Source organism: Amycolatopsis sp. M39, assembly GCF_001651785.1.
Classification (GTDB): Bacteria; Actinomycetota; Actinomycetes; order Mycobacteriales; family Pseudonocardiaceae; genus Amycolatopsis; species Amycolatopsis rubida.
In genome coordinates, this window is sequence record NZ_LWSF01000018.1 from 57,672 (window position 1) to 103,094 (window position 45,423).

At 73.9% G+C, this 45,423-nt stretch carries 41 protein-coding genes (1 of these 41 cut by a window edge); 8 read left to right on the forward strand and 33 right to left on the reverse strand.

What is annotated here, in order from left to right:
• On the forward strand, positions 1 to 366 hold the 3' end of the coding sequence (locus A4R44_RS30195) for an acyl-CoA thioesterase II (protein WP_067588278.1). Its footprint begins 489 nt before the window's first position; 366 of the gene's 855 nt are visible here — the last part of the coding sequence; its start codon lies off the left edge, out of view; the stop codon is at positions 364 to 366.
• A 20-nt stretch (positions 367 to 386) separates the two neighbouring features.
• On the opposite strand, the gene A4R44_RS30200 is transcribed toward A4R44_RS30195, so the two are convergent.
• From A4R44_RS30200 to A4R44_RS30215, 4 genes are read right to left on the reverse strand one after another with little or no spacing between them, the layout of a single operon-like run.
• The gene (locus A4R44_RS30200; RefSeq protein ID WP_067588281.1) at positions 387 to 797 is read right to left on the reverse strand and encodes a VOC family protein; all 411 of its coding nucleotides are present in this window, start codon (positions 795 to 797) and stop codon (positions 387 to 389) included.
• Positions 794 to 2,104 (reverse strand): cytochrome P450, encoded by a 1,311-nt coding sequence (locus A4R44_RS30205; protein ID WP_067588283.1) that lies wholly within the window; start codon positions 2,102 to 2,104, stop codon positions 794 to 796. Before A4R44_RS30205 ends, A4R44_RS30200 begins: the two co-directional genes overlap by 4 nt.
• 26 nt (positions 2,105 to 2,130) lie before the next feature.
• Positions 2,131 to 3,516, reverse strand: a complete 1,386-nt coding sequence (locus A4R44_RS30210) for an NAD(P)/FAD-dependent oxidoreductase (RefSeq protein ID WP_067588606.1) — start codon at positions 3,514 to 3,516, stop codon at positions 2,131 to 2,133.
• Positions 3,517 to 3,537: 21 nt separating this feature from the next.
• Positions 3,538 to 5,196 (reverse strand): FAD-dependent oxidoreductase, encoded by a 1,659-nt coding sequence (locus tag A4R44_RS30215; protein ID WP_067588287.1) that lies wholly within the window; start codon positions 5,194 to 5,196, stop codon positions 3,538 to 3,540.
• Between the two features lie 99 nt (positions 5,197 to 5,295).
• On the opposite strand from A4R44_RS30215, the gene A4R44_RS30220 reads away from it, so the two are divergent.
• Positions 5,296 to 6,597 (forward strand): condensation domain-containing protein, encoded by a 1,302-nt coding sequence (locus A4R44_RS30220; protein ID WP_067588289.1) that lies wholly within the window; start codon positions 5,296 to 5,298, stop codon positions 6,595 to 6,597.
• Between the two features lie 54 nt (positions 6,598 to 6,651).
• Here the strand turns inward: A4R44_RS30220 and A4R44_RS30225 are convergent, their stop codons facing one another.
• A complete protein-coding gene (locus A4R44_RS30225) occupies positions 6,652 to 8,010 on the reverse strand; it encodes a cytochrome P450 (RefSeq protein ID WP_067588290.1) in 1,359 nt (452 codons plus the stop codon).
• A 214-nt stretch (positions 8,011 to 8,224) separates the two neighbouring features.
• On the opposite strand from A4R44_RS30225, the gene A4R44_RS30230 reads away from it, so the two are divergent.
• Entirely contained in the window at positions 8,225 to 9,268 is a 1,044-nt protein-coding gene (locus tag A4R44_RS30230) for a methyltransferase (RefSeq protein WP_067588292.1), read from the forward strand.
• A gap of 4 nt (positions 9,269 to 9,272) precedes the next feature.
• On the forward strand, positions 9,273 to 10,709 hold the full coding sequence (locus A4R44_RS30235) for an amidase (RefSeq protein ID WP_067588297.1): 1,437 nt from the start codon (positions 9,273 to 9,275) through the stop codon (positions 10,707 to 10,709).
• A gap of 84 nt (positions 10,710 to 10,793) precedes the next feature.
• Here A4R44_RS30235 and A4R44_RS30240 read toward each other — a convergent pair whose 3' ends face one another.
• Entirely contained in the window at positions 10,794 to 11,132 is a 339-nt protein-coding gene (locus A4R44_RS30240; protein WP_157905037.1) for an MmcQ/YjbR family DNA-binding protein, read from the reverse strand.
• A 55-nt stretch (positions 11,133 to 11,187) separates the two neighbouring features.
• Complete coding sequence (locus A4R44_RS30245; RefSeq protein ID WP_067588303.1) at positions 11,188 to 11,490, reverse strand: hypothetical protein; 303 nt, start codon at positions 11,488 to 11,490, stop codon at positions 11,188 to 11,190.
• A gap of 88 nt (positions 11,491 to 11,578) precedes the next feature.
• Between A4R44_RS30245 and A4R44_RS30250 the strand changes: the two genes are divergently transcribed.
• Entirely contained in the window at positions 11,579 to 13,879 is a 2,301-nt protein-coding gene (locus tag A4R44_RS30250) for a CoA transferase (RefSeq protein WP_067588305.1), read from the forward strand.
• Between the two features lie 284 nt (positions 13,880 to 14,163).
• Here A4R44_RS30250 and A4R44_RS30255 read toward each other — a convergent pair whose 3' ends face one another.
• From A4R44_RS30255 to A4R44_RS30370, 24 genes are all read right to left on the reverse strand, one after another.
• Positions 14,164 to 16,593, reverse strand: coding sequence for an alpha-L-rhamnosidase N-terminal domain-containing protein (locus A4R44_RS30255; RefSeq protein WP_067588307.1), 2,430 nt, complete (start codon positions 16,591 to 16,593; stop codon positions 14,164 to 14,166).
• Positions 16,590 to 18,035 (reverse strand): class I adenylate-forming enzyme family protein, encoded by a 1,446-nt coding sequence (locus A4R44_RS30260; protein WP_157905038.1) that lies wholly within the window; start codon positions 18,033 to 18,035, stop codon positions 16,590 to 16,592. The genes A4R44_RS30255 and A4R44_RS30260 overlap by 4 nt, the downstream gene beginning before the upstream one ends.
• Entirely contained in the window at positions 18,032 to 19,765 is a 1,734-nt protein-coding gene (locus A4R44_RS30265; RefSeq protein WP_067588312.1) for a carbamoyltransferase N-terminal domain-containing protein, read from the reverse strand. Before A4R44_RS30265 ends, A4R44_RS30260 begins: the two co-directional genes overlap by 4 nt.
• A 31-nt stretch (positions 19,766 to 19,796) precedes the next feature.
• On the reverse strand, positions 19,797 to 20,060 hold the full coding sequence (locus A4R44_RS30270) for an acyl carrier protein (protein ID WP_067588314.1): 264 nt from the start codon (positions 20,058 to 20,060) through the stop codon (positions 19,797 to 19,799).
• Positions 20,061 to 20,088: 28 nt separating this feature from the next.
• The gene (locus A4R44_RS30275) at positions 20,089 to 21,267 is read right to left on the reverse strand and encodes an acyl-CoA dehydrogenase family protein (RefSeq protein ID WP_067588317.1); all 1,179 of its coding nucleotides are present in this window, start codon (positions 21,265 to 21,267) and stop codon (positions 20,089 to 20,091) included.
• 104 nt (positions 21,268 to 21,371) lie between these two features.
• Entirely contained in the window at positions 21,372 to 22,250 is an 879-nt protein-coding gene (locus tag A4R44_RS30280) for an LLM class flavin-dependent oxidoreductase (protein ID WP_067588319.1), read from the reverse strand.
• A 7-nt stretch (positions 22,251 to 22,257) separates the two neighbouring features.
• A complete protein-coding gene (locus A4R44_RS30285; protein ID WP_067588322.1) occupies positions 22,258 to 23,427 on the reverse strand; it encodes a steroid 3-ketoacyl-CoA thiolase in 1,170 nt (389 codons plus the stop codon).
• Positions 23,424 to 24,647 carry a cytochrome P450 gene (locus A4R44_RS30290; protein WP_067588324.1) on the reverse strand — a complete coding sequence of 408 codons (1,224 nt, stop codon included), beginning with the start codon at positions 24,645 to 24,647 and terminating at the stop codon, positions 23,424 to 23,426. Before A4R44_RS30290 ends, A4R44_RS30285 begins: the two co-directional genes overlap by 4 nt.
• Positions 24,644 to 25,249 carry a DsbA family protein gene (locus A4R44_RS30295; RefSeq protein WP_232791846.1) on the reverse strand — a complete coding sequence of 202 codons (606 nt, stop codon included), beginning with the start codon at positions 25,247 to 25,249 and terminating at the stop codon, positions 24,644 to 24,646. Before A4R44_RS30295 ends, A4R44_RS30290 begins: the two co-directional genes overlap by 4 nt.
• A gap of 82 nt (positions 25,250 to 25,331) precedes the next feature.
• Positions 25,332 to 26,201, reverse strand: coding sequence for a thioesterase family protein (locus A4R44_RS30300; RefSeq protein WP_067588326.1), 870 nt, complete (start codon positions 26,199 to 26,201; stop codon positions 25,332 to 25,334).
• On the reverse strand, positions 26,198 to 26,995 hold the full coding sequence (locus A4R44_RS30305) for an alpha/beta fold hydrolase (RefSeq protein WP_067588329.1): 798 nt from the start codon (positions 26,993 to 26,995) through the stop codon (positions 26,198 to 26,200). The genes A4R44_RS30300 and A4R44_RS30305 overlap by 4 nt, the downstream gene beginning before the upstream one ends.
• Entirely contained in the window at positions 26,992 to 27,801 is an 810-nt protein-coding gene (locus tag A4R44_RS30310) for a beta-ketoacyl synthase N-terminal-like domain-containing protein (RefSeq protein ID WP_067588332.1), read from the reverse strand. Before A4R44_RS30310 ends, A4R44_RS30305 begins: the two co-directional genes overlap by 4 nt.
• Entirely contained in the window at positions 27,801 to 28,907 is a 1,107-nt protein-coding gene (locus A4R44_RS30315) for a beta-ketoacyl synthase N-terminal-like domain-containing protein (protein WP_067588336.1), read from the reverse strand. The genes A4R44_RS30310 and A4R44_RS30315 overlap by 1 nt, the downstream gene beginning before the upstream one ends.
• Positions 28,888 to 29,976 carry a beta-ketoacyl synthase N-terminal-like domain-containing protein gene (locus A4R44_RS30320; protein ID WP_067588338.1) on the reverse strand — a complete coding sequence of 363 codons (1,089 nt, stop codon included), beginning with the start codon at positions 29,974 to 29,976 and terminating at the stop codon, positions 28,888 to 28,890. The genes A4R44_RS30315 and A4R44_RS30320 overlap by 20 nt, the downstream gene beginning before the upstream one ends.
• A complete protein-coding gene (locus A4R44_RS30325) occupies positions 29,976 to 31,178 on the reverse strand; it encodes a beta-ketoacyl synthase (protein ID WP_067588340.1) in 1,203 nt (400 codons plus the stop codon). Before A4R44_RS30325 ends, A4R44_RS30320 begins: the two co-directional genes overlap by 1 nt.
• Positions 31,179 to 31,230: 52 nt before the next feature.
• The gene (locus tag A4R44_RS30330) at positions 31,231 to 31,494 is read right to left on the reverse strand and encodes an acyl carrier protein (protein ID WP_067588342.1); all 264 of its coding nucleotides are present in this window, start codon (positions 31,492 to 31,494) and stop codon (positions 31,231 to 31,233) included.
• An 8-nt stretch (positions 31,495 to 31,502) separates the two neighbouring features.
• The gene (locus A4R44_RS30335; protein WP_067588343.1) at positions 31,503 to 31,991 is read right to left on the reverse strand and encodes a 3-hydroxyacyl-ACP dehydratase FabZ family protein; all 489 of its coding nucleotides are present in this window, start codon (positions 31,989 to 31,991) and stop codon (positions 31,503 to 31,505) included.
• A complete protein-coding gene (locus A4R44_RS30340; RefSeq protein ID WP_067588345.1) occupies positions 31,988 to 32,392 on the reverse strand; it encodes a polyketide synthase dehydratase domain-containing protein in 405 nt (134 codons plus the stop codon). The genes A4R44_RS30335 and A4R44_RS30340 overlap by 4 nt, the downstream gene beginning before the upstream one ends.
• A complete protein-coding gene (gene fabG, locus A4R44_RS30345; protein ID WP_232791847.1) occupies positions 32,389 to 33,111 on the reverse strand; it encodes a 3-oxoacyl-ACP reductase FabG in 723 nt (240 codons plus the stop codon). Before fabG ends, A4R44_RS30340 begins: the two co-directional genes overlap by 4 nt.
• A gap of 60 nt (positions 33,112 to 33,171) precedes the next feature.
• Entirely contained in the window at positions 33,172 to 34,194 is a 1,023-nt protein-coding gene (locus A4R44_RS30350) for a methyltransferase (protein ID WP_093574664.1), read from the reverse strand.
• Positions 34,191 to 35,909 (reverse strand): carbamoyltransferase N-terminal domain-containing protein, encoded by a 1,719-nt coding sequence (locus tag A4R44_RS30355; protein ID WP_067588348.1) that lies wholly within the window; start codon positions 35,907 to 35,909, stop codon positions 34,191 to 34,193. The genes A4R44_RS30350 and A4R44_RS30355 overlap by 4 nt, the downstream gene beginning before the upstream one ends.
• 7 nt (positions 35,910 to 35,916) lie before the next feature.
• Positions 35,917 to 36,213 (reverse strand): phosphopantetheine-binding protein, encoded by a 297-nt coding sequence (locus A4R44_RS30360; protein ID WP_067588350.1) that lies wholly within the window; start codon positions 36,211 to 36,213, stop codon positions 35,917 to 35,919.
• A 45-nt stretch (positions 36,214 to 36,258) separates the two neighbouring features.
• Positions 36,259 to 37,455: an acyl-CoA dehydrogenase family protein gene (locus A4R44_RS30365; protein WP_067588352.1), complete on the reverse strand. Its 1,197-nt coding sequence runs from the start codon at positions 37,453 to 37,455 to the stop codon at positions 36,259 to 36,261.
• Positions 37,452 to 39,146 (reverse strand): carbamoyltransferase N-terminal domain-containing protein, encoded by a 1,695-nt coding sequence (locus tag A4R44_RS30370; protein ID WP_067588354.1) that lies wholly within the window; start codon positions 39,144 to 39,146, stop codon positions 37,452 to 37,454. The genes A4R44_RS30365 and A4R44_RS30370 overlap by 4 nt, the downstream gene beginning before the upstream one ends.
• Positions 39,147 to 39,339: 193 nt before the next feature.
• On the opposite strand from A4R44_RS30370, the gene A4R44_RS30375 reads away from it, so the two are divergent.
• The 3 genes from A4R44_RS30375 to A4R44_RS30385 are packed head-to-tail and all read left to right on the forward strand — an operon-like array spanning position 39,340 to position 42,987.
• The gene (locus tag A4R44_RS30375; protein ID WP_067588356.1) at positions 39,340 to 40,971 is read left to right on the forward strand and encodes an AMP-binding protein; all 1,632 of its coding nucleotides are present in this window, start codon (positions 39,340 to 39,342) and stop codon (positions 40,969 to 40,971) included.
• 1 nt (position 40,972) lies between these two features.
• On the forward strand, positions 40,973 to 41,908 hold the full coding sequence (locus A4R44_RS30380) for an FAD-dependent oxidoreductase (protein ID WP_067588358.1): 936 nt from the start codon (positions 40,973 to 40,975) through the stop codon (positions 41,906 to 41,908).
• Positions 41,909 to 41,955: 47 nt separating this feature from the next.
• Positions 41,956 to 42,987: a hypothetical protein gene (locus tag A4R44_RS30385; protein WP_067588361.1), complete on the forward strand. Its 1,032-nt coding sequence runs from the start codon at positions 41,956 to 41,958 to the stop codon at positions 42,985 to 42,987.
• Here the strand turns inward: A4R44_RS30385 and A4R44_RS30390 are convergent.
• Both A4R44_RS30390 and A4R44_RS30395 read right to left on the reverse strand, forming a co-directional pair.
• Entirely contained in the window at positions 42,969 to 44,339 is a 1,371-nt protein-coding gene (locus tag A4R44_RS30390; protein WP_232791848.1) for an aldehyde dehydrogenase family protein, read from the reverse strand. The two genes, A4R44_RS30385 and A4R44_RS30390, sit on opposite strands and share 19 nt — an antisense overlap.
• On the reverse strand, positions 44,336 to 45,229 hold the full coding sequence (locus A4R44_RS30395; RefSeq protein ID WP_067588363.1) for an NAD(P)-dependent oxidoreductase: 894 nt from the start codon (positions 45,227 to 45,229) through the stop codon (positions 44,336 to 44,338). The genes A4R44_RS30390 and A4R44_RS30395 overlap by 4 nt, the downstream gene beginning before the upstream one ends.
• Between the last annotated feature and the right edge of the window lie 194 nt (positions 45,230 to 45,423).

The window sequence follows — 45,423 nt, forward strand, 5'->3', positions numbered from 1 at the left end:
GGGGCGGACGGCGAGCCCCGGGTGCGCTGCTGGGCTCGGTTCGAGCCGCGCCGGCGCTTCGACGACTGCTGGGTCGACGCCGGGCGCTCGGTGATCCTGCTCGACAGCCTGCAATGGCCCGCCGTGATGAACGCGTTCCCCAAGCGGGAAACGGTGCTGTTCGCCCCGAGCATCGACCTCTACGTCGCGTTCCACGGATCCGGCTCGGACAGCGAATGGCTGCTGGTGGAAACGACCGGGACCGCCGCGCACCGCGGGACGTTCCACGGCCGCGGCTCGGTGTGGACACGGGAGGGCAGGCTGCTGGCGTCGGCCGGGCAGCAGATGCTCGGCACCGCGGTGCGGGAGCGGGCGGACCGGCTCTAGCCGGTCCGCCCGGCGACCGGTCACGCAGGCGGCGGAACCGGCACCGTGCCCGGCTGGTAGGTGCCGATCACCCACACGTTGCCCTCGGGGTCCCGCGCGGCGTAGCCGCGGGACGCGCCGAAGTCCTCGTCTTTCAGCTCGCGCACGATCTCCGCTCCCGCGGCCGCCGCGCGGGCGTGGTGCGCGTCCGGGTCGTCGACCACCAGGTACGTGCCCGCCTGGCCGATCTCGGTCGCCAGCCGCGGCCCGTCGCCCGCCGAGTTGACCATCACGGTGTCGCCGCGCCAGCCCAGCTCGGCGTGCACGACGCTGCCGTCCGGGCCGGGCACGCGGAAGTTCTCGGTGAACCCGAAGGTCTCCTTGAGCCAGTCGATCGCGGCCGCGGCGTCCCGGTAGAGCAGACACGGGAAGAAGGAAGATTTCTCAGTCATGGCAACGATTTTAGAGTCCCGGACGGGTCCGGGACAGGGCGTGCGACCGGCCACCGCGCGGGCAGCCGCGCCGGGGTGCGGAACGACGTGTTGGGCACGTCGCCTGCCGCATCAGCCGGTTCGAGGCGCAAGTCCGGGAAGCGGCGGGCGAGTTCCTCGACGAGCACGCGCACCTGGAGCCGGGCGAGGTGCGCGCCGAGGCACACGTGGTCGCCGTCGCCGAAGGTCAGGTGCCGCCGGGCGCCGGAGCGGTGCGGGTCGAATGCGCCGGGACGGTCGAAGGCCCGTTCGTCGCGGTTCGCCGAGGCCGTGACGAGCAGCAGGTTCGCCCCGGCGGGCAGGTCCGCCCCGCCGAGTGTCGTGGCGTGCCGGGCCCGGTGCCGCCAGGACACCACCGCCGGCCGGTAGCGCAGCGTTTCTTCCACCGCGCGGGCGGCCAGCCGCGGGTCCGTGGCCACGGCGGCCCAGAGGCCGGGACGGGACGCCAGTTCGCGCACCGCGTGCGCGGCGGCGCCGGCGGTCGTTTCGTGCGCCGCGGTCGATCCGTTGAGCACCAGGGACCGCAGGTAGTTGTCGGAGAACAGCTCGGGGTCGCGCCGCTGGGCGCGCACCGCGTGGCCGATCCAGCCCGGAGGAAAGCGCTGTTCGCGCAGCCGGGCCACGAATCCCCCGGTGTACTCCCAGTACCGGCCCAGCGCGTCCGCCGACCGCTCCTGTTCCTCCTCGGTGGGCTCGCCCCAGGTGAACCGGGCCTGCGACACGGAGAACTCGTGCACCGCCGGGATGTCCTCGGCGGGAATCCCCATGAACGCCAGGATCACGTGCGAGGGCACCGGCCACAGCAGCTCCGCCATCAGGTCGGCGTGCCCGCGCTCGGCGAACCGGTCGATGTGCCCGGCGGCGAGCGCCCGGATCCGCGGTTCCCACGCGTTCACCCGGGCCCGGGTGAACGGCCGCGCCAGCGCGCGGCGGCGCCGTCGGTGCCCTGGCTCGTCCTCCACCGCCAGCACCGGGGCTCCGGCGAACCGGTGCCGCACCAGCGCCCGCAGCGCGCGCCGGCCCGGCGGCCGGATCGAGTCCATCGCGTTGGCCGCGGAAAACGTCGCCGCGTCGGCGAAAACGCGCTGCACGTCGGCGTAGCGGGTCACGATCCAGTGGTCGATGCGCGGGCTGTAGAACACCGGCCGGTCCGCGCGCGCCGCGGCGAGCGCCTCCGCCGGGTCCTCGTGGTAGGCGCCGCTGAACGGGTCGAAGTCCTCGTCGGCGGCGGAGGTGAACGGGCACCCCGCCGGTTCGTCAGTGCGCACGCTGCCGTCCTTCCCGGCGGCCGCCCTCAGCAGGCGACCAGCGATTCGAATTCCGCCCTGCTGGGCCCTTGCGCGCGCGGTTCCGGCACGGCCGTCTCGCCCAGCCTGCGGGTGACCCGGCGGACGACTTCCCGGTCCGAGAGCAGCTGGGCCGGGGTGATCAGCAGATGCGCCATCCGGCCCAGCCCCCGCCCCACGACCTCGTCCTCGCTCGCCATCGCCTCCATGCCCGCCATCAGCCGGGCGAACGGAGCGCGCGTGTCCTCGTGCCGGGCGCCGCGCAGCCCGGCCTCGATCCTGGCGACGCCGGTCCGGTCCGCGGCCAGCTGCGCCCGGAACCACACGCCGAGATGCCGTTCGGTCCACGCGCCGAACCCGGCGACGTAGCCCGCCGGATCGCCCTCGGCCTCCCCCGCGCTCCGCGCCAGGTGCTGCGCGTGCATCATCGCCATCGCGGCCCCGCGGCCGTAGGTGGGATTCGTCTGGATCGCGGCGTCGCCGATCGAAACCAGCCCGCCGATCGCCGGGCCGTCCGCGGCGGGCATCCGCTGCCAGCGGTTGTCGATGCCGGACATGCCGTCCACGCCGCCGCGCGGCACGCCCCGTTCGGCCCAGCGCGCGGTGTGCGGCACCGCGGCGACGAACCGGTCCCACACCCGCGGATCGCGCAACGCGTGCCGCAGCCGGTCTTCGGTGGCGAAGGTCAGCGACAGGGAGAACGTGTCGTTGTCCCCGGGGAAGACCAGTGCCGCGGCGTAACCGAGGTGCAACGCCAGCGGCCGGTCCATCGGCGGCAGCTCGCGTCCGGGGCTGAGCCGGTAGTGCCGGCTCAGGTACACGAATCCGCAGTGCTGCGTTTCCGGCGGCGGCAGCCGCGCGCGGAGCATCCGGCGCAGCACCGGCGAGCGCCGCCCGGAGGCGTCCACCACCAGATCGCTCCCCAGCCGCCGGCCGTCGTCCAGTTCGACGCCGCGCACCAGCACCGACTCGCCGCTCCGGTCGGCCCGCAGGCCGGTCACCCGGCGCCCCAGCACGAGTTCCACGCCCGACCGGCGCTCGACGGCCCGCCGCAGCACCGCCTCGAACACCGGGCGGCGCGCGGCGAGCGCGTACTCCGCCGGTTCGCCGCGGCCCGCGTCGAACCGGTTCACCGGCGTCTTGCGGACCCCCGCGGCCAGCAGTTCGGCGACGAGCGCCGGTTCCTCTTCCAGCAGCACGCCCACCGCGCGGCCGAGGAACTTGTGCGAATGCCGGAACTGCGGCACCCCGGGCCGCCGCCACGACGCGAACACCTCGTCCGCGCCGCCCTCGGGCCGCGCCGCGTCGCGCTCCACGAGCACCACCTCGTGCCCGCGCCGGGCCGCGAACAACGCCGCGGACAGACCGGCGATCCCGGCGCCGACGATGACCATCCGCACCACGTCGCGCCCTCCTCAGCCCGCGGCGGTCCTGGCCAGCACTGTCGCCAATGCCCGGCCGAACTCCGCCGCGGCGTCCGCGGACTCCTCGTCCGCCCGCCACGCGACATACCCGTCCGGGCGCACCAGCACCGCGGCCCCGGGCTCGAGCCGGTAGCGCCGCAGCATGCTCCCGGTGTCGTCGGTCAGGTCCCCGCCGAGGCTGTAAGCGGGCAGCGGCACGTCCAGCGTCCGGGCGGCCTCCTTGGCCGCGGCGAGCCAGCCGGAACCGGGCGAGCCGACGAACAGCACGTGCCCGCGCCCCGTCAGGTCCAGCACGGACATCCGCGTGCCGTCCTTGTCCACGAGCACGTGCGGGGCCCGGCTGCCCGGCTCCGCGGTCGCTGTCGCCGGGTCCTCCAGCAGCGTCTGGCGCCCGCGTTCCGCGCCGGGCACCGCGGCCGAGGCGACCCGGTAGCCCAGGTGCTCCCACTGCGCCGGGACCTCCGGCGGGAACGGGTACTTGCCCTGCAGGTGCGGGGCCATCCGGTCGGCCAGCCGGGCGAGCTGGCGGTCCGCGGTGGACTCGCCGATCTCCTGCCGTTCCGCGGCGTACCCGTCGAGGAGCGCCGGACCGGCGTGCCCGTGCAGCACCGCGGCGAGCCGCCAGGCGAGGTCGTGGCCGTCCTGCAGCGCGGTCGCGCCGCCGAGCCCGCCGGTCTGCGGCATCACGTGCGCGGCGTCGCCGGCCAGGAACACCCGGCCGCGGCGCATCTCGTCGGCCACCCGGTGCGCGATCACGAACGTCGACTGGTCGGTGATCTCCACCTCCAGCTCCGGCGTCGCGGTCGCGACGCGGATCAGCTCGACGCAGCGCTCGTCGGTGAAGTCCTCGTCGCGGTCGCCTCGCTCCGGGTAGTAGTTCACGCCCAGCAGGTGCGCGCCGGAGACGCCGAAGACCTCGATCGCGTTCTCCAGATACGAGTACAGGCCGGAGAAGTGCTCGTTCTGCAGGTAGGTCAGCAGCGCCTTGCGCCCGGCCAGCAGGTCGTCGAGATCGGCGTTGAACAGGATGGTGCGGCACCGCCACAGCTCGCCGAGCCCGTGCGTGCCGATCCCCAGCTGCTCGCGCACCGGGGCCTGCCAGCCGTCGGCCGCGACGAGGTAGTCGGCCTCGACGGCGAACTCCTCGCCCGAGCCCAGGTCCCGCACCCGCGCGCGCACCTGGTCGGCGTCCTGTTCGAAGGATTCGAGGCGGTGGCCGAAAAGCAGCTCGGCGCCCTGCTCCTCGGCAGTCGCGCGCAGCACGGATTCGATCTTCGACTGGGGCAGCGCGCCGAACGCGGCGGGCGTCATCGACGCCAGTTCCTTCATCACGTCGTCGCCGCCGACGAGCAGCTCGACCTGGTTCTCGTCGCGCAGGTCGCGCCCGATGGTGATGGTGGCCTCGGCGGCGAAGTCGAGCACGTTCGCGGCCGCGATCCGCTCCGCCAGGCCGGGGATCTGGCGGAGCAGTTCCATGCTGCGGTGCACGATCCCGAACGCTTTCGGCTGGACCGAGGTGTCGGGATGGCGCTCGACGAGCGTGACCCGGATTCCCCGCCAGGCGAGGAAGAGCGCGGTGGTGAGTCCGGCGTAGCCGGCACCGACTACGAGGACGGAAGTGCGCCGGCCGGCCGGCGTGGCATCAGACATAGCTCATCAGTACCACCGCGCGGGCCGCCGATGAAGCGTTCAGGTTGGCGGGCAACGACTTCGCCGGAATCGCCGCACGCTCCGGCTAGACTCCGGGAAATGGGCACTGCGCATTTCCCGGCCTCGATCGGCCAGCGGCTGGTGTGGTTTCTCGAGCATTACCGTTCCGAGACTTCCTCGGTCAACTGCCCCGCCACCTTCCGGATTTCCGGAAGGCTTTCCGAAGACCTCCTGCGCGGGGCGCTCGCGGACCTGGTGCGCCGGCACGACGCCTTGCGCACCACGCTTTCCCGCGACGGCCGGAACCTCCTGCAGCACGTGCACGACGACCGCGGCGGCCGCGCCGCACTGTCGGTTGTGGACGTTTCCGGCGGCGAGGAGGAGATGCGCGCGCTGCTGCGCGCCGAACAGGCGGCCGGCCTCGACCCCGGGCGCGAGCCGGTGCGCACCAGCTGGTGGCGGCTGGGCCGCGAAGACCACGTGGTGTGCGTGAACATGCATCACCTCGTCTCCGACGCGTGGTCCTGCGGCATCGTGATCGCCGACCTGATCGCGCTGCTGGGCGGCCGCCGCCCGGATGCTCCGCCGTGGCAGTACTCCGACTTCACGACCTGGCAGGCCGGCCAGGAGAAATCCGGGAAACTGCGCGCACACCAGGATTTCTGGTGCGAACAGCTCGACGGCATGCGGCTGGCTCCGCTGCCGTGGCTGGCCCCGGAGGGCTCGCCCCGGCCCTCCCCCGGGCTGGAAACCCTTTCGCTGTCCGCCGAAACCGCCGGCGGGCTGCGCGAGTTTTCGCAGCGGAGGCGGCACACGCTGTTCTCGGTGCTGCTCGCGCTGTACTACCTGCTGCTCAACCACGAAACCGGGCAGGACGACCTCGCGGTGGCGTCGTTCTTCGCCAACCGGACCCGCCGCGAGGTGACCTCGACCGTCGGGTTCTTCGCGAACATGCTGGTGCTGCGCGCGAAAGTCGATCCGGACCGGCCGTTCGCCGACCTGCTCGGCACGACCCGCCGCACCGTGCTCGACGCCACCACCCACCAGGCGGTGCCCTGCCAGATGCTGCCGATGTCGCGGCTGCAGCGGACACCGGGACGGGTCAACGAGGTGGTCTTCCAGATGCTGCCGGACCGCAAGCCCGGTTCGTGGTCGCCGATCGATTCCGGCACCGGGCTGCGCATCGGCACGTTCCGCCCGGACCACGGCCTGAGCCGGTTCGGGCTCAACCTCACCGTGATCCCCCGCGAGGACCGGTTCGACGTCCGGCTCTCCTACGACCGCAACCAGCTCGACCGCGAGTGGGTGCGCGGGCTGCTGCGCTCGTATCGCGTGCTCGCCGAGGGGATGCTCGCCGCGCCGGACGCGCCGGCCGCGAAGCTGACCGCCGCGCTGCGCTGACCCGGCCGCGAAAAAGGGGACCTGCCCGCGCAGGTCCCCTTTTTCCTCGCGTGGTCACCGTTTTCCGGGAATCACCAAGCACCCTTCGGACGGCGTCAGCAGCACGTGCGAGCCGCGCTGCTGCTCGGGCGGCGCGCCGGCCCGCGTGCGCAGCCGGACCCGCTTGATCACCTCGGGGATCACCGCCTTCATCTCCAGCATCGCGAACTGCGCGCCAAGGCAGTGCCGCCGTCCGCCGCCGAAGGGCAGGAACGTCCCGCGCGGCAGGTCGGTGTCCAGGAACCGTTCCGGGCGGAACACCTCCGGGTCGTCGAACGACGCCTCGCGCCCGTGCAGCAGCGGCACCGACGGCGCCACCCACCAGCCGGCCGGGATGTGATAGCCGGCCAGCTCCAGATCGCCCGACAGCGCCCGCGGCATCACCGGGACGATCGGGCGGGTGCGCAGCGTTTCGTTGATCACCGCTTCCAGGTACTTGTCGTCCTTGTCGACCTCCTCGACGAGCCGGTCGTGCACCCGCGGATGGCGCACCAGCCGTTCGAACACCCACGCCATCGCGGTCGCGGTGGTCTCGTATCCCGCCTCCAGCAACGTCATCAGCCCGTCGCGCAGTTCGAGGTCGGTCATCTTCTCGCCGTCGTCGTCGGACGCGCGCAGCAGCTGCGACATCAGGTCGGTGCGCTCGGCGATGTCCGGGGCGGCCCGCCGCCGCTCGATCTCGTCGTAGAGGATCCGGTCGACGTCGGCCCTGGCCACCGCGAACCGCGCGGCCGCGCTGCCGGGGATCTTGCGCAGCATCGATTCCAGGCCGGTCCAGGCCGCGCGGGACAGCACGAACGCGACGGTCTCCATCCGCGCCGCGGCCGCGGTGAGCCGGGGCAGCATCTCGCGCAGCTGCGCGACCCGCTCCAGGTCGTGGATGCCGAACACCACGCGCAGGAGCACGTCCAGCGCGATCACCTGCATCCGGGGCCGCAGCACCAGTTCCTGTTCCAGGGTCCACCGCGCCACCTCCGCCGCGGCGATCTCGGCGATCTGCTCGCGGTAGCGCTGCAGGTAGCGCGCGTGGAAGGCGGACCCGAGCAGTTTCCGGTGACGCAGCCAGCTTTCGCCGTCCTCGACCAGGATCGAGTTGTCCCCGACCATGCGCTGCAGGAAATCCGCCCGGGTCTTGCCCGCCTCGCCGACGCTGCGGTCGGTCGCGAAGACTTGCCGGGCCAGCTCGGGGTTAGCCACGTAGACGATCGGCGGCATGCCGACGAGCGTCACCGTGAAGATGTCGCCGAACTGGCGGTGCAGGCCGTCGAGATAATCGATCGGGTCCCGGACGAAATTGCGGGTCTGGCCGAATTTCGACGCGGCCGGCCCGGGCGGGGCCGAGACACCGGCCGGGGACGTGTGCACTGAGGTCATGGAGTTTCCGCTTCCTCTGCAGGGGCGCGGCCGGACGCGAACCGCGGCAAACAACCGGTGCTGAAGGTAGAACACCCGCCCGTCCCCGGAAAACCGCGCGGTGTGCAACTGCTGATTGTCCCCAGTCGGGCAGCCGCGCCGATACGCTGGCCTCTCCTGGTCCGCGCTCTTTCGCTTGCCAGTTCCCGTTTTCCCGCGCCGAAACCGAGGTGTCATGTCGACCACCGAGCACAGCGCCGCCGGATCCGAGGAGGCCCCGGCGGTGAATTTCCCCGCGCTGACCGACGTGGTCACGCCGTTCGCTGTCCGCTGCGCGGCGACCCTGCGCCTCGCCGATCTGATCGGTGCCGGCTCCCGCGACGCCGCCGCGCTCGCCGAATCGGCCGGGGCCGATCCCGCCGCGCTCGCGCGACTGCTGGACCACCTTTGCGTGGCGGGCCTGTTCGCCGCCGACGGCGATTCCTACCGGGTCACCGCGGCGGGCGCCGTCCTGCGCGAGGACCACCCGGCCGGGCTGCGGGCCACCCTCGACCTGGAAACCTTCGTCGGGCGCAGCGATTCTTCCTGCGCCAACCTGCTGCACTCGGTGCGCACCGGGGAACCGGGGTACCAGAAGACCTTCGGCGCTCCGCTGTGGACGGACACGGTCGCGCACCCGGAACTGGTGACCGGCTTCGAGCATCTGCACGAGATGTTCGGCGCGTGGTCGGAGCCGACGGTGACCGGCGGGTTCGACTGGGCGTCGGCGAAACAGGTGGTGGACGTCGGATGCGGGCACGGCGCGGTGCTGCGGCGGCTGCTGCTGGCCTTCGGGCACTTGCGGGCGACGCTCGTCGACCTGCCGGAAATCGTGGCCAGGGCGGAACAATCGCTCGGCGAAGCGGGGCTGGGCGACCGGGTGAGCGGCGCGCCGGGCAGCTACTTCGACCCGTTGCCGGAAGGGGCGGACACCTACCTGCTCTCGCTGATCGTCCACCAGGAGCCGCACGAGCGCGCGGTCGCACTGCTGCGCCGATGCGCGGATGCGGCCGGATCGCACGGCACGGTGCTGGTCATGCAGGCTCCGGTGACGCCGGCGAACCGGTTCGCGATGACCGCGCTGGACCTGCGCATGCTGGTGACCGTCGGCGGGCGGGAGCGCACCGTCGACCAGTACCGCGACCTGTTCGCCGAAGCCGGGCTGCGGATCGCCGGCCAGTACGCGGGCGGCTCGGAATCGCCGGTCGACCCGGTGCTGTTCGCCTGCGTCGCGAACTGAGCCGGTGCGCACGACCGCGACCGGACTGGTCGCCGACCTGGCCGCCGGACGCGTCAGCAGCTCCGCCGCGCTGGAGTACTTCCTGAGCCGGGTCAAGGAGCACAATCCCGCGCTGAACGCCGTGGTGGCTCTCGACGTCGCCGGCGCCAGGGCACAGGCCGAGGCCGCCGACGCGGCCGCCGCGCGCGGGCTCCGGCTCGGCCCGCTGCACGGGCTCCCGATGACGGTGAAGGACACTTTCGAGACCGCCGGCCTGGTCACCACGGCCGGAGCCCCGGAACTGGCGGGACACCTGCCCGAGCGCGACGCGGACGCGGTGGCCCGGCTGCGGGCCGCCGGAGCTGTCGTGTTCGGCAAGACCAACACGCCGCTTTACGCCGGGGATTTCCAGTCCTGCAACGACGTCTACGGCGCCACCGGCAATCCGTGGGACCTCGCCCGGACGCCCGGCGGATCGTCCGGGGGTTCGGCCGCCGCGCTGGCCGCCGGGCTCACGCCCCTGGAGCTGGGCAGCGACGTCGCCGGGTCGATCCGCTCCCCCGCGCACTTCTGCGGGGTGTGCGGGCATCTCCCGACCCGGGGAGCCGTCCCGGCGCGCGGGCACATTCCCGGTGCGCCCGGCACCCTCGCGGTGCCGCCGCTGGGCTCGCCCGGCCCGATGGCGCGGTGCGTGGCCGATCTCGAACTCGCCTTGGACGTGCTCGTCGGCCCCGACCTGGCCGGAGTGCCCGGCGGGACGCTCCCCGCCGCCGCGGTGCGCACCGGCGAGCTGCGCCTGGCGGTGTGGGCCGAGCATCCGGCGTTGCGCACCGACCCGGAGATCCGGGCCGCGCTCGACGAACTCGCCGGGGAACTGGCCGGCCTCGGCGTCCGAGTGCTGCGCAAGCTGCGCCCGCCGCGCCCGCTGTACGAGATCCACCAGACCTACGCGCGGCTGCTGCTCGCGGTACTGGCCCCGAGCTTCCCGGAACCGGTTTTCCGGCGGCTGCGGCGGATCGCCCGGCGTGCCTCGCCCGACGACCGCCGTCCGGCGGTGGAACTGGGCCGGGCGGTCACGCTCAGCTACCGGGAATGGCAGGACCTGGACGAGCGGCGCGCCCGGATCACCGCCGGGTGGGCCGCGGTGTTCGCCGAGGCGGACGCGGTGCTCACGCCCGCCGCGCCGCTGACCGCCTTCGCCCACCAGACGGCGGGGACCCCGCTCACCCGGGAACTCGAGGTCAACGGCCGGAAGGCGCCGTATCTGGCCCAGATGGCCTGGGCGACCCCGGCCAGCCTGTCCGGCCTGCCCGCGACGACGGTCCCGCTCGGCCGCAGCGCCGCCGGGCTGCCGTTCGGGGTGCAGGTGATCGCGCCCCGGTGGCACGACCGCAAGGCGCTCGCGGTGGCCCGGGTCGTCGAGCGGCTGACCGGCGGGTTCGAGGCGCCGCCGGGCTACTGACCGGGAGCCGAGGGCGCCGGGCGGCCGCGGCGTCCGGTCCGCCGCGCCAGCCGAAGCCTGCCGGACCGATGCGGCCGGCCGGGGCTACTGGCCGGCCAGCTGTGCCGACAGCTTCTTCGGCGCCAGCAGCCGGTAGGCGTCGGCCAGCATCGTGCGCACCTCGGTCCAGTCGACCTTGCCCGCTTCCAGGTCGAGGGCCACCCAGCCGCGGGAGCCGAGGTAGGCGGGCGCGTAGAACCGCTCCCCCTCCCGCTCGATCAGCTCGGCCTGCGCGCCCGGCGCGGCTTTGCACGCGATCGCGATCTTGCCGTCGCCGTGGTGGTCGTCGAGGAAGTAGGCGAAGTTCTTCCCGCGCACCGAGTACGCGACATGCTGCTCGCCCTTGCTCTGCACTTCCGGGAGCGCCTCGGCGAGTTCTGTCACGCGTGCACGTTTTGCGGTCGCGGAGTCCGGTCGGCCCATGCCGCGAGCCTAACGGTCATCGGGGCAGGCGGCAGTCGTCGGCCGCCGCGACGATGGCGAACCGGGTGGCCAGCGACGCCGCCCGGAGACAGTGCTGGGCGGCGCGCAGGCATTCCGGACGCGCCGGGCCCGGCGCGCTCCGCGCGTCGGCGAGGTGCTGCGCGGCTTGGATCGCGGCCAGCAGCGCGTCGTCCGCGCCGGTGGTCCCGGCGCCGAGGGCGGCCGACTCGGCGAGCGCGGCCAGCTCGGCGCGCAGCCGCGCGGCCGCGGATCCGTTGTGGACAGTGGAGGTTTGCGCACTCGCCGGAACCCGATCCATACTCGTTGCTCACCCCGCGTAAGAGATCGACCAGAACTTCGACGGTCATCAGCATTCAGCTGCTTTCCCTTATCGCGCAAGGAAGACAATGGAACACGAAAGTCAGTTCGGGCCGCTTCGCGGGCTCCGGGTGCTCGAAACCGCGACCGGAGTGGCCGGCCCCTACGCGGGACGGCTGCTGGCCATGCTCGGGGCGACGGTCGCCAAGGTCGAACCCGCGGGCGGGGACCCCGCGCGGCGGCTTTCGGCCGACGGGCGGGCGCAGCGGGACCCGAGCCCGGTTTTCGTCCATCTCAACGCCGGGAAGCGGCTGCTCTCCCCGGACGCGGCCGCGGTCCCGGAACTGCTGGAATGGGCCGACGTCGTGCTCAGCGACCGGGTGCGCCGCGAGTTCGGGCCGTGGGAACTGCGCGCGGGCCTCGCCGATCCGCCGCTGCTGGTGTCGGTGACCGCGTGGGGCGTCGATGCCGGGAGCGCGGGAGAGCCGTCCGACGAGATGCTGGTGCAGGCGGCCTCCGGGCTGCTCGCCGCGACCTGTCACGAGGACGGCGGCCCAGACCGGTTCCCCGGCTGGCAAACGCAGTATCTGGCCGGAACCTACGCCGCGGCGGCCGCGCTGGCCGGACGGCCCGGCGGGCACGCCGAGACGACCTGGCGGGCCGCCGCGGCCTCGGCGGTGGAGTCGCAGGCCGCGGCCGCGCTGTACGCCGCGACTTCGGCCAACGCCGCCGATCCGGAGGAGGAACGGCGCCAGGCCGGCTTCCAGACCCGCACGTTCCCGTCCGGGGTGTTCCGCTGCGCCGACGGGTTCGTGGTGCCGGGCACGGTCCGCGGCGAGGACTGGAACCGCCAGTGCCTGCTCTACGACCGCGGCGACCTGCTGCGCGACGAACGCTTCGGGTGGGCGCGCCGGTGGGCCAACCGGGAGCTGCTGCGCGGCGAACTGGCCGGCTGGTACGCCGGGCGCACCCGGCGCGAGGTCTTCGACGCCGGTCTGGCCGCGGGCTGGTCGGTCGGCAAGGTGCTCGACGCCGCCGACGCCCTCGACGACCCGCACCTGGCCGCTCGCGAGTTCCTCGGCACGGTCCGCGGCGCCTCGGCGGGCCGCGCGATCGTGCGGCCGTGGCGGGATCCGGCCGCGCCGGCGCCGCGCTCGGTGCGGCTCTCCGAACCCGCCGAGGACAACGGATGGTTTCGCTCCGGCGCGACCCGCGGCCGGTCGCCCCGGCTGCCGGACCCGCGCCGGCTGCGGGTGCTCGAACTGACCTGGGCCTGGGCCGGGCCGCTCGCCGGCCGGCTGCTGGGCGCGCTGGGCGCGGACGTGGTGCGGGTCGAGTCCGGTCGGCATCCCGACGGCTGGCGCACCCGGTTCCGCTTCGCCGAAACCGGGGCCCCGCTGCCCGAGGGCGCCGACCCGCACGAGTACACCTGGGACGCCGCGGCCCAGTTCAACAGCGTGAACCGCAACAAGCGCGCCGTGTCGCTGGACCTGTCCGCGCCGGACGGGAACCGGGTCTTCCGCGATCTGGTGGACGCCGCGGACGTGCTGGTGGTGAACATGAACCACCGCGTGCTCGAGGACCGGGGCGTCGCCGCGCACGTGCGCGCGCGGGTGGCCGAGGGGCTGGTGCTGGTCACCATGCCCGCGCTCGGCAGCAGCGGCCCGCACCGGGCGATGCCGGGCTTCGGCATGCTGACCGAGGCGATGGGCGGGTTCGCCGCCCGTTACGGCCCGCCCTCCGCCGGCGCCGAGGTGAGCCCGACCTACTACCCGGACGCGGTGGCCGGCGCGCACGCGGCGGTCGCGGTGCTGTCCGGGCTGGCGGCGCGGACGGCGACCGGGCGGGGCCGCGAGATCGACCTGTCCCAGCAGGAAACGCTGTGGCTGCAGTTCGGCGAAGGCATCGTGCTGGCTTCCCGCGAAGGGCGTCCGCCGCGGCGGATCGGCAACAGCGAACCGGACGTCCCGGCCGGCGTGCTGGCGACCGCGGACGGGTACGTGGCCTACGTCGGCGGAGCCGCGGATCCGCGGTGGGCGGAAAAGCGCGACGGCGCGGCGGTGGTGGAGGCGTTGCGACGGAAGGGTTTCCGTGCGGAGCGGATGCGTACGGTGCGCGAGCTGTTCGAGAACGGCGAGTTGCACTGGGCCGAACGGGTCCGCCACCCGGTGACCGGGGAACGCGGATACCTCGGCATTCCGGTCGGCATGGACGGGAAGGGACTGGCGACGGTCCGTCCGGCGCCGTGCTACGACCAGCACACCGACGAGGTGCTGACGGAATGGCTCGGGACACCGGCGGAGGAACTGGCGGCGCTGCGCGCGGCCGAGGCGATCGGGACGGTGCCCCGGCAGCCCTACCGGGTACGGAAGACGCGCCGGGCCTCGTGAGCTCCGCCGACGGGGTTTCCCGCTCGTGGCTGGGAAACCCTCGGCCAGCGCGATCCGCGAGGCGGGGAAACCCCCGCGCACCCGGCACCCCAGCTCCACCGGCGACGACACCGCCGCCCGGACCGGTCCAGCTGCACGCGGCCGAGGCGATCGGGACGGCGTCCCGGCAGCCGCACCGGGCCTTGCGGACCTTCACCGGCGAGGTTTCCCGGCCACGACCAGGAACTCCTCGCCCGCCATCCTCCGCGAGGCGGGGAATCCCCTGCCACGGCGAGAAACCCCGCTCAGCCAGGCTGCTCCCGCGACCACGAGAACCGCCCCGCCGGGCGATCGCGCGCCCAGCCGTCCAGCTCCACCGTGAACGGCACCGGGCTCGACACCGCCACCTCGGACCGGTCCAGCCGGACCTCCACCAGCCCGAACGGCGTCGGAACCGCGCCCGCCACCCGGGTCAGCGCGCCCGGCCGCGGTGCGATCCTCGCTCGCGCGAAGCCGGGCTCGGCGGGGCTGACGCCCAGCACGTACAGCGGCAGATCCCGGCTCGGCGTGCTCGACCAGCCGTGACAGTACGACCCGCCGTGCCACACCTCGCGCCACGTGCGCGTGCCGTCGCCGGCCAGTTCCGACCAGTCCCGGCAGAGGTCGGCGATGTGGTCCGCTCCGCCGAGCAGGGCCACGGCGTCGTGCACCACGTAGCGGAAAAACGGCTGTGCGGCGACGACTTCCCGCTCCACGTCCCAATCCGGCGCGGGCGGGCCCAGCGCGGCCCGCAGCGGCATCAGGCCGAACGACCACGCGCGCCGCACCAAAGCTGTCCGGTCCAGCAGGAAAGCCAGTGCCCGGGCATGGCGCGACGGCGGGATCAGGCCGCCGGCCGCGGCGGCGGCGGTGGCGTGTTCGCTCATCGCCGGCGCGAGCCCGGCCGCGGTCAGCCAATCGCGGTAGCCGCCCCGCTCCTCGTCCCAGTACTGCTCGAAGGCGGCGGCCAGTTCGCCGTGCCGCCCGCGCGCCCAGCGGGCCCGGCCCGCGTCGCCGAGCCACTCGGCCATCTCCGCGAAGTCCCGCAGCGCCCGGCCCCACAGCCCGTTCAGCACGCTGCTCGCGCCCCGGCCCTGAACGCTCGCCCAGTCCAGCAGGACCCACCCGGTCACGTCCGTCAGCAGGCCGTCGCGCGAGAACGGCTCGAACCAGCGCACCACCCGTTCGGCGACCGGGAGCAGTTCGCCCACCAGCTCGGCGTCGCCGGTCCACCGGTACAGGTTGTGCACCGAACGCACCCAGTGCAGCGCCCAGTCCGGGATGTACGCCCCGTCGCGGTGCTCGTAGTCGCCCGCGACCGCCATCGGCAGCATTCCGTCCGGACGCGGCGACGCGGCCAGCCGGGGATGCCACCGGGCGAGCCGCCAGTCCGGATTGGACAGCAGGTCCACCGACTGGTGCACCACCGAATCCCCGGTCCACGCCCGCTGCTCGCGGGTGGGGCAGTCGATGTAGGCGTCCTGCGCGGTGAGGTCCACCGTGCGCAGCCCGGTCTCGTAGACGGCGTCGAGCACCGGGTCGCCGGATTCGAAGAACGGGCCCGGCGGACGCGGGCGAAGGCGCTCGAGCACGGAAAGCCCGCGGACGGTCACCTCGCCCTCGCCGCGCAGCACCAGCAGCACGAACCGGCCGCCGACCGGATCGGCCGAGCAGAACCGGTCGGACTTGCCGCGCGTGCGGTAGCGCGCCGCGTACCCGTGCTGGAACGGGCGCAGCCGCAGGTGCTCGTCGAGGTCCTCGGCGGGCCGGGCGTCGACCGTCACACCGGGCGGCGCGTCCAGTTCGAACACCAGGGTGCCGGCGACCACCTCGTCCCAGCCCGCGGTGAGCAGCACCGCGACGCCGGGTTCCAGCACGGTCGTGAAGGGCAGTCCGGCCGGGACCGGGCCGGGCGCGGCTCCGGCGTCCACGTTCGCGACGAGGTCAGCCGGTCCGTACTCGCCGCCGGGATCCGGGCCACGCCGCTCGCGCAGCCACCGGACCGGGCGTTCGACCGGCTCGCCGGGCGGCACCGGGTTCTCCAGCAGCGGGCCGTACGGGTCGGCGGGCGGCGTGGACCGGGCCGTGCCGCCGAGGTGCAGCGTGGTGAGCACGCGGGCGGGCGCCCAGCCGGTGTCGTCGAAGCCGGGTTCGAGCCAGGCCGGATCGCACAGCGCGCCGTCGAGCACTTCCGGCACCGCGTGCCCGACCCCGGACGGCTTCTGCGGCGTCCACGCCGGACTCGTCTGGTGCCGCCAGCTGCGGTCGGTGCCGAGCACCCCGGACGGCAGCTCGAGTTCGGCGAGCAGCACTCCCGCGCCGTGGCTGAAGGTGGGCGTGACCGGTCGCCACCACGCGTTCGCTTCGCCGTAGAAGCGCACCAGAACGCAGATCGCGTTGTCCCCCGGCACCAGCCACCGGGCGACGTCGACGACGTCGTAGAGCAGCCGTCCGGCCGCGCCGCGACCCGGACCGCGCGCCGCCTCGTGCCCGTTGACCCACACCGTGTACCGGGAGTCCGCGGTGATCCGCAGCGAGGCGGCGGCGGGCACCAGGGCGAGCGGGAAGACGCGCCGGAACCGCACCCGCCGATCGTGCGCCGCGGCGGGCACCAGCGGCACGTCGGAGAACTCCCCGGTTTTGGCGATCCGGCCGTCGGCGCACCAGATCCACTGGCCGGTCCAGCCGCGGCTCACCCGGCCACCGGCTCCCGCGCCGCGCGTTCCCGCAGCACCCGTCTCGCCAGCTTCCCGGTTCCGGTCACCGGCAGCTCGTCCACGAGGAACAACCGGCGCGGTCGGCGGTCGTCGGCGATCCGGCCGCGCAGCCAGTCGCGCACCTCGGCCAGTTCCAGCCGCCGTCCGCTGCGCACCGCGGCCGCGACCACCTCGCCCCAGCGCGGATCGGGCAGGCCGAACACCGCGCACGCCTCGACGTCGGGGTGCCCGGCCAGTACTTCCTCCACATCGGAGGGAAAGACGTTCACGCCGCCGGTGATGATCAAGTCGTCGTCCCGGCCGGCGAGGTGCACGTAGCCCTCTTCGTCGACGAAGCCGACATCGCCGACGCTGCCCCAGTCGCCGTCGCGCCCGGCAGGCGTCTGGCCGGGACCGGAAACGTAACCGTCGAACGCCAGCGGAGTGAGCGCGCGAAGCGTCCCGGCCTCGCCCGCGGGCAGCCGCCGGGCGCCGCGGAAAGCGGCGATCCGCACCCCGTCGAAGGGCCGTCCGCACGACCCGGGGCGGGCCAGGAACTCCTCCGCGGGCAACGCGCACATCGGCCCGAGTTCGGTGCAGCCGTAGCACTCGACGAATCCCTCGCCGAAGACGTCCAGGGCGGCGCGCTTGAGCCGGTCGGGGAACGGCTCGCCGGACACCACGACGTGGCTCAGCGGCGGGCGCGGGCCGGGCCGGGCGCGGGCGAAGGAGACCAGCCGGGCCAGCTGGGTCGGGGTGAGGAACCCGCTGTCGCATCGGTGTTCGACCGCGGAGTCCAGCCAGGACCGTTCGTCGAAGCGGGGCAGCAGGACGACGGTGCCGCCGAGCGACAGCGTCATCAGCGCGCAGGTCCACGGGCCCGAGTGGTACAGCGGCCCGCCGACGAGGAACCGCGAGGACGGTCCGAGCCGGAACCCGCGGGCGATCGCGTCCGACAGCCGCCGATCGCCGCGGGTGCGCAGCGCCGCCTTCGGACTGCCGGTGGTCCCGGAGGTGAACAGCAGCGAAGCTCCCGCGCCCAGCCGTCCGCCGTCCGCGGCCGCGCGGGGAATCCCCGGGTCGCCCGCCGGCTCGGGCGGATCGTCCGCGTCGAGCACGTTTTCCTTGCCGTGCAACAGCTCCAGCAGCTCCCGGGCGGCGCCGCTGGCCACCACCACCGCGGGCTGGGCGACCGCGAGCCGCCCGGCGAGTTCGCCCGGGGTGGAGCGGCCGCCGAGGGCGACCGCCTGCGCGACGATCCGCCGCGCCGCGAGCGCGACCGTCAGCACCTCGGGCCGGTTGGGCAGCAGCCAGGCCACCCGGCCCGCCGGGCCGGCGCCGCGCGACCGCAGCAGCGCCGCCCAGCGGGTCACTTCCCGTTCGAGCTCGTCGCGGCTGAGCTGCCCGCTTTCGGAGACGATCGCCGCCGCCGGCCCGCTCATCCGGCCGCTCCGCGCGGCGTGCGGGACCACGACTCCGGGACCGCGTCAGTCGAGTACAGGGTGCCCGCCGACCACACGTGCCGCGTGCCGTGCCACTGCATCGCCGAGGCCGCGTCGGGGAAGAAGCCCCGGCCCGGGTGGTTGGCGCTGGTGTTGCACAGCACCGGGATCCCCGTCCGCGCCTCGTAAGCGGTCAGCAGCCGTTCCAGCAACGGGTTGTCCGCGCCGACCGTTTCCAGCCGCGCGCTGCCGTCGAGGTGCGCCACCGCCGGGATCTTGCCCTGCCATTCCGGGCGGACGAAGTGGTCGAACAGCATGTACGGATCCCGGGTGCCCGGAGAAAACACTTCCGGCGCCCGGTTTTCCAGGCAGACCGGGGCCACCGGGCGGTACCACTCGCGGCCCTTGATCGCGTTCAGCCGGTCCCGCATCGCCTCGTCCCCCGCCGGCGCGATGATGCTGCGGTGCCCCAGCGCGCGGGGACCGAGCTCCGCCGGTCCGTCGACGATCACCACCGGTTCGCCGGCTTCGGCCAGCAGCGCCGCGAGGTCCTCGACCGACGCCGGTTTCGCGGTCCAGCCCGGTTCGGCCGCGGCGGTTTCGCGCACCGGCGGCCCGGCGAACACCGACCAGTCCAGCCAGGACGTCCCGGTGCGGCGCACCATTTCCGTGCACGCCGCGCCGATGGCCGATCCCGCGTCGTTCGGGAACGGCGGCACCCACACCTCCGGCGCCAGCCGGCTCGCGCGCAGCCCGGAGTTCCACTTGATGTTGAGCGCGCAGCCGCCGGACAGGCACAACGGCAGCCCGGCCAGCTCCGGCCGGGCGCGCAGCACCTCGCCGAGACCGTCCCGCAGCCGGCGGAACAGATGCTCCTGGAAGGAGTTCAGGATCGACGCGTCGGAAAGCCCCAGCTTCGCCACGCCGCTGAGCACCCGCCTGCTCCACAGGTACGCGCGGATCGCGCCGTCGATCTCGCCCACCTGAGCGTCGACCTCCGCCATCACCGCGATGGCTTCCTCCGAAGCCGGGCCGAGCGCGGCGTACGCCATCGCCTTGCCCGAGACCGGGAGCAGCGCCTCAAGCCCCGGACCCGCGTCGGCGGCCCGGCGGGCGTCGTGGTCCACCCGGAACGGGCCGAAGTGCGACGCGAAAATCGGGTACAGCGCGCCGGAAACCCCGCACACCGGGCCGAAGCATTCGAGCCGCGGTCCGGCCGGGTCGAACCGGTACAGCACCGGCGGCACCCCGCCGTCCCACACCAGCATCAGAGCGGGCTCGCGCTCCCGCGCGAACGGGCTGGTGCAGTAGGCGGACATGACGTGGTCGGTGGTGTGGGTGAAGCTGCGGAAGGCCACCGGCTCGCCGCCGACGAGCGGGCTCTGCCCGGTCACCCCGGTCAGCATCGCCGCGCCCGCGCCCGGTTCGTCGTGGTACAGCGCGACTTCGACCGGCTGGACCGCGCCCTGCGCGTCGCGGATCTCCACCCAGCTCTCGCCCTCGCGGCCGCGCGCCCAGCCGTCGACCGCGAACACCGGCGCGCGCACGTCCTCGATCCCGTGCGCGCGCAACTGCCGCGCGATCTCCGCGGGCTCCGCGAACGGGCTGTGCCGCGGGTTGTTGCCCAGCTTCTCGGCCTCGACCGAAACCAGCAGCCGGTTGCCCTCGATCACGGCGAACCCGCCGTCGTGGGTGAGCTTCAGCCCGCAGATGACCTCGTGCTCTGGCATGTTGTCCTCCGCCCTTCGCCGGCCGCGCCGTTCAGCCCGCGGCTTGGTGCTCGCGGATGATCGCCGCGCATTCGGTCACCGTCGGGTTCTCGAACAGCAGGAACAGGTCGATCACCTCGCCGTAGGTCTCGTTCAGCCGGTTGCAGATGTCCATCAGCTGGATCGAGTCGAGCCCGAGGTCGAAGAAGCTCTGGTCGGGCGCGACCTCGACCTCCGCCACCTCGCTGACGACCTTCGCCACCACCGGGGCGGGATCTCCCGCGCCGGCCACCTGCTCGCTCGGTCGAGTGGTCATGGTGTCTCTTCCCTCCTGCGGAATCCGCTCACATCATCCAGGGGTCCGGCACCGGGAGGCCGAACAGCGACCGGCCCACCCGGGTCTCGTGGTATTCGGAGAAATAGCCGTGATGGCTGCCCGCGTTGATGTCGCGCCAGCAGCGCTGGATCGGCGAACGGTCGAACAGCGCGCCGCCTCCGGCCAGCTGGAACACGGTGTTCACGACGTCCACGCCGGTGCGGATCGCCTGGCCGGTCGCCAGCCGCACCGAGGCCCGGTCCGCCATTGTCGTCTCGTCGCCGGCGAGCGTGCGCTCCCACGCCGTGCCCAGCACGTCGCGCGCGTACGCCTCGGCCGAGCGCAGTCCCGCCTCGGCCCTGGCGTAGGCGATCTGCACCGACTGCTCCTCGGCCAGCGGACGGCTGCCGCGCGATTTGTTCGGGGCCAGCTCGCGGAACTCGTCGAGCGCGCGCCGGGCGATGCCCAGCGGGAACCCGGCGAACAGCACCCCCATCAGCGCGAAGAACGACCAGTTGAAGATCGCGCCCTCGTGCCGGGCGCGCTCGAAGATCGGGTTGGCGGTGTACTCCGGCGCCACCACGAGGTCGCTGACCGACACGTCGTTGCTCCCGGTGCCCTTCAGCCCGGCCACGTGCCAGGTGTCCAGAACGTCCACATCGGACGCGGGCACGAACACCAGCCGCCAGTCCGGCCGCCCCGGCGCCACGATCGCCGGTTTCCCGCCGTCCTGCACCATGACCCCGTTGGCGAACCACGAGGCGTTGCGGGCCCCGGTGTTGAACGGCCAGCGCCCGTTGACCAGGAGGCCGCCGTCCGGGCGCGGCTCGGCCTTGCCCAGCGGAGCGAACACCGTGGCCACCGCGCGCGGCCGCGCGGCGAGAATGCTCCGCGCGACCTCGGGTTCCAGCCAGGCGACGAAAAACGTGGCGTTGAGGCTCAGCGCGGCGAAGCCGGCGGAGCCGTCCGCGCGGGAGATCTCCCGGATCGTCTCCAGCACGGTCACCGGGTCCATCTCCAGCCCGCCGAGACTCTCCGGGAGCAGCAGGTCGAGCAGGCCGGCGTCGGAGATCGCGGAGAGCAGATCCGGCGGGACGCGCCCGCCCCGCTCCCCCTCCAGCGCCCGATCGCTGATCTGCGGCGCCAATGCGGCTGCTGCGGCCAGGACCTCGGTCCTCGACCGGGCGCGCTCGACGGTCACGGTCATGCCGGTCCCTCCAGTCAGAAGAAAGTGGTTGGCGTGCTGCGGAATTCGCCTCGCCGGACCCCGGACAGGAGTCTGGCCGCCCGGCGCGGCGAGGGCAAGGGCGGTCACGGCGGAGCCACCGCGGCGGCCAGTTCGCCGAGCAGTCCGACGGTTTCCGGCCCGGCGGTCTCCCCCGTATCCACAATGGACAGATGGACGCCGAGCGCGGCCAGTTCACCGTAGCGCCGCGCCGCCTCGGCCACCGTGCTCGTGCCCGGTTCCCCGGTCGCGGACAGCCGCGCCGTGCCATAGGTGGTCACGGTGATCTCCTCGAACGGCCTGCCCAGTTCGGCGCAGCAGTCGCGCAGCATCCGCAGCTTCAGCCCGACCACCGCGGGGTTCCCGTCCTCGTGCAGGCCGCACGCGTCTCCGTACCGGGCCACCAGCCGCAGCACGCGGCGCTCGTGCGCGCCGCCGACGAGCACGGGCGGCGGGCGCACGAACGACGGCGCGAACCAGGGCTCCGGCAGCCGGTAGTGCTTGCCCTCGAACGGCTCCGTCGACCCGGACAGCACCTGCCGGGTCAGCGCCAGGGTGTCCTCCAGCCGTTCGAACCGCTCGCTCCACGGGCCGAGCGGCAGGCCGAACGCGCGGTGTTCCTCCTCGTGCCACGGCGGGCCCAGCCCCAGCCACACCCGGCCGCCGGACAGCGCGTCGAGCGAGGTGAGCATCTTGAGCAGCAGCGCCGGATGCCGGTGGGTGACCGCGGTGGTCATGGTGCCCAGCCCGATCCGTTCGGTGGCCGCGGCGAGGAAGCTCAGCGCGGTGTAGGCCTCGAGGAACGGCTCGCCGGGATCGCCGAACATCGGGATCTGCCGGAAGTGGTCGTTGACCCAGATGCTCGACAGCCCAGCCTGTTCGGCGTCGCGGCCGACGCGGGCGAGCGCGGGCCCGGCCGCGCCCGGCGGCCAGCCGAAGCGCTGCAGCAGAAGTCCGATCCGCATCGCCGGGTCACCGCCTCCGCAGCAGGGTCGCGGTGCCCATCGACCCGCCGCAGCACATGGTCACCAGCGCGTACTCGCCGTCGCGGCGCTCGAGCTCGCCGAGCGCGCAGGCGAGCAGCCGGGATCCGGTGGCCCCCATCGGATGCCCGAGCGCGATCGCACCGCCGTTGACGTTCACCCGGCCCGGATCGGCCCCGGTGCGCTCCAGCCACGACAACACCACCGCCGCGAAGGCCTCGTTCACTTCGACGACGTCCACATCGGACAGTTTCAGCCCGGTGCGGCGCAGGAGCCGTTCGGTCGCCGTCACCGGGCCGTCCAGCAGGNCCAGCAGGAAATACGGATCGGCTCCGGCCACGACCTGCCCGGCGATCTCCGCCCGCGGCGCCAGCCCGTGCCGGTCCGCCGCGGCGGGCGACATCCACAGCACCGCGGCCGCCCCGTCGGAGACCTGCGACGTGGTGCCCGCGGTGTGCCTGCCCCCGCGCACCGTCGGACGCAGCGCGGCCAGGCTCTCCCGCGTCGTCTCGCGCAGCCCTTCGTCCCGGTCCATCCTCGCGGCGCCGCCGGGACCCGTGACGGCCACCGGCACGATCTCGCGGTCGAACCGTCCCTCCGCCCAGGCTTTCGCCGCCCGCTGCTGGGAAAGCGCGCCGTAGGCGTCGAGATCCTCGCGCGAGAGCCCCTGCCGCCGCGCGATCCGCTCGGCGCCGCCGAACTGGAGCCCGGGCGGGTCGTCCCACGGGTAGTCGGGGGTCTGGTAGTCGGCACGGCCGCCGGGGATGTTCGCCCCGGCGGGCACCCGGCTCATCGACTCGACCCCGCAGGCGATCCCGATCTCGATCGCCCCGCTGGAGACCAGCGCCGACACCAGGTGGCTGGCCTGCTGCGACGAACCGCAGCTGACGTCCACTGTGGAGCAAGCGACGCCGTAGTCGAGCCCGGTGGACAGCCACGCGTTGCGGGTCACGTTGAGCCCTTGCTCGCCGACCTGGGTGACGCAGCCGCCGATGATCTGCTCGACCGCGCCCGGCGGCAGGCCGTTGCGGTCGAGCACGGCCAGCAGAGCCTGGCGCAGCAGTTCCGCGGGCCGCAGCCCGCTCAGCGCGCCGCCCCGCCGGCCGATCGGCGTCCGCACGGCGTCGACCAGCACCGCGCCGGTTCGTTCTCCGGTCATCTCGGCTCCGCTCGCACCGGCTGTTCCAGAAATCCCCGCAGCACCACGCTGCGCGTGCGCTTCCCCCGCCCGGCCGGCTCGATCCACCGGGTCGCGCCGAGCACCGCCCGCAGCGCCTCCGCGATCTCCAGCCGCGCGAGGCGCGCGCCGAGGCAGAAGTGCGGCCCGGCGCCGAAGCCGACGTGATCGGTCGCGCCCCGGCCGGGCAGGAACCGGTCCGGCTCGGGGAACTTCGCGCCGTCGCGGTTGGCCGCGCCGAATACGACGAGGATGCGCTGCCCGGCCGGGATCCGGACGCCGGACAGCTCCGTTTCGACAGTGGTGCCGCGCCACAGCGCCTGCACCGAGGTGTCGTAGCGGATCGCTTCGTCCACCGCGGTGTCGATGAGTTCCGGGCACTCGCGCAGCCGCTGCTGGACCTCCGGTTCCCGGAGCAGCACCGCCATCGCGTTGGTGAGCAGGTTGGTCGTCGTCTCGATCCCGGCGACCAGCAGGAACGCGCAGAACGCCAGCACCTCCTGCGAGCTGACGCCGCTGCGGCCGGCGCGGGCGATCGAGTCGAACAGCGTGCGCCCGTCGCCGCGGCGGCGGCGCAGCTGGTGGCTGAAGTAGCGGAACATGCCCATGCCCCGGCCGAGGTGCTCCTCGGTGCGGCCGACCTGGTCCAGGTCGCCGGTGATGACCCGCGACCAGTGCCGGAACTCCTCGTGCATCTCCTCCGGCACGCCGAGCAGTTCGGCGAGCACCAGCACCGGCAGCGGTTCGGCGACCAGGCCGAAGAAATCGCCGGTGCCCGCCCGCACGAGCGCCTCCGCCCGCTGCCGCGCGAACTCCCGCACCTTGGCCGCCAGCGACCGCACCGACGCGGGGGTGAACGCGGCCGCGACGGCGTGCCGGAACACCTGGTGCTCGGGCGGGTCGGTGGCGATCAGCACGCGCACCTTCGGCGCGCCGATCCGGTAGCCGACGCCGGTCGAGGCGCCGCCGCGCGCGGCGAACTCCGGGCTCATCCCGATCTTGGACGAGAAGGAGACCGGATCGCGCACGACCCGCAGCACGTCCGCGTACCGCGTCACCGCCCACACGTCGTAGTCCGGCAGGTGCAGCACCGGCGCCTCCTCGCGCAGCCGGGCGAACACCGGGTACGGGTCTTCGATCAGCGCCGGGTCGAACGGGTCGAAGACCGCCGGGGCTCCGGACACCTGGCCGGGAGTGCTCATCCGCAGCCTCCCGCGGTGTCGGTGTCGTAGGCGCCGACCGGCACCGCCGGCTCCGGCGGCGCGGGCGGTCCGGGCACGGCCAGCTCGGCGAGGAACCCGTCGAGCCGGTCGAGGCCCCAGAACCGGTGCCTGCCCACCCGGAAGTACGGGATGCCGAAGATGTCGTCCTCGAACGCCCGCTCCAGGCAGTCGACGCTCTCGCGGCGGATGTCCGCCGACTCCGGCGCGGACAGCAGCGGTTCCGGATCGAGCCCGGCCGCCGCGGCCGCCTCCCGCAGCACCGGGCGCTCGCACACGTCGCGCCCGTGCTCCCAGCGCGCCTCGACGACCGCCTCGTAGAACCGGCGCGCCACGCCGAGCCGCCGGGCCCGCAGCCACGCGAGATGCGGCAGCTCCCACCACGGGTCGTCGTCCACCGGCCAGGTCATCGACAGCCCGAGCCGCGCGGCCTGCCGGCGAGTGTCCTGCAGGATGTAGAGGTGTTTCGCCTTGCTCATCGGGGTATAGGGGATCTCCGCGCCCCGGTCCGCGAGGGCCGCGGCGGTCTGCTCGTCGGGGTCCCAGAACGGGACGAACTCCAGCACCTCGTCCGCGTCCGGCATCCTGCGGTACAGCTCGCTCANAGCGCCATCCAGCTGAACGGGCTGCGGAACGAGAAGTGCACCCGCGGCGTCCGGCGGCGGGTCATCGCGGCGCTCCCGGGGCCAGCGCGGCGAGCGTGTCCGGGTCGAGGGTCGCCAGCGTGCCTGCCCCCGGTCCCCGGCTGACCGCGTAGCCGTGCAGGATGCTCGCGGTCGCCACCAGCCGCGGGGCCCGGCCCGCGCCCAGCGTCCAGCAGTCCATGACGCCGTCGAACGCGCGGTCCTTCACGAAATCGGTCACCGCGAACGTCGTGCGCACGGTCTCGCCCATGTGCGCGTCGCCGAGCAGCCGGACCCGGGCCCGGGACACGACCGGGATCCAGCCGCGCTCCGCGAGCAGCCGCGGCACCCCGAGGCCGCGCTCGGCGAGGAACCGGTCGACCGTTTCCTCCAGCGCGGCCACGTAGGCGCCGTGCTGGACGCGGTCGGAGAACTGGCAGTGGAAATAGCGGGCGGTCCAGTCCCAGGAGAACGCCGCCGGGTCCGGTTCGGCCGGCCGGTCGCTTTCGGCCGCCGCCGGTCCGACAAGCGGCGCGAGCTCGTCCGGGCAGGCGCGGGCCGGCTCCTGCTCGCGCACCAGCGCGACGGTCGTCCTGCCGCGCAGCACCCGGTTCCCGGCTGCCTCGAAGACGACCCGGAACCGGCCCGGCCCGGCCGGTCCGACCCGCGCGCGCACCTCGTCGTCGATCTCCAGCACCGCGGGCAGCTGCACCGAAGAATCCACAATGGACAGACCGAGCCCGTGGTCGTGGTAGAGCGCCTGCGGGCCGAGACCGCGTTCGCGGAACCAGCACAGCACCGCTTCCTCGGCCATCGCCATGAACTGCTTGAACCCGATCCAGGTGCGGATGTTCGCGCTCGCGTACCGGGGCCGCAGCGCGAACCCGGTCCGCTCGTCGGCCAGCGACGTCATGTCCGGCTTCCTCTCTCCCGTTCCGGCGCGGCGGCCCGGTCGCGGACGAACCCGTCCACGATCGCGGCCACCTCCGCGGCGCTGTGCAGATGGCAGAAATGGTCGAAGTGCGGTGCGCAGTGCAGCCGTCCCCTCGGCAGCGCCCCGGAGAGCGCTTCGAGGTCCCGCAGGGAAAAGCCGATGTCCTGCTCGCCGCCGAGCACCAGGGCCGGAGCCGTCGTCTCGGCCAGCGGCAGATGCCCGCTGGCCACGTACTGCTCGAACACCGCGAGGAACCCGACCGGGCCGATCCGCTCGGCGGTCTTGGCGTGCATTTTCTCCAGCACCTCGCCGCACAGGCCGGCGGCGCGGGAGCCGAGCCGGGTCAGCAGGCCGCCGCGGATCTGCCGTTCGAAGGTCTCCCGGGACCGTTCCACCGTCCGCCACGTCACCGTCGCCTCCGCCGGCCGGTAGAACGGCATGGCCAGGACCGCGGCCGGGCACGGCCGTTCCGGCTCGCGCGACAGCAGTTCCAGAAGTGCGTTGGCCCCGAAGGAATGCCCGGCCAGCACCGGGGCCGGGTCGTCGACGGTGTCGAGCGCGGCGGCGATCCAGTCCGAGGGCGATCCGGCGAACCGCCACCGGTAGTCGTTGCCCGCGCGCCACGGGAGATCGATCGAGAGCACCCGCCAGTGCGGCAGCCTCGCGGCCACCGCGCTCCAGGTGCGCCAGTGGTCCTCCAGCCCGTGCGCGAAAACCAGCACCGGGCCGGTGCCCTCGTTCAACGGATGCACCTTGGGTGCGTCGGGTTTCACCGCTCCCCCTTGGTTTCGACCACCGCGCAACGCCAACCGTCGGCGTCGCTGCCCGCGACCACCCGTGCGGTCCGGTTCGCCGCCGCGGCGGCGGCCACCGCCAGCACGCCCGCGGCGCCGTAGAACTGTCCCAACCGGACCGGCCGGGCCGGCTCGCACGACTCCGGATCGGCGTGGTCGTGCACCGGGTGCAGCACCAGCGCGCTGTCCTCGGCGGCCGGTTCGAGCACGACGCAAGCCGCGCCCGCCCGCAGGTCCTGCCCGGCCAGCGCCGCCGCGGTCTCGTCGGCGGGCTCCGCGCCCACCACCACGACCCGGTCCGCCCGGCCCGCCGCCAGCAGCAGCTGCGCGAGGCGCACCGCGTCCAGTCCGGCCGGATGTCCCGAGCACACCATGAGGTTCGGGCCGCCGAAGCCGAACCGGATCGCCACCGTCGAGGCCAGGACGTTGCTCGACACGTTCGGCGCGTCCAGCGGGCTCACCTCGGACAGCGACCCGGCACCGGCGGCGCGCGCCACCGCGCAGACCGTCTCCAGGCTGCCCAGGTTGGAACTCGCGACCACCGCGGTGCGCGGATCCGGCTCCGGCGGCGTCCAGCGCCCGGTCACCGGGGCCAGGCCCAGCGCCCGGTGCACCGCGCACAGGCCGAGCCGCTCGGCCGGCTGCTTGTACAGCAATCCCTTGCGCCCCAGCAGGTCCGCCGCCCGCTCCGGCGGGCATGCCGGGCCCGGCGACCATCCGCCGGGCAGCGGCCCGGACCGCCCGGGCAGGTGCGCGCTCCACGCGCGGATCGCGACCGGCCGCATCAGGCCGCCCCGACCAGCGTCACGGCGTTGACCCCGCCGAACCCGAACGCGTCCACCTGCGCCAGCCGCGGCCGGGCCCGCACCGGCCCGGACCGCACCAGCCGCACCCCGCCGCAGTCCGCGGCCGGGCGGTCGAGCCCGGCGACCGGCGGCACCCAGCCGGTGGCCAGGCAGCGCAGCGCCACGTCAAGGCTCATCAGCGCGGACGCGCCCGACGTGTGCCCGGTCGCACCCTTGATCGCGGTCACCAGCGGGCCGTTCTCGCCGAGGTGCTCGCGCAGCACCCGCGCCTCCACGCGGTCGTTCAGCTCCGTGCCGGTCCCGTGCGCGAGCACGAGGTCCACTTCCTCGCCCCTGCGGCCGGAACGGTCCAGCGCCTCGCGCATCGCCCGTGCGATGCCCTCGGCCTCGGGCGCGGTTTCGTGCGCGGCGTCGCAGGACATCCCCGTGGCCAGCAACCGGCCCAGCGGGGCCGCCGCCGCGCCGTCGGGCACCACGACCGCGGCGGCCGCGCCCTCGCCGAGCAGCACACCGGTGCGGTCGGCGTCGAACGGGCGGATCCGCTCGGTGCGGTCCGGCGCGACCCGCCCGATCATCGCCAGCATCGACACGGTGAGCGAGTCCGCCCCGGCCACCACCGCCGCGGGCGCGGCTCCGCTGTCGACCAGGTCCTGCGCCAGCGCGAGCAGGTGCCCCGTCGCCGAGCAGGCGTTGCACACCGTCACCACCGGCCCGAGCCGGTCGTCGGTTTCGCGCAGCACACCGGTGAAATGCAGGTCCTCGACGGTCATCTCGACCGCGCCCGCCGACCACTTCTCGGCCGCGCCCAGCTCGCGCAGCCCGGTGCCCGCCAGCACCGGGATCGAAGCCCGCGGCACCTGGGGATCGGCCTGGCGCAAGGCTTCCCGGACACAGCCGGCCAGCCAGGTGCCCGCTCTCCGGTGCGAAGTCTCCTCGTCGATTTCGTACGCGGCGCCGACGTTGACCAGAGCCGCGTCGACGTACCGCAGCGGGGCGGCTCCGCCGCGACCGGCCAGCAGCGCGGCGAACGTGGCCGGGCCGTCGCCGAGGCAGCTGCGCACCGCGCTAGCCGCGATCGTCGCCACGGCTCCACCCCCTCACCACGGCGGCCGCGACCGCACCGGCCGGGCTGCTCGCCACCAGCAGCGCGATCTCGCCGTCGCGTGCGGGCTCGGCCCGGTGCCGGGCGAGGATCAGCGCCAGCTCGACCGCGGGCGTCGCGGCCGGGGAGTTCCCGGCCAGCTCGACCGCGGCCAGATGGTGCGCGCCCTCGACCCCGAGCAGCCCCTCCAGCTCGTTCCGTGCCCGCCAGGCGGCCACCTCGTCCGCTCCGGAGGCCGAGGCCACCGTCCGGACGGTCTCCGCTCCGACGCGAGCCTGCTCCAGTGCGCGCCGCGCGCAGTCGGCCAGCGCGTACACCTGGTCCTCCCCGCTCGGGCAGAACCCGGCCGCAGTCGCCAGGATCTCCGCGTCCGGGCGGTGCTCAAGCCCTTCGGGGGGACGCAGCACGAACACCGCGGCGCCTTCGCCGGGCGCGCCGGCTCCGCCCAGCCCGGCCCACAGCCACGCCGCGTGCGGAGTGAATTCTTCGACCGCGCCGGCCAGCAGGACGTCGGCCTGGCCGGTGCGGAAAGCGTTGGCGCTGTAGCGAAGCGAGGACAGCAGCGCGACCGGCCCGCCCGCGACCGTCGCGTTGACCCCGCGCAGTCCGAAGCGGATCGCCGCCTGCCCGGCCGCGCCGTTCAGCACGGTGTTGGGGAACAGCGCCGGATTGACCAGGTAAGGCGGATCCTCGGTGAAGGTCTCCGCCGCGTAGTCGACCGCCGCCTGCGCGCTGCCGACCGTGGTGCCCAGCACCAGCCCGGTCCGGTGCCCGTCCTCGCCGATGTCCAGGCCGGCGTCCTCGATCGCGCGGCCGCAGGCGACCACGGCCAGCCCGGTGCGCCGGTCGAAGAACCCGGTCCCGCGCCGGCCAAGCTCGGCCCGCGCGCTGAACTCCGGAAGATGGTGCGCGGTCCCGGTGGGCAGCGTGACCTCCGGCCACTCCACCGCGCGGGCGGTGGAGCGGCCCGCCGCGACCGCTCCCGCCAGTTCGGCCGCGCTCGCCCCGGCGGGGCTCACCACGCCGAACCCGGTGATCGCCAGCACCCCCATCAGACCGCCCCCAGCATCACGATCGCGTTGTTCCCGCCGAAGGCGAAACCGTTGTTCTGCGCCACTTGCACGTCCGCGGCGCGCGCCTTGTTGGGCACCGGATCAAGCCACGCCATCTCCGGATCCCGGCTCCGCCAGTTCGCCGTCGGCGGCAGGAATCCCCGTGACAGCGCCAGCGCCGACGCGATCGCGCCGAAGCCGCTCGCGGCGCCCATGGCGTGCCCGAGCATCGATTTGATCGAACTCACCGGCGGCACCGCGCCGCCGAACGTTTCATACAGTGCCGCCGCTTCGGTCGCGTCGTTCGCCAGAGTTCCGGTGCCGTGCGCGCACACGTAGTCCACGTCGTCGGGCCGGACGCCGGCGTTGGCGTGCGCCAGCCGCATGCATCTCGCGATCGACGCGGCGTCCGGCGCCACCATGTGCGTGGCGTCGCAATTGGTCGCGTAGCCGAGCACCTCCGCGTACGGCGAGGCGCCGCGGGCCCGGACGAAGTCCTCGCTCTCCAGCACCAGCATCGCGCCGCCCTCCGCGGTGACCATGCCCGACCGGTCCCGGTCGAACGGCGCGCACGCCTCGTCGGCGACCGCGCCGAGCCGCAGGAAACCCGCGTGCGCCCACCGGCACACCGAGTCCGCGCCGCCGCTGACCACGACGTCGGCTTCGCCTTGGCGGATCAGGTCGTAGGCGTAGCCGAGCGCGTAGTTGCTCGCCGAACACGCGGTCGCCAAGGTGATCGATTCGCCGGTGACCGCCAGTTCCTCGCTCGCCGCCGCGGCGAGCCGGTCGGCGGGCAACTGCTCGAACACCTCCGGCGGCACCGCCGGGAACCCGCCCTCGGCCAGCGCCCGGCCGAACTCCTCGGTGATCTTGGCCTCGCCACTGGTGGTGCCGACGACGACGGCCACCCGGTGCGGCCGCGCCTGGTCGGTCGAGAAGCCCGCGTCGCGCACCGCCAGCCGCGCACCGGCGGCGGCGAACACGCTGCTGCGGCCCCACGCCTTGACGTCGAGCCGGCGCAGCACCGTCTCCGGGCGGAACGCCTTCACCTCGCCCGCCAGCACCTTCGGGAAACCCGTGGTGTCGAAGGACGTGATCGGCGAAATGCCGCTGTGCCCGGCCCGCAGGCCGCTCTCGAACGCGGCCGAACCGACCCCGATGCTCGAGATCGGGCCGAGTCCGGTGATGAATACCCGGTTCATGGGCCTCCCGCCCGCCGCCGGCGCGCGTGCGCGCGCAGTGGCCGTCAGTGCCTCACGCGGTCACCGGCTGCCATCCGGCGTGGCGGGCCGTCACCTCGTAGACCGTCTTCAGGTTCCGCATCTCCGCGAGTTCCTTCTGCGGGATCTCGATCCGGTACTTCTTCTCGATCCGCGCGAGCATCTCGATCGCGCGCAGCGAGTCCGCCTCGTAGTCGGCCTGGAAGTCTCCCTCGTCGGTGAGCTCCTCGGTCTCCACCTCCAGGACCTCCGCGACCACGTCGCGCAGTTCCTCCAGCCGTTCGTTCGCCGTGCTCATCCCTGCCCTCACCTTTCTTCCCGCACTGGCGGGCCGTCCGCCGCGTCCGTTCCGGGCGCTTCGCGGGCGACGGCGATCAGCGACCCGAAGGCCGCGACCGGCTCCGCGCCCGCCCTCGTCCGGCCCGACACCATCGCCGAACCGTCCGACGCGTGTTCCAGTTCCAGTTCGTGGGTGAGCGTGGTCCCCGGCGGCACCCGCCCGGCGAACACGCAGTCGCGGGCGGCGGCGAACATCGGCAGCCGCCCGTCGCCCGCCCGGCCGTGCAGCCACAGCACCGCCGCCGCCTGGCCGAACGACTCGACCACCAGCGATTCCGGGTAGCCGCATCCGGCTCCCGCCTCGCGGAAGCAGTATTCGGTGCCGCTGACGGCTTTCGTCGCGACCGCCGACCGGCCGTCGCCGGCGATCCAGATCCGGTCCACCAGCACCATCGCCCGCCCGTGCGGCAGCAGCGCGCTGATCTCGCCGAAGCCGAGGTGCACGCCGCCGCTCACGCTCGCCTGCCGAACACCGCTTCGACGGTGGCGGTGCGCGGTCCCGCGGCGAGCCCGCAGCTCGCGGACACCTTCAGCCGTCCCGATTCTTCCCGCGAGACCAGCACTTCCAGCTCGATCCGATCATGCTCGCGCACCGGGCGCGTGAACCGGGCCGAAGTCAGTTCCAGCAGTTCCGGTCCGGTGCCGGCCGCCGCGCGCACCGCGTGCCGCACCGCCTCCAGGACGAACACCCCGGGCAGAATCGTCCGGCCCGGGAAATGCGCTTCCAGATAAGGGTTTCCGGCGGGACGCACGACCGCGGACGCGGTCACCCGGACCGGGTCGCCCGGCACCACCGCGATCTCGCGCAGCTCCGGCCACGCGCTCGCCGGGCCCGCCGCGGCGACCTGCTCGCTCACAGCACCATCCCCCCGTCGACCGGGAACACCCCGCCGGTGATGTAGCCGGCCTCCGCCGAGAGCAGGAAGGACACCAGCGGGGCGACGTCGCCGGGGGAACCGAAGCGCCGCAACGGAATCGCCTGCTTCGCCTGCTCCCGCGATCGCGGACCGAGCACGGCGGTCATGTCCGTTTCGATGAATCCGGGGGCCACCACGTTCGCCCGGCCGCCGTAGGGGGCGATCTCCTTGGCGATCGATTTGGTCATGCCGATGATCCCGGCCTTCGCCGCGGCGTAGTTCGACTGGCCCGCGTGGCCGTACACGCCCGCCGCGGACGAGATCGCCACGATCGCGCCGCCGCGCCGCTTGACAATCCGGAACGCCATCGCCCGGCAGAAGTTCCAGGCCCCGGTGAGGTTCACGGCGACGACCTCGGCGAAGTCCGCCGGGGACATCAGCGCGCTCATCGCGTCCCGGGTGATCCCCGCGTTCGTCACGAGCGCGTCGATCGGCCCGAGTTTTTCCTCCGCCGCGGCGAAGAACGCGTCCGCCGCGTCCGCGTCGGCGACGTCGCACGGTTCGAAGAACGCCCGCCGGCCGCGCCGGGTCACCTCGGCCTCGACGGCGGCGGCTTCCTCGCTCCCGGTGCGGAAGCACCCCGCGATGTCGTGCCCCTGCCCGGCCAGGTGCACCGCGATCGCGCGCCCGATGCCCCGGGACGCCCCGGTGACCAGCATTCGACCCATTGCGCACTCACATTCCCCGGAATTCTTCGCGACAAGTGTTTTCTGCGGAATTCAGCCGGCGATCGCCGCTGCTTCGACTCTACCCTCGAAAACCGAGAATCCGGACGGAAGCAGTTGCACGGGTCCGGGCGAAATCCCCGCTGCCGCAACGAGTTCCCGCAGCCGCGAAGCGTTCCGCTGCCGCCCGGCGAACAGCACCAGCATCTTCAGATCCGCGGCCGCGCCGTCGCCGCCCATGTCCTCGTCCGGAATGCGTTCGACAACAAGAATCCGCGCGCCCGGACCGGCCGCGGCCGCGCAAGCGCGCAGAATCCGTTCCGCGGTCCGGTCGTCCCAGTCGTGCAGGATGTCCACCAGCAGGTACACCCCGCCGCCCGCCGGAACGCCGTCGAGGAAGCTGCCCTCGACCAGCCGGCACCGCGCCGCGACCCCGGCCGCTTCGAGCGCCCGCCGGGCGGCGCGCACCGGAGCGGGCCGGTCGAACAGGCAGCCCCGCAGGTCCGGATGGGCCCGCAGAATCGCCGCCAGCGTCTGCCCGCTGCCCCCGCCGACGTCGACCACCTCGCCGCCGCCGGAGAAGTCCGCGTGCGCGGCGAGCTCGGCGGCCACCGCGGCGGCTTTGCCCGCCATCAACCGGTCGAACGAGTCCGACAGGTTCTCGTCCGCGCCGAGATCCGCCCAGAACGAGCGGCCGAACACCGCGTCGTAGCCCGGTTCCCCGGTGCGCACCGCATGCAGCAGCCCGGTCAGCGCGAGGTCCATCCGCCCGCCCGCCGCGTCGAGGTCGAGCCATCCGGCCAGCCCGGCCGGATGGTCCTTGCGCAGCAGCCGCCCCGCAGGCGTCACCCGGTAGCCGCCGTCCTCGGCCCGGCACACGTTCAGCTGCGCCAGGTAGCGCAGCAGGCGGCCGAGCGCGTCCGCGTCGCAGCCCGCCGCGGCGGCCAGTTCCTCCGCATCGGACAGTCCGGATTCCATCAGGTCGGCGAGCCCGAGCGTCGCGGCCACCCGCAACGCGATCGGGGGCAGCATCTCCAGCCGCTGCGAGATCTGCGCCCGGCGCGGCGGGCCGGTCACGGCGCGTCCGGCACCGGCGCGTCCGGCCGGTGGTAGAGCCGGTCGCGGCACCACACGTACCGGGTCCCGCCCCAGCGCATCGCCGAAGCGGCGTCGGGAAAGAAGCCGCTGCCGGGATGGTTGGCGCTGGTGTTGCACAGCACCGGAACCCCGCTCAGCGCGTGATAGGCGGTGAGCAGCCGGTGCAGCAGCGGGTGTTCCGGCGAGACCGTCTGCAACCGCGCGCTGTTGTCCGAGTGCACCACCGCGGCCACCCGCTCGCGCCACTGCGCCCGGACCTGGTGCTCGAACAGCATGTACGGATCGGGCACGCCCGGCTCGAAGATCTCCGGCGCGTGCGCTTCGAGGCAGATCGGCGCGACCGGCCGGTAGGACTCCCGCAGCTTGATCTCGTTGAGCCGGTCGCGCACCGCCGCGGGCGCGGCGGGGGCCACGACGCTGCGGTGGCCGAGCGCGCGGGGGCCGAGCTCGGCACGTCCGCTGACGAGCACCACCGGCTCGCCGACCTCGTGCAGCAGCCGGGCGACGTCCTCGATCGGGCACTCGCGCTCCCGCCATCCCGGTTCGGGTCCCGGCACCGGACCGGCGTCCGGACCGGAGAACACCGACCACTGCACGGCCGGATTCCCGGTGGTGCGCACCAGTTCCGCGCACGCGGTGCCGATGGCCGAACCCGCGTCGTTGGGAAACGGCGGCACCCACACCGCGGAGAAGACGCCGCTCTCCCGCAGCTGCGCGTTCCACTTGATGTTCAGCGCGCAGCCGCCGGACAGGCACAGCGGCAGGCCGTCGGCGACCATCCGCGCGACCGGGCCGTCGCGCAACCCGCGCAGCAGCAGCCGGAAAAGGTGTTCCTGGAACGAAGCGAGCACCGCCGCGTCCGGCAAGCCGAGCGGGGCCAGCGCCGCGCGCACCCGGTGGCTCCAGACGAACGCGCCGGCGACCCCGATCTGCCCGGCCTTCGCGGTGTGCTCGATCATCAGCTCGACCGCGCGCTCGTCCGGCTCGGCCAGCGCCGCGTAGGCCATCGCCTTGCCGGAAACCGGCAGCAGCGCCTCCAACTGGGCGAAATCGCCGAAGTCCCCCTTGTCCCGGCGCTGTTTCCCGGAAACCTTGAAGGGGTCGAACAACGACGCGAAGATCGGGTACAGCGAGCCGGCGACCGGCAGCACCGCGCCGTACGAGCGCAGCGACGCCGAATCCGGATCGAACCGGAAGACGGTGGCGGGCATCCCGCCGTCCCACACCAGCACCAGCGCGGGCTCGCCGGTCTTCGCGAACGGGCTGGTGCAGTAGCTCGCCAGCGCGTGCCCGGTGGCGTGGGGGTAGCTGGAGTACTCGAAGGTCTTCTCCCCGATCGGCAGCCCGCTGCCCGCGGTGCGCACCAGTGCGTCCAGCGGCTGTTCCGGGGAGCCGAGCACGCTGTATCCGGCGACGTCGAGCAGATGCGGCCCGTTGTGCAGCACCTCCACGGCGTTGCGGCCGTCGCCCGACTGCACCCAGCCGTCGACCGCCACCCGGTCGAGATCGCCCGCTTCGAGCCCGTGCGCGGCCAGCAGCGCGACCACGTCGGACATCTCCGCCAGCCGCGAGTGCCGGGCCCGGTTCTCCAGTTTCTCGGCCTCGGCCGAGAACACCAGGCGGTCGCCCTCGAACACGGCGAGCGCTCCGTCGTGGGTGGCCTTCAGGCCGCAGACGATCTCCTGCCCGGCCATCGCGGGCTCACTCCGCCGGCGCGGGCTCGGCGGGAACCCCGGACCCGGCTTTGCCGAGCTGGCTCAGCACGTAGTCCTCGATGTCCCGCGCCGTCTTGATCGTCTGCACGCTGGCCTCGTCGATGGGCGGCAGGTCGAATTCGTCCTCCAGGGCGAAGGCGAGCTCGAGCAGCGCCAGCGAGTGGTACTCGAGCTCTTCGACCAGCATCGGGTCGGTGGATGTCTCTTCCGGCGAGCCCGGAGCCAGTTCGAGGACGATCTCCCGGATCTGGCTGCGGACCTCCGCTTCGGTTCGCGTCGTCACACGGCGATCCTACGAACCTCCGGCGTCAGCGAAAACCTCTGTGCATCAACACTTTTCGCCCGGATCGGCCAGCGCGGCCGCGCCGATGAAGGCGCGCGCCTCGCCCGGCGAGAACGGCTGCATGAACCCGCCCGCGCGGGCGTCGCGGTAGAGCCGGGAAAGCGGGTCGCCGGACCGGTAGGAGCGGCCGCCGACCACCGCCATGGCGAGGTCCGCCGAGTCCACCGCGGCCCGGTTGAGGATCAGTTTGGCGCACTGGAACTCCGCCATCAGCTGCTCGGCTTCGCCGTCCCCGAGCGGCCCGGCGAGGTGCTCGTCCAGCAGCTGCCCGGTGCGCGACAGCGCGGAGCGGGCCCCGGTCAGCAGCAGCCGCAGTTCGGCCAGCTGCTCGGCCGAACCCGGCCGCGCCCTGGCGCGCACCGTCTGCCGTGCCCGTTCGGCCGCGGCTTCGGCGATCCCGAGATACGCGCCCAGCATCGGGTAGTTCACCGCGAGGACGCCGATCCATTCCTCGGCCGAGGCGACCCCGAGCCGGCCGCGCACCCGCACCGCGTCCGCCGGGACGGGGCAGCCGTCGAACACGACGTCGTGGCTTCCGGTGCCGCGCATGCCCAGTGCGTCCCAGGTGCGTTCGACACGCAGTCCCGGCGTGTCCCGGCGGATCATCGCGGTGCCCGCGCGCGGTTCGCCGTCGGCACCGGGCACACGCAGGAAAACCGTGAACACGTCGGCGACTTCGGCGTTGGTGGCGAAGGACTTCCGTCCGGTCACCCGGTAGCCGTCCGGGCCGGGAACCGCCTCGGTCGCCGGGGCGAACAGGCTCGCGCCCGGCTCGGTGCCCGCGTGCGAAAGCACCAGCCGGCACCGGCCAAGCAGCATGAGCAGACCGCGCAGGCCGCGCTGGTGCGCCGGGTCGAGGCCGGCCGCGTCCGCGCTGCGGGCGAGCAGCAGCGCGGCTCCGAGATGCATGTTCGCCGACAGCGCGGTGGCCGGGCAGCCGCGCGCCAGCCGCGACACCGCGACCGCGAGGTCGTGCAGCGACCGCACGCCGAGGCCGCCGAAGCTCTCGGGCACCGTGCCGGCCAGGAACCGGCTCGCCCGCATGGCTTCGACGTTCTCGGCGACGAAGGAGTTTTCCACGTCGTGCCGGGCGGCCGCGGGCTCGAACTCCGCGGCGTGCCGGTGGGCGAGCCCGGCCAGCTTCTCCCCCGCCGCGCTCAGCGGGGCCAGCTCGCCGTTCACTGCCGCCCGTCCCGGCGGTAGAGCGTGCCTTCCGACCACACGGAGGAGACGCCGCCCCAGCTCATCGCCGAGCCCGGGTCGGGGAAGAAACCGCGGCCGGAGAAGTTCGCGCTGGTGTTGCACAGCACCGGGATCCCGGTCAGCCGCTCGTAGCAGGACAGCAGTTCGTGCGCGGGCTGGTTGTCCGGTCCGACGGTCTGCAGCCGGGCGCTGCCGTCGACGTGCACGATCGCCGGGACCCGGTCCTGCCAGCCCGGCCGGATCGTGTGGTCGAACACCATGTACGGGTCCCTGGTGCCGGGATCGAACACTTCCGGCGCGCGGTGCTCGAGGCAGATCGGGGCCACCGGGCGGTAGGACTCCCGGCCCTTGATCTCGTTGAGCCGGTCCCGCATCGCCGGGTCGGTCGCCGGCGCGATGATGCTGCGCCTGCCTAGCGCCCGCGGACCCAGCTCGGCGCGGCCGGTGACCACCACGACCGGCTCCCCGGTGCGCGCCAGCAGCGCGGCCAAGCCGGTGACGTCGCACGGCTGCGCCGACCAGCCCTCGGGCACCGCCCCGTCCCAGCGCACCGGCGGTCCGGCGAACTCCGTCCACTCCAGCGCGAATTTCCCGGTGGTCCGCGCCATTTCGGCGCAGGCGGCCCCGATCGCGGACCCGGCGTCGTTGGGGAACGGCGGCACCCACACGTCCGGGAACAGGCCGCTGCCGCGCAGCCGCGCGTTCCATTTGATGTTCAGCCCGCAGCCGCCGGACACGCACAGCGGCAGCCCGGCCAGCTCCGGCCGAGCGGCGAAAACCTCGCGCAGGCCCCGTTCGAGCCCGCGGTAGAGCGCTTCCTGGAACGAGGCGAGCAGTTCCGCGTCGGACAGCCCGAGCGGGCGCACCCGGCGCAGGGCCCGCGCGCTCCACTGGTAGCACCGCATCGGGGTGGTCGCGGGCGCGGTCGCGGCGGTGACCTCTTCGAACCGGTCGACCGCCGCCTCGATCGGCTTGCCGAGCGAGGCGTACGCCATCGCTTTGCCCGACACCGGGAACAGCGCTTCCATCCCGAACCGGCGGTCCGGGTCCGCGGTCCGCCGGTCCACCCGGAACGGCGCGAAGTGCGAGGCGAAAACCGGGTACAGCGCACCGGAAACGCCGGTGAGCGCCCCGATCGGGGTGATCGCCGGCTCGCGCGGGTCGACCAGGTACAGAAACGGCGGCATCCCGCCGTCCCAGACGATGCCGAGCGCCGCGCGGCCTTCCTTGGCGAACGGGCTGGTGCAGTACCCGGACAGCAGGTGGCCGGTGGCGTGCGTGTAGCCGGCGTAGCCGCGCGGCCCCCGCTCGCCCAGCACCGGGCGCGTCCCGGAGAACGCCGCGGGCGGCGCGGGCGGGCCGGGTTCGTCCGCGTAGCCGGCGACCGGAAGGGCGATCCGCCGCCCGTCGAGCGCGGTGAACCCGACCGCGGGCGGACCGTCCTGTTCGGCCGCCCAGCCGTCGACCGCGACCCGGTCGATCGCGTCCGGGCCGAAGCCGTTGCGGGCGAGCTCCCGCACGATCTCCGCGGCGTCGTCGAGCGCCGAATGCCGCGGCCGGTTGCCGATCTTCTCCGCCTCGACCGAAGCCACCAGCCGGGTGCCGCCGATCACCGCCACCGCACCGTCATGGGTGAGCTTGAGCCCGCAGACGACGTCCGATCGCGACACTTGACTACCTCCCTGAAGGACTGCCGGCGGTACGTGCAAGTGGGGAAATCCCCCAGTCGGACACCCGCCGGGCGCCCGCGGCGAGCGCGGGACGCGCGCAGGGAACGGTGCCGGACCGGTCGCGGCACCCGCAACGTCGGGCGGCCCGGTTGCACGCGAGACGCGCGGGACGCCCGTGCGCGACGATTGCCGCATGGACGCACCGAGAACCGACCGGCTCGCGCTCCTGCGGTGGCTGTGGGAACCGCGGCCGGACACCGGGATCCGGTTCGCCGGGGACGAGCAAGAGTGGAGCCGCTGGGACTACCCGCGGCTGGCCGCCGGCGCGCACGCGCGCGCCGCCGAACTGCTGGAGCGCGGCGCGGCGCGGGGCGACGTGGTGCTGGTGGTCGAACCGACCGGACCCGGTTTCCTCACCGGGTATTTCGGTGCGATGCTGGCCGGCGCGGTGCCCGCCCCCGCCAGCCCGCCGCTGTTCGGCCAGGATCTCGCGCAGTGGCGAACGCTGCTGGCCTCGCTGACCGGGACGGCCCGGCCGCGATTCGTCTGCACCGCACCGGGATTCGCCGAGACCGTGCGCCAGGCGGTCGGCCCGGAACCGGTGCTGCTCGAAGAGGCGCCCGGCGGCGGGCCGGTGCCGCCGGTCCCCGCCGCCGACCTCGCGATGCTGCAGTTCACCTCCGGGTCCAGCGGCAGCCCGCGCGGCGTCCGCGTCCCGTTCCCCGCGCTCACCGCGAACGTGCGCGCGATCCGGGAGTGGCTGGCGATGGGGCCGGACGACCCGACCGCGTCCTGGCTGCCGATGCACCACGACATGGGCCTGATCGGCTGCCTGCTCACGCCGGTGACCCACCAGACCGATCTGTGGCTGTGCTCGCCCCAGCAGTTCCTCCGGCGGCCTTCGCGCTACCTGCGCTGCTTCGGCGAATCCGGCGCGCGGCTGACCGCGATGCCCACGTTCGGCCTCGAACACATCCTGCGCCGGGTCCGGCCCGCCGAACTGTCCGGCTGCGATTTCTCCGAGTGGCGCGCGGTCATCGTCGGCGCCGAGCGGGTGGCCGAGCCGACGCTCCGCGCCTTCGCCGACCTGCTCGCGCCGTACGGATTCGCCCCGGAATCGCTGCTGCCCGCCTACGGCCTCGCCGAGGCGACGCTCGCGGTCACCGGTTCCCGGCTCGACGAACGGTGGACCACCCGCTCGATCGCCCCGGCCGGGCCGGGGCAGGCCGCCGGGGGCGAAGCGGCCACGCTCGTGGGCTGCGGCCGCCCGCTCGCCGGGGTTTCGGTGACGGTGCTCGACAGCGGCGGCGATCCGCTGCCGGAGGATCGCGTCGGCGAGATCGCGGTGGCCGGGCCCTCGGTCGCGGACGGCTACCACGCCGGAGCGGTCGCGCAAACGACCCGGTTCGCCCGCGGCGCGGTCCGCACCGGGGACGCTGGCTTCCTGAGCGGCGGACAGCTCTATGTGCTGGGCCGGATGGGCGACAGCATGAAAGTGCGCGGGAAACCGGTGTTCGCCGAAGACCTCGAAGCGGCGCTCGAAGCGCACGGACTGCCGCGGCGGCAGCAGGCGGTGCTGCTGGGAGTGGTCGACGGGGCGCAGGTGGCGGTGGTCGTCGCGGAACACGCCGACCCCGCGCTGCTCGACCTGGCCCGCACCGACCTGGCAAGGTTGGCCGAGGGCGCCGAGCTGATCATGCTGTCCGCGGCGACGGGCACGATCCCGCGCACGACCAGCGGGAAGCCGCGGCGCCGCGAACTGTGGCGACGATTCGCCGACGGGAACCTCCCGCGGGAAGGAGCCGGTCGGCTCCAGGGAGGTTGACATGACCGCAGCGCCCGACGCGCTGGTGCTCGGCTCGGGGATCATCGGCCTGACCACCGCGCTGGCCCTGCAGGAAGCCGGGAGCCGGGTGCGGATCCGGACCGCGGCGCCGCCGGAGGAGACCACCTCCGCGAAGGCCGCGGCGATGGTCGGGCCCAACCTCGACCCGCCCGGCTCGCCCGGGCACCGCTGGCAGCGAGAGACCCTGCGCAGGCTCCGCGCCGCGCCGCCCGGCGTGCGCGTGCTCGAGGGCAGGCTGGCCGCCCGTCCGGCGGGCGCGATCCCGCCCGGCGCCGACCAGACCGAGGGGTTCCGGCTGTGCGAGCCCACCGAACTGCCCGAGGGCTACGGCACCGGGTTCTGGGTCACGCTGCCGATCGTCGACACCCCGAAGTACCTGCGGCACCTGCGGTCGGAGTTCGAGGCGGGCGGCGGGACCCTCGAGGTGCGCCCGGCGGCCTCGATCGCCGAGGCGAGCGCCGAGTGCCCGGCGGTGGTCAACTGCACCGGGCTGGCCGCGCGCGAACTGGCCGCCGACGACCGGGTGGAGCCGGTGCGCGGGATCAAGGTGGTCGTCGCCGACCCCGGGCTCGAAACCTTCTTCCTCGAGGCCCCGATCAACCCGGAGTGGGCCACCTACCTGCCGCACGGGGACCACGTCGTGCTCGGGGGCGTGCAGACCGGCGGGACCGACCCCGAGCCCTCCGGCGCCGAGGTGGCCGCGATCCTGGAGCGCTGCGTGCGGGTGGAGCCGCGGCTGGCCGGCGCGGAGCTGCTGGAGGCGAGCGTCGGGTTCCGGCCCGGCCGCGACGAGGTCCGGCTGGAAGCCGACCGCGACGGCGGCTCGGTGGTGGTGCACAACTACGGCCACGGCGGCAGCGGCGTCATGTACTCGTGGGGCTGCGCCGCCGACGTCGTCGCGCTGCTCGGTTCCTGACGTCGCACGCTGCTGACTTTTCGTTGCCATAGCGGGAAACTGGGGGCATGCCGACCTTTTCTCCCGAAGCTGTGGCCATGTCGGCCGCACTCAACCAGCAGATCGACGCCGGCCCGGTCCGCGCACTCCTGTACGACGCCGGCGGCAAGTACCGGTGGCCGCGGTTCCGGGTCAACGAGGTCGAGCTCGAATGGCGGCGGTGGCGCATCCGCCGCCATCTCGGGGCCGCCGACGACCCGCCCGCCTCGATCGGCCTCTTCGAAAAGCTGATCGTGTCCGGCGGCGGGCCCGCGGTGTCCGCGATGGACTTCGAAAGCGCCGGGATCGCCCCGCTCACCGACGGCTACGACGCGATGTTCCCGCAGGGCCCGCTCGTGACGAAGGCGTTGCAGGGCCGGGTGGTCCGCGCGCCGGGGGAACGCGACGACGAGGACTACGCGCGGCTGCTCGCCGAGTCCACCCGCCGCCGCGACGCCTATCTGGCCAAACTGGACAACGACTCGTTCTGGTGGCACATCGACGATTTCGTCTCGGCGGAGACGCTGCGCCGGTGCGCGGCCGAACTCGACGAGCTGGACCCCGGAGCCGGAATGGCCTTCGCCGGCGGCCCGGATCCCGGCTGGGACGTCCTGCACGACGCGCTCACCAGCAAGTCCAGCAACACCTACCTCGGCGCGGGCCCCACGCTCGTGCGGATCCACGAGGACCCGGTGCTGGTGGCGGACGTGAGCAGGCGGATGGGCCGCGCGATGTACCCGACCCGCTGCACCTACCTGCGCTACCGCAAGGGCGATTTCCTCGGCGTGCACACCGACATGCCGACCTGCGAGGTGTCGCTGCTGTTCACCGTGGAGGGCGAGGCCGGCCCGATGCGGTCCTATCTGGACCAGGCGAGCGACACCGCGAGCTCGCTCGGGCAGTGGGTGGTCGCCGAGGGGCAGTTCCCCCGCGGCGGCAAGGATTTCGTGTACCAGCCGCGGGAGTGCCTCGCGCTGGTCGGCCGGGCCACGCCGCACGCGCGGCTGCCGCAGGACGACCACGCGGTGATCGGCGCGATGTTCTACAGCGGACTGACCTGATCCGCCGGACGGCACCGGACCTGCGCGGCGGTGTACTCGTGCAGGCCCGCTGTCCCGTTCTCCACCCCGATCCCGCTGTGCTTGAGCCCGCCGAAGGGCTGGTCCGGCGCGAAGTCCGCGTGCGCGTTGACCCACGCGGTGCCGCATTCGAGCCGGCCGGCCAGCCGCCACGCCCGCTCCGGGTCGGCCGACCAGACCGAGCCGCCGAGGCCGAAGCTGCTGTCGTTGGCGCGCGCCAGCGCCTCGTCCTCGGTGTCGTAGGCCAGCACCGGCAGCGCCGGGCCGAACTGTTCCTCCGCCGCCACCGCCATGCCGTCGGTGACGCCGGCCAGGATCGTCGGCGGGTAGAACAGGCCCGGGCCTTCGCCGGGTTTCCCGCCCGCGGCGCTCTTCGCGCCGTCCCGCAGCGCCGCGGCGACCAGCGCGGCGATCCGCTCGTGCTGCGCCGGGGTGCTCACCGGGCCGAGCTGCGTGCCGCGGACCATCCCGTCCCCGACAACCACCGAATCCGCCCGCGCGGCCAGCGCTTCGACCCATTCCGCGGCCCGCGACCGCGGGACGTAGAGCCGCTTGACCAGCACACAGGCCTGGCCGTTGTTCGCGAAACTGTCCCAGAACACCTGCTCGGCCAGTGCGGCCGGGTCCGCGTCGTCGAGGACGATCCCGGCGTCGTTCCCGCCCAGTTCCAGCAGCACCGGCTTGATCCCGTCGGCGGCCTGTGCGGCCACCGCCCGGCCGGTCGCCGTCGATCCGGTGAAGCTCACCTTGCGCACCAACGGATGCGTCGCCAAGGCGGTGCCGAGCGCACCGTCGCCGCAGACCACTGTGCACAGTCCGGGCGGCATCGCCTCGGCCAGGATTTCGCCGAGCCGCACCGTCGCCAGCGGCGCGTACGGGGACGGCTTGAGCACCACCGCGTTGCCCGCCCGCAGCGCCGGAGCGAGCTTGGCGGCCGCGACAGCGACCGGGAAGTTCCACGGGGTCACGGCCGCGACCACCCCGAGCGGCCGGCGCACCAGTTCGGCGTAGCCGCGGCGATCTTCGCGCAGCACCTCCGGCTCAAGCGCCAGACCCGCGTTGTACCGGAGAAAAGCCGCGGCGGCGAACGCCTCGGCCACCGCCATCGCCAGCGGCTTCCCCTGTTCGCGGGTGATCAGCTCGCCGAGCGCGCGCGCCTGCGCCGACACCGCTTTCGCCGCCGCGAGCAGCGCTTCCCGCCGGGCCCGCGGGGGCACGCCCGGCCAGGCCCGATGCGCTTGCTCGATCACCTGTCCCAGCCGCGCTTCGTCGCAGACCGGTACTTGGCCTGCCACCGAACCGTCAGCCGGGTTGTACACGTCGAGCACGCTCACAACGCCCCCTTCTCCGCGGCCGCGGCGATGCTCGGGAATCCGGGGGCGAACCCGAGCTCCTGCCGGATCGCCTCGGCGGTCAGCACTCGGCCGAACGGCTGCGCGCCCGGTTCCGTTTCCGTCACCGCGCCTTCTTCGACCTGTCCGCGCACCGCGAATCCTGGTGCGGCGGCGAGCAATTCGGCCGGCCCGACCGGACGGTCGTCGGCGACGTTGTACACCCGGCGCGGCAGTTCCGGTGCGCTCAGCACGCACAGAATCGCCTGCCGGACGTCGGCGTGGTGCACCAGGTGCATCCGTCCCGTGCCGCCGCGCCGCGCCCAGCCGATCGCTTCGGCGAGGTGCGGATCGCCCTCGCCGTAGGTGAACGCCAAGCGCAGCACCGAGCTTTCCAGTCCGCGCACAGCGGACAGTGCGCGTTCGGCGCCCAGCTTGGCCGCGGGGAAGCTCGCCGCCGCGCTTTCGCGCACGGGGGTGTCCTCGGCCGCGGCACCGGCCCCGTCGGCGTAGACCAGGGAACTGCTGAGCTGGACGAACCGCCGCACCCCGGCGTCGCGGGCAGCCGTGGCCAGCTGCCGGGTCGCCTGGAAATTCACGTCCTCGGACTGGTCCGGCCGAAGCCCTTGGAAAGCCGCGGCGATGTGCACGACCGCGTCGGCCCCCTCGACCGCGGCCCGGCAGGCGCCGGCGTCGGCGAGGTCGCCGACGATCATCGTGGCGCTGCGCCGCACCCCCGGGCCGGGGCTCCACACCATGAGCCGCGTTTCCGCGCCCAGCTGCTTGAGCCTGGGCAGGAACCGCGCGCCCACCCGTCCGGTGGCGCCGGTCAGCAGGNCCCGCCGCACCGGCAGCCCGGCCGCGACCGGCTCGGTTCCGGCAACCGCATCCATGTCCAACTCCTCTGTCCAGTGGGAATCCGCGGGATAGACCTAGCTTGGCGACGCCGCGGCGGGCACCCGCGCGCCGTCGCGGCGGACCGGTTCGCCGCTCGCGCCCAGCGTTTCGAGGAGGCCGACCGCCTCGTCCTCGGCGGGCATCGACCACAGCTCCGCGCGCAGCCGGTTCGCATTGGCCCGGTAGAGCG

Bases quoted from the DNA above. Each gene is read 5' to 3' on its own strand.
- A4R44_RS30200 (WP_067588281.1), bottom strand. From the start codon at position 797: ATGACTGAGAAATCTTCCTTCTTCCCGTGTCTGCTCTACCGGGACGCC.
- A4R44_RS30210 (WP_067588606.1), bottom strand. From the start codon at position 3,516: ATGGTCATCGTCGGCGCCGGGATCGCCGGTCTGTCCGCGGCGTTGTTC.
- A4R44_RS30215 (WP_067588287.1), bottom strand. From the start codon at position 5,196: ATGTCTGATGCCACGCCGGCCGGCCGGCGCACTTCCGTCCTCGTAGTC.
- A4R44_RS30220 (WP_067588289.1), top strand. From the start codon at position 5,296: ATGGGCACTGCGCATTTCCCGGCCTCGATCGGCCAGCGGCTGGTGTGG.
- A4R44_RS30225 (WP_067588290.1), bottom strand. From the start codon at position 8,010: ATGACCTCAGTGCACACGTCCCCGGCCGGTGTCTCGGCCCCGCCCGGG.
- A4R44_RS30230 (WP_067588292.1), top strand. From the start codon at position 8,225: ATGTCGACCACCGAGCACAGCGCCGCCGGATCCGAGGAGGCCCCGGCG.
- A4R44_RS30245 (WP_067588303.1), bottom strand. From the start codon at position 11,490: ATGGATCGGGTTCCGGCGAGTGCGCAAACCTCCACTGTCCACAACGGA.
- A4R44_RS30250 (WP_067588305.1), top strand. From the start codon at position 11,579: ATGGAACACGAAAGTCAGTTCGGGCCGCTTCGCGGGCTCCGGGTGCTC.
- A4R44_RS30260 (WP_157905038.1), bottom strand. From the start codon at position 18,035: ATGAGCGGGCCGGCGGCGGCGATCGTCTCCGAAAGCGGGCAGCTCAGC.
- A4R44_RS30265 (WP_067588312.1), bottom strand. From the start codon at position 19,765: ATGCCAGAGCACGAGGTCATCTGCGGGCTGAAGCTCACCCACGACGGC.
- A4R44_RS30270 (WP_067588314.1), bottom strand. From the start codon at position 20,060: ATGACCACTCGACCGAGCGAGCAGGTGGCCGGCGCGGGAGATCCCGCC.
- A4R44_RS30275 (WP_067588317.1), bottom strand. From the start codon at position 21,267: ATGACCGTGACCGTCGAGCGCGCCCGGTCGAGGACCGAGGTCCTGGCC.
- A4R44_RS30280 (WP_067588319.1), bottom strand. From the start codon at position 22,250: ATGCGGATCGGACTTCTGCTGCAGCGCTTCGGCTGGCCGCCGGGCGCG.
- A4R44_RS30290 (WP_067588324.1), bottom strand. From the start codon at position 24,647: ATGAGCACTCCCGGCCAGGTGTCCGGAGCCCCGGCGGTCTTCGACCCG.
- A4R44_RS30295 (WP_232791846.1), bottom strand. From the start codon at position 25,249: ATGCCGGACGCGGACGAGGTGCTGGAGTTCGTCCCGTTCTGGGACCCC.
- A4R44_RS30300 (WP_067588326.1), bottom strand. From the start codon at position 26,201: ATGACGTCGCTGGCCGACGAGCGGACCGGGTTCGCGCTGCGGCCCCGG.
- A4R44_RS30310 (WP_067588332.1), bottom strand. From the start codon at position 27,801: ATGCGGCCGGTCGCGATCCGCGCGTGGAGCGCGCACCTGCCCGGGCGG.
- A4R44_RS30320 (WP_067588338.1), bottom strand. From the start codon at position 29,976: ATGGGGGTGCTGGCGATCACCGGGTTCGGCGTGGTGAGCCCCGCCGGG.
- A4R44_RS30325 (WP_067588340.1), bottom strand. From the start codon at position 31,178: ATGAACCGGGTATTCATCACCGGACTCGGCCCGATCTCGAGCATCGGG.
- A4R44_RS30330 (WP_067588342.1), bottom strand. From the start codon at position 31,494: ATGAGCACGGCGAACGAACGGCTGGAGGAACTGCGCGACGTGGTCGCG.
- fabG (WP_232791847.1), bottom strand. From the start codon at position 33,111: ATGCTGGTCACCGGGGCGTCCCGGGGCATCGGGCGCGCGATCGCGGTG.
- A4R44_RS30355 (WP_067588348.1), bottom strand. From the start codon at position 35,909: ATGGCCGGGCAGGAGATCGTCTGCGGCCTGAAGGCCACCCACGACGGA.
- A4R44_RS30375 (WP_067588356.1), top strand. From the start codon at position 39,340: ATGGACGCACCGAGAACCGACCGGCTCGCGCTCCTGCGGTGGCTGTGG.
- A4R44_RS30380 (WP_067588358.1), top strand. From the start codon at position 40,973: ATGACCGCAGCGCCCGACGCGCTGGTGCTCGGCTCGGGGATCATCGGC.
- A4R44_RS30385 (WP_067588361.1), top strand. From the start codon at position 41,956: ATGCCGACCTTTTCTCCCGAAGCTGTGGCCATGTCGGCCGCACTCAAC.